This is a genomic window from Pseudoalteromonas arabiensis, assembly GCF_001550155.1.
Classification (GTDB): domain Bacteria; phylum Pseudomonadota; class Gammaproteobacteria; order Enterobacterales; family Alteromonadaceae; genus Pseudoalteromonas; species Pseudoalteromonas arabiensis.
Genome location: NZ_LRUF01000008.1, coordinates 519,044 through 576,714 on the forward strand (window position 1 = coordinate 519,044; position 57,671 = coordinate 576,714).

53 protein-coding genes and 2 pseudogenes (2 of these 55 running past the window's edge) are annotated in these 57,671 nt (G+C 40.6%); 15 read left to right on the forward strand and 40 right to left on the reverse strand.

Annotation, left to right across the window (positions count from 1 at the left end):
* Positions 1-2,338, reverse strand: the 5' portion of a protein-coding gene (gene ppc / locus PAARA_RS04915) for a phosphoenolpyruvate carboxylase (protein WP_062567947.1). Its footprint begins 308 nt before the window's first position; only the first 2,338 of its 2,646 coding nucleotides appear in the window; its start codon is at positions 2,336-2,338; its stop codon lies off the left edge, out of view.
* Between the two features lie 424 nt (positions 2,339-2,762).
* On the opposite strand from ppc, the gene PAARA_RS04920 reads away from it, so the two are divergent.
* Both PAARA_RS04920 and PAARA_RS04925 read left to right on the forward strand, forming a co-directional pair.
* A complete protein-coding gene (locus PAARA_RS04920) occupies positions 2,763-3,509 on the forward strand; it encodes an SDR family NAD(P)-dependent oxidoreductase (protein WP_062567948.1) in 747 nt (248 codons plus the stop codon).
* 11 nt (positions 3,510-3,520) lie between these two features.
* A complete protein-coding gene (locus tag PAARA_RS04925) occupies positions 3,521-4,129 on the forward strand; it encodes a flavin reductase family protein (protein WP_062567949.1) in 609 nt (202 codons plus the stop codon).
* Between the two features lie 3 nt (positions 4,130-4,132).
* On the opposite strand, the gene PAARA_RS04930 is transcribed toward PAARA_RS04925, so the two are convergent.
* Positions 4,133-5,212: a M24 family metallopeptidase gene (locus PAARA_RS04930; protein ID WP_062567950.1), complete on the reverse strand. Its 1,080-nt coding sequence runs from the start codon at positions 5,210-5,212 to the stop codon at positions 4,133-4,135.
* A gap of 129 nt (positions 5,213-5,341) precedes the next feature.
* Between PAARA_RS04930 and PAARA_RS04935 the strand changes: the two genes are divergently transcribed.
* The 4 genes and pseudogenes from PAARA_RS04935 to PAARA_RS04950 all read left to right on the forward strand — a co-directional run bounded on the left by PAARA_RS04935 (position 5,342) and on the right by PAARA_RS04950 (position 10,539).
* The gene (locus PAARA_RS04935; protein WP_062568171.1) at positions 5,342-6,562 is read left to right on the forward strand and encodes a M24 family metallopeptidase; all 1,221 of its coding nucleotides are present in this window, start codon (positions 5,342-5,344) and stop codon (positions 6,560-6,562) included.
* A 159-nt stretch (positions 6,563-6,721) separates the two neighbouring features.
* A pseudogene (locus PAARA_RS04940) lies at positions 6,722-8,127 on the forward strand (YfcC family protein).
* Between the two features lie 501 nt (positions 8,128-8,628).
* Positions 8,629-9,393 (forward strand): hypothetical protein, encoded by a 765-nt coding sequence (locus PAARA_RS04945; protein ID WP_062567951.1) that lies wholly within the window; start codon positions 8,629-8,631, stop codon positions 9,391-9,393.
* Positions 9,394-9,438: 45 nt separating this feature from the next.
* A complete protein-coding gene (locus PAARA_RS04950) occupies positions 9,439-10,539 on the forward strand; it encodes a ComEC/Rec2 family competence protein (protein ID WP_062567952.1) in 1,101 nt (366 codons plus the stop codon).
* A gap of 166 nt (positions 10,540-10,705) precedes the next feature.
* Here the strand turns inward: PAARA_RS04950 and ppiC are convergent, their stop codons facing one another.
* From ppiC to PAARA_RS04985, 7 genes are all read right to left on the reverse strand, one after another.
* Positions 10,706-10,984, reverse strand: coding sequence for a peptidylprolyl isomerase PpiC (gene ppiC / locus PAARA_RS04955; protein WP_055021968.1), 279 nt, complete (start codon positions 10,982-10,984; stop codon positions 10,706-10,708).
* A gap of 63 nt (positions 10,985-11,047) precedes the next feature.
* The gene (locus tag PAARA_RS04960; protein WP_083515254.1) at positions 11,048-11,680 is read right to left on the reverse strand and encodes a lysoplasmalogenase; all 633 of its coding nucleotides are present in this window, start codon (positions 11,678-11,680) and stop codon (positions 11,048-11,050) included.
* A gap of 60 nt (positions 11,681-11,740) precedes the next feature.
* Positions 11,741-12,139: a DCC1-like thiol-disulfide oxidoreductase family protein gene (locus tag PAARA_RS04965; protein ID WP_062567954.1), complete on the reverse strand. Its 399-nt coding sequence runs from the start codon at positions 12,137-12,139 to the stop codon at positions 11,741-11,743.
* A 2-nt stretch (positions 12,140-12,141) separates the two neighbouring features.
* Positions 12,142-13,164 (reverse strand): zinc-binding dehydrogenase, encoded by a 1,023-nt coding sequence (locus PAARA_RS04970; protein ID WP_062567955.1) that lies wholly within the window; start codon positions 13,162-13,164, stop codon positions 12,142-12,144.
* 13 nt (positions 13,165-13,177) lie between these two features.
* Positions 13,178-14,584, reverse strand: a complete 1,407-nt coding sequence (locus PAARA_RS04975) for a TolC family protein (RefSeq protein WP_062568172.1) — start codon at positions 14,582-14,584, stop codon at positions 13,178-13,180.
* Complete coding sequence (locus PAARA_RS04980) at positions 14,577-17,723, reverse strand: efflux RND transporter permease subunit (RefSeq protein WP_062567956.1); 3,147 nt, start codon at positions 17,721-17,723, stop codon at positions 14,577-14,579. The genes PAARA_RS04975 and PAARA_RS04980 overlap by 8 nt, the downstream gene beginning before the upstream one ends.
* Before the next feature lie 6 nt (positions 17,724-17,729).
* Entirely contained in the window at positions 17,730-18,896 is a 1,167-nt protein-coding gene (locus PAARA_RS04985) for an efflux RND transporter periplasmic adaptor subunit (RefSeq protein ID WP_062567957.1), read from the reverse strand.
* A 118-nt stretch (positions 18,897-19,014) separates the two neighbouring features.
* Between PAARA_RS04985 and PAARA_RS04990 the strand changes: the two genes are divergently transcribed.
* A complete protein-coding gene (locus PAARA_RS04990) occupies positions 19,015-19,965 on the forward strand; it encodes a LysR family transcriptional regulator (RefSeq protein ID WP_062567958.1) in 951 nt (316 codons plus the stop codon).
* A gap of 4 nt (positions 19,966-19,969) precedes the next feature.
* On the opposite strand, the gene PAARA_RS04995 is transcribed toward PAARA_RS04990, so the two are convergent.
* Positions 19,970-21,013: a GGDEF domain-containing protein gene (locus tag PAARA_RS04995; protein WP_062567959.1), complete on the reverse strand. Its 1,044-nt coding sequence runs from the start codon at positions 21,011-21,013 to the stop codon at positions 19,970-19,972.
* A 232-nt stretch (positions 21,014-21,245) separates the two neighbouring features.
* Positions 21,246-22,091 (reverse strand): DUF6279 family lipoprotein, encoded by an 846-nt coding sequence (locus PAARA_RS05000; protein ID WP_062567960.1) that lies wholly within the window; start codon positions 22,089-22,091, stop codon positions 21,246-21,248.
* Positions 22,092-22,627: 536 nt separating this feature from the next.
* On the opposite strand from PAARA_RS05000, the gene PAARA_RS05005 reads away from it, so the two are divergent.
* On the forward strand, positions 22,628-23,353 hold the full coding sequence (locus PAARA_RS05005) for a tetratricopeptide repeat protein (RefSeq protein ID WP_062567961.1): 726 nt from the start codon (positions 22,628-22,630) through the stop codon (positions 23,351-23,353).
* A 16-nt stretch (positions 23,354-23,369) separates the two neighbouring features.
* Here the strand turns inward: PAARA_RS05005 and PAARA_RS05010 are convergent, their stop codons facing one another.
* The 13 genes from PAARA_RS05010 to PAARA_RS05070 all read right to left on the reverse strand — a co-directional run bounded on the left by PAARA_RS05010 (position 23,370) and on the right by PAARA_RS05070 (position 37,540).
* On the reverse strand, positions 23,370-24,767 hold the full coding sequence (locus tag PAARA_RS05010) for a coniferyl aldehyde dehydrogenase (protein ID WP_062567962.1): 1,398 nt from the start codon (positions 24,765-24,767) through the stop codon (positions 23,370-23,372).
* A gap of 146 nt (positions 24,768-24,913) precedes the next feature.
* A complete protein-coding gene (locus PAARA_RS05015; protein WP_062568173.1) occupies positions 24,914-26,344 on the reverse strand; it encodes an SLC13 family permease in 1,431 nt (476 codons plus the stop codon).
* A 56-nt stretch (positions 26,345-26,400) separates the two neighbouring features.
* Positions 26,401-27,360: a porin gene (locus tag PAARA_RS05020; protein ID WP_062567963.1), complete on the reverse strand. Its 960-nt coding sequence runs from the start codon at positions 27,358-27,360 to the stop codon at positions 26,401-26,403.
* A gap of 185 nt (positions 27,361-27,545) precedes the next feature.
* On the reverse strand, positions 27,546-28,916 hold the full coding sequence (locus PAARA_RS05025) for a sigma-54-dependent transcriptional regulator (protein WP_062567964.1): 1,371 nt from the start codon (positions 28,914-28,916) through the stop codon (positions 27,546-27,548).
* Positions 28,913-30,652, reverse strand: coding sequence for a sensor histidine kinase (locus PAARA_RS05030; RefSeq protein WP_062567965.1), 1,740 nt, complete (start codon positions 30,650-30,652; stop codon positions 28,913-28,915). The genes PAARA_RS05025 and PAARA_RS05030 overlap by 4 nt, the downstream gene beginning before the upstream one ends.
* A 23-nt stretch (positions 30,653-30,675) precedes the next feature.
* The gene (locus tag PAARA_RS05035) at positions 30,676-32,694 is read right to left on the reverse strand and encodes a TonB-dependent receptor plug domain-containing protein (RefSeq protein WP_245219895.1); all 2,019 of its coding nucleotides are present in this window, start codon (positions 32,692-32,694) and stop codon (positions 30,676-30,678) included.
* A 148-nt stretch (positions 32,695-32,842) separates the two neighbouring features.
* Positions 32,843-33,115: a CBU_0592 family membrane protein gene (locus PAARA_RS05040; protein WP_062567966.1), complete on the reverse strand. Its 273-nt coding sequence runs from the start codon at positions 33,113-33,115 to the stop codon at positions 32,843-32,845.
* A gap of 148 nt (positions 33,116-33,263) precedes the next feature.
* Entirely contained in the window at positions 33,264-33,515 is a 252-nt protein-coding gene (locus PAARA_RS05045) for a hypothetical protein (RefSeq protein WP_062567967.1), read from the reverse strand.
* A 42-nt stretch (positions 33,516-33,557) separates the two neighbouring features.
* Positions 33,558-33,962 carry a DUF1761 domain-containing protein gene (locus PAARA_RS05050; RefSeq protein ID WP_062567968.1) on the reverse strand — a complete coding sequence of 135 codons (405 nt, stop codon included), beginning with the start codon at positions 33,960-33,962 and terminating at the stop codon, positions 33,558-33,560.
* A gap of 99 nt (positions 33,963-34,061) precedes the next feature.
* On the reverse strand, positions 34,062-34,595 hold the full coding sequence (locus PAARA_RS05055; protein WP_062567969.1) for a response regulator transcription factor: 534 nt from the start codon (positions 34,593-34,595) through the stop codon (positions 34,062-34,064).
* Positions 34,592-35,803, reverse strand: coding sequence for a sensor histidine kinase (locus PAARA_RS05060; protein ID WP_062568175.1), 1,212 nt, complete (start codon positions 35,801-35,803; stop codon positions 34,592-34,594). The genes PAARA_RS05055 and PAARA_RS05060 overlap by 4 nt, the downstream gene beginning before the upstream one ends.
* A gap of 16 nt (positions 35,804-35,819) precedes the next feature.
* Entirely contained in the window at positions 35,820-36,224 is a 405-nt protein-coding gene (locus tag PAARA_RS05065; RefSeq protein ID WP_062567970.1) for a nuclear transport factor 2 family protein, read from the reverse strand.
* Between the two features lie 8 nt (positions 36,225-36,232).
* A complete protein-coding gene (locus PAARA_RS05070; RefSeq protein WP_062567971.1) occupies positions 36,233-37,540 on the reverse strand; it encodes a metal-dependent hydrolase family protein in 1,308 nt (435 codons plus the stop codon).
* A 151-nt stretch (positions 37,541-37,691) separates the two neighbouring features.
* On the opposite strand from PAARA_RS05070, the gene PAARA_RS05075 reads away from it, so the two are divergent.
* Together PAARA_RS05075 and gloA2 are read left to right on the forward strand one after the other, a co-directional pair.
* Positions 37,692-38,765 (forward strand): ketoacyl-ACP synthase III, encoded by a 1,074-nt coding sequence (locus PAARA_RS05075; protein WP_062567972.1) that lies wholly within the window; start codon positions 37,692-37,694, stop codon positions 38,763-38,765.
* A gap of 58 nt (positions 38,766-38,823) precedes the next feature.
* Complete coding sequence (gloA2, locus tag PAARA_RS05080) at positions 38,824-39,210, forward strand: SMU1112c/YaeR family gloxylase I-like metalloprotein (protein ID WP_062567973.1); 387 nt, start codon at positions 38,824-38,826, stop codon at positions 39,208-39,210.
* Between the two features lie 2 nt (positions 39,211-39,212).
* Here the strand turns inward: gloA2 and PAARA_RS05085 are convergent, their stop codons facing one another.
* Together PAARA_RS05085 and PAARA_RS05090 are read right to left on the reverse strand one after the other, a co-directional pair.
* The gene (locus tag PAARA_RS05085; RefSeq protein WP_062567974.1) at positions 39,213-40,574 is read right to left on the reverse strand and encodes a leucyl aminopeptidase family protein; all 1,362 of its coding nucleotides are present in this window, start codon (positions 40,572-40,574) and stop codon (positions 39,213-39,215) included.
* Between the two features lie 99 nt (positions 40,575-40,673).
* Positions 40,674-41,084, reverse strand: coding sequence for a hypothetical protein (locus PAARA_RS05090; protein WP_062567975.1), 411 nt, complete (start codon positions 41,082-41,084; stop codon positions 40,674-40,676).
* Positions 41,085-41,186: 102 nt separating this feature from the next.
* On the opposite strand from PAARA_RS05090, the gene PAARA_RS20345 reads away from it, so the two are divergent.
* From PAARA_RS20345 to PAARA_RS05100, 3 genes are all read left to right on the forward strand, one after another.
* Positions 41,187-41,342 (forward strand): oxidoreductase-like domain-containing protein, encoded by a 156-nt coding sequence (locus tag PAARA_RS20345; RefSeq protein WP_083515256.1) that lies wholly within the window; start codon positions 41,187-41,189, stop codon positions 41,340-41,342.
* Between the two features lie 292 nt (positions 41,343-41,634).
* Positions 41,635-44,220: a TonB-dependent receptor plug domain-containing protein gene (locus tag PAARA_RS05095; protein ID WP_062567976.1), complete on the forward strand. Its 2,586-nt coding sequence runs from the start codon at positions 41,635-41,637 to the stop codon at positions 44,218-44,220.
* A 97-nt stretch (positions 44,221-44,317) separates the two neighbouring features.
* On the forward strand, positions 44,318-45,802 hold the full coding sequence (locus PAARA_RS05100; protein ID WP_062567977.1) for a tetratricopeptide repeat-containing sulfotransferase family protein: 1,485 nt from the start codon (positions 44,318-44,320) through the stop codon (positions 45,800-45,802).
* On the opposite strand, the gene PAARA_RS05105 is transcribed toward PAARA_RS05100, so the two are convergent.
* From PAARA_RS05105 to PAARA_RS05130, 6 genes and pseudogenes are all read right to left on the reverse strand, one after another.
* Positions 45,735-46,637 carry an alpha/beta fold hydrolase gene (locus PAARA_RS05105; RefSeq protein WP_062567978.1) on the reverse strand — a complete coding sequence of 301 codons (903 nt, stop codon included), beginning with the start codon at positions 46,635-46,637 and terminating at the stop codon, positions 45,735-45,737. The two genes, PAARA_RS05100 and PAARA_RS05105, sit on opposite strands and share 68 nt — an antisense overlap.
* Positions 46,638-46,901: 264 nt before the next feature.
* Positions 46,902-47,267, reverse strand: a pseudogene (locus PAARA_RS05110) (GFA family protein); the annotation flags it as partial.
* A 220-nt stretch (positions 47,268-47,487) separates the two neighbouring features.
* Positions 47,488-48,039 carry a cytochrome b gene (locus tag PAARA_RS05115; protein WP_062568176.1) on the reverse strand — a complete coding sequence of 184 codons (552 nt, stop codon included), beginning with the start codon at positions 48,037-48,039 and terminating at the stop codon, positions 47,488-47,490.
* A gap of 264 nt (positions 48,040-48,303) precedes the next feature.
* Positions 48,304-48,741, reverse strand: a complete 438-nt coding sequence (locus PAARA_RS05120; RefSeq protein WP_062567980.1) for a GNAT family N-acetyltransferase — start codon at positions 48,739-48,741, stop codon at positions 48,304-48,306.
* 203 nt (positions 48,742-48,944) lie between these two features.
* Positions 48,945-49,163 carry a DUF6500 family protein gene (locus tag PAARA_RS05125; protein ID WP_062567981.1) on the reverse strand — a complete coding sequence of 73 codons (219 nt, stop codon included), beginning with the start codon at positions 49,161-49,163 and terminating at the stop codon, positions 48,945-48,947.
* Positions 49,164-49,230: 67 nt separating this feature from the next.
* Positions 49,231-49,836, reverse strand: coding sequence for a DUF998 domain-containing protein (locus PAARA_RS05130; protein ID WP_062567982.1), 606 nt, complete (start codon positions 49,834-49,836; stop codon positions 49,231-49,233).
* 392 nt (positions 49,837-50,228) lie between these two features.
* On the opposite strand from PAARA_RS05130, the gene rlmF reads away from it, so the two are divergent.
* Together rlmF and ltaE are read left to right on the forward strand one after the other, a co-directional pair.
* Complete coding sequence (gene rlmF, locus PAARA_RS05135; protein WP_062567983.1) at positions 50,229-51,134, forward strand: 23S rRNA (adenine(1618)-N(6))-methyltransferase RlmF; 906 nt, start codon at positions 50,229-50,231, stop codon at positions 51,132-51,134.
* Positions 51,135-51,144: 10 nt separating this feature from the next.
* The gene (ltaE, locus tag PAARA_RS05140; protein ID WP_062567984.1) at positions 51,145-52,152 is read left to right on the forward strand and encodes a low-specificity L-threonine aldolase; all 1,008 of its coding nucleotides are present in this window, start codon (positions 51,145-51,147) and stop codon (positions 52,150-52,152) included.
* Here ltaE and PAARA_RS05145 read toward each other — a convergent pair.
* From PAARA_RS05145 to PAARA_RS05180, 8 genes are all read right to left on the reverse strand, one after another.
* On the reverse strand, positions 52,135-52,719 hold the full coding sequence (locus tag PAARA_RS05145; RefSeq protein WP_062568177.1) for a thymidine kinase: 585 nt from the start codon (positions 52,717-52,719) through the stop codon (positions 52,135-52,137). The two genes, ltaE and PAARA_RS05145, sit on opposite strands and share 18 nt — an antisense overlap.
* 87 nt (positions 52,720-52,806) lie before the next feature.
* On the reverse strand, positions 52,807-53,487 hold the full coding sequence (locus PAARA_RS05150) for a hypothetical protein (RefSeq protein ID WP_157066166.1): 681 nt from the start codon (positions 53,485-53,487) through the stop codon (positions 52,807-52,809).
* A gap of 182 nt (positions 53,488-53,669) precedes the next feature.
* The gene (locus tag PAARA_RS05155) at positions 53,670-54,137 is read right to left on the reverse strand and encodes a methylated-DNA--[protein]-cysteine S-methyltransferase (protein ID WP_209438171.1); all 468 of its coding nucleotides are present in this window, start codon (positions 54,135-54,137) and stop codon (positions 53,670-53,672) included.
* 2 nt (positions 54,138-54,139) lie between these two features.
* Positions 54,140-55,489: a DNA-3-methyladenine glycosylase 2 family protein gene (locus PAARA_RS05160; protein WP_062567987.1), complete on the reverse strand. Its 1,350-nt coding sequence runs from the start codon at positions 55,487-55,489 to the stop codon at positions 54,140-54,142.
* A 91-nt stretch (positions 55,490-55,580) separates the two neighbouring features.
* The gene (locus PAARA_RS05165; RefSeq protein ID WP_062567988.1) at positions 55,581-56,192 is read right to left on the reverse strand and encodes a superoxide dismutase; all 612 of its coding nucleotides are present in this window, start codon (positions 56,190-56,192) and stop codon (positions 55,581-55,583) included.
* A gap of 15 nt (positions 56,193-56,207) precedes the next feature.
* The gene (locus PAARA_RS05170) at positions 56,208-56,714 is read right to left on the reverse strand and encodes a hypothetical protein (RefSeq protein ID WP_062567989.1); all 507 of its coding nucleotides are present in this window, start codon (positions 56,712-56,714) and stop codon (positions 56,208-56,210) included.
* Positions 56,715-56,826: 112 nt separating this feature from the next.
* Entirely contained in the window at positions 56,827-57,312 is a 486-nt protein-coding gene (locus PAARA_RS05175; RefSeq protein ID WP_062567990.1) for a GNAT family N-acetyltransferase, read from the reverse strand.
* 132 nt (positions 57,313-57,444) lie between these two features.
* Positions 57,445-57,671, reverse strand: the 3' end of a protein-coding gene (locus PAARA_RS05180; RefSeq protein ID WP_062567991.1) for an efflux RND transporter permease subunit. The gene runs 2,884 nt beyond the window's last position; 227 of the gene's 3,111 nt are visible here — the last part of the coding sequence; its start codon lies off the right edge, out of view; the stop codon is at positions 57,445-57,447.

Here is a 57,671-nt window from a genome sequence, read left to right on the forward strand (position 1 = left end):
TCAGCCAACTATCAGCTTTACTGAATACCATTTCAAGCATCTCTAAACGAGCACGAAAGAAAGGCCACTGTAAGCTCATTTCGTGGAGTGTTTCAATCCCATACTTATCAAGCGCAGCCTTAAGCCCTGTTAATGCCCCAAGCCATGCAGGCAGCATCAAGCGGTTTTGACTCCAAGCAAATATCCACGGAATTGCACGTAAGCTTTCCACGCCACCATTAGGATTTCGCTTCGCAGGACGTGAGCCAAGCGGCAATTTCGATAGCTCCTGCTCTGGGGTTGCCATTCTAAAGTAAGGTACAAAGTTTTCATCATGGCGGACAACTGCACGGTAATGCTCACATGACTCATTACTGATAAGCTTCATAACATCACGCCACTCGCTTTTAGGCTCTGGTGGTGGCAATAAGTTACTTTCAAGCACTGCACCAGCATAAATGTTTAAGCTTTGTAGTGCAACAGCTGGTAAACCAAACTTAAAGCGGATCATCTCCCCTTGCTCAGTTACCCGCAACCCCCCTTTTAAAGAACCTGGAGGTTGTGAACGCAATGCTTGTGCAGCAGGTGCACCACCACGGCCAACAGTACCACCACGACCATGAAATAAAACAAGCTCAATACCGCGTTGCTCTGCTAATTGAACGAGCTTATCCATTGCTTCATATTGTGCCCAGCCTGCGGCCATCATACCCGCATCTTTTGCTGAGTCAGAATAACCTATCATGACATTTTGCTGATTTTTAATATGACCACGATACCACGTGTTATCTAGCAGGCATTCAATTACATCTTTACCTGCATTTAAGTCATCAAGCGTTTCAAAAAGTGGGGCAACAGGCAAATTAAACGTACAGCCGCTCTCTTTAAGCAAGAGTTGTACGGCTAAGACATCGGATGCCGTTCGTGCCATTGAGATTATATAAAGACCAAATGTCTGTGAGTCCTGAGCTGCAATAACATCAAAGGTATCAAGAACCTCTTTCACTTCAGGACTTGGTTGCCAATGTTTTGGAATGAGCGGCCTGCGAGAGTTAAGCTCTGCAAGTAAGAACGCTTGTTTGTCATCTTCTTGCCACTGATGATAATCACCTAAACCTAAATAACGTGTTAATTCAGAAAACACATCACTATGACGAGATGAATCTTGGCGAACATCAAGCTTAGCGAGTCGCAGGCCAAAGCTATTTACACGGCGTAAAACATCTAATAGCAGACCATCGGCAACAACTTTCATGTTGTTTTTAAGCAATGAGCGATAACAGACATCTATCGGTTGCTTAATTTGTGCTATGTCAGTGATCAAGTCTTGCGCATCAGTGCGCTTTTGTTTGATCTTTGCCCCCAAGTGGGCAACCGTTTCGACAATTTGATTTCTTAGCTTTTTAAGAACAGCACGGTAAGGTTCAAACTCTTGCCCTGCAAGGGCTATTAGCTCATCACTGGCTTCTGACATGGATAGCTCATTACTGAGTGTTTCAATGTCACGGGAATATAAATCAAGCGCCATCCAACGGCCGTGATCAAGCACTTGCTGAGTCACTTCAGCGGTTACAAATGGGTTACCATCACGGTCACCGCCCATCCAAGAAGTAAACTCAATGGGGCTATAATCAATGGGTAGTTCTAGATTTAGTTGAGATTTAACATCTTGGCTAAACTCGCGTAAAAAACGCGGCACAGCATGCCAAAGGCTATTTTCAATGACTGCGAAACCCCATTTAGCTTCATCAATTGGCGTTGGCCGTGAGCGACGAATATCATCGGTGTGCCATGCTTGGCTTATTAGCTGCTCTATGCGATTTAAAAGCTCATCACGTTCGGTTGGTAAATTATCTTTGCGCTCAAGCGAGGCTAAGCAATCACTTAATTCAACGTGTTTATTGATCATAGTACGACGTGTCACTTCTGTTGGGTGAGCTGTCAGTACAAGGTTTATGTGGAGTTTTGAGAGAGTTTGCGCAAGGTTATTAGGGTCAACCTGCCCTTGTTTTGCCGCTGATGCTAACGCTTTTAATGTTTGAGTGAGAGGGTTTAGTTGGCAAAAACCAACATCATTAAAGCGCGATACTGTATGAAATTGTTCAGCAACATTAGCAAGATTCAAAAAATGATTAAATGAGCGTGCAACCGGTAATAGTTCTTCATCTGTGAGAGCGTGTAGTACATCGATAAGTGCTTGCCTATCAGCTTCGTTACCACTACGTGACGATTTAGATAAAGCGCGAATCTCTTCTACCTTATCTAAAATGGCTTGACCCTGAGCATCTTTAATAGTTTGACCCAGCATTTGTCCAAGCATACTAACATTACCGCGAAGTGCAGCGTATTGTTCACTCATTCTCATACTCCTTTCTTTAACTAAGTTGAAAGTACTTACTGCACAGTATTTAAGCTTGCAAAAATGCCGCTAAATACTGATCCTTTTTATTAATATCATTGTCAGCGTTAATTTAATAGATCGAATTTTCTAACAAACTCGTAAAAAAGAATAACCAATATCTCAACATAAAAGTGTAATAAATACGCAGTCTGGTTAAGTGTTGCACTTTACAATACAGCCAATTGGTAAAATGGACTTACCAATTAAAGCGGTAAAATCCCCATGGGTTAAGGCATCCTTGATGTGCGCGTGGTCAACTTTTTACCCTTTACTTATTCTGCGCTTTAGCTTTGCTCTATAAGAAAAGGAGCTGCTGTCACTTTATTAGAGGGTGATAGTTTGGACGAAATTTTTTTTCAAATATTTTTAAAACAGGTCAAAAATGCAACTATATATTCTTTGTGGAGCAAGTAGTGAGATTGCAAAAGCCTATTTCACAACACTCAATGAGCATTTATCGTCATGTCTAATAGTGACAATTAGTCGACAACCTCAGTTCGCTGCTGACAACCCACCTATAAAGCACAGCAATAAACACCTTCATTTTGAAACAGATTACAGTGAAGCAAGTTTATCGGCGATAGCAAAAACACTCACAGAACGACCGATCCCTTTGAGTGAGTTAGTTATTTTTAATGGGATTTTGCATGATCTAAACAACCAACCAGAACGTAAACTTGAACAAATTTCTGACACGCATTTTATTAATAGTATGCAAACAAACGCGCTACTGCCAATTCGCTGCGTAACGGCCTTTTCTAGATTATTAGATACCAAAACTAAAAGCGTTATCTGTGCACTGAGTGCCCGTGTAGGCAGTATTAATGATAATAATTTAGGGGGTTGGTATAGTTACAGAGCATCAAAGGCCGCATTAAATATGTTATTTAAATCAGCAGCAATTGAGCTTAGCCGTCGTTACAAACAAAATCGTTGTGTGCTTTTCCATCCAGGCACAACGGATACACCATTATCAAAGCCTTTTCAGGGAAATGTGCCTGATGGAAAGCTCTTTACCCCTTCGTTTGTATCAGAACAGCTATTTAAATTTCTTTCAGACGCTCGCTTTTTAGCTAATTTTGACAACCCTGCTTATTTTGATTGGCAGGGACAACCCATAGATTGGTAATAAGGAACTTCATGCATTTAACAAAACAAGCAATTGCAAACCTTGATAACCGTTATCGCGCTCATTTAATTAATAGTTTATCAGGGTTCAAAAGCGCTAATTTAATAGGTACTCAAGATTGCCATAATCAAACAAACCTCGCTATCGTCAGCTCAGTATTTCATCTAGGCGCGCATCCTCCGCTAGTGGGTATGATAATCCGCCCTCACTCTGTACCGCGACACACCCTTGAAAATATTCTTTCAACAGGTTGTTACACCATTAATCAGGTTAATAAAGATATTTATCATCAAGCACACCAAACATCTGCACGTTATGATAAAGAAGAATCTGAGTTTGATGCTACAGGGCTAGAAACACAGTATTTGAATGATTTTTTAGCACCTTTTGTTGCAAACAGTCGGTTAAAATATGCTGTTATCTTGAAAGAACATCACCACCTAGCTATTAACGGTACTGAATTGATTATAGGTGAAATAACGGATGTACACTTAGATGAAAATTGCCTAGCTGAAGACGGCTTTGTCGATATTGAAGCTATCGATACTGTCGCTGTAAGCGGGCTCGATAGTTACCATGTAACTGAACGTTTAGCCCGCTTAGCTTATGCTAAAAAGTAAGCACTAGATTATAAATGGCTTAGGCGCATGCGTCAGCACATCAAAGCCCGTTTCAGTAACAACGATGTCATCTTCTAAGCGCACACCGCCGTAGCCTGGAATGTAAATACCAGGCTCAATGGTGATCACATTGCCAACCTCAAGCTTGTAGTCTGTCAGTGTGTTGATAAATGGCACTTCATGTAAAAACAACCCTAAACCATGACCTAAGCCTTTGCCAGCATATTCGCCATAGCCTGCATCATCAATCACCTTGTTTGATATGGCATTTAAATCTAAACAATTAACGCCTGGTTTAACCATTTCAAGTGCCGCATTTTGTGCATCAAGCACTGTGTTATAAATATGGGTTTGTTTTTCTGACGCTTCACCAATAATGTAACTGCGAGTCATATCAGAGCGATAGCCATTCACAACCGCGCCAAAATCAAGCGTTACAAAGTCTCCTTGCTTTAAAACCTGATCTGATGGATTACCGTGGGGCAAGGCTGAGCGCTCAGCAAACAGCATAATGGTTGCAAACGACATTCCTTCTGAACCTAGCTTTTGCATTCTAAATTCAAGCTCTAAGACCAAGTCTCGCTCAGTTACACCTGGTTTAAAATAAGGTAACGTTTGTGCTAATGCTTCATCAGCGATGGCTGCGGCCGCTTTGATTTGTGCAACTTCCCAGCTATCTTTAACGCGCCTTAGTTTTTCTATTAAACCGTTTACAGCTGTTAGAGTGTGGCTGTTAAGCTCATCTGCTACACCTTGCCAAATCGCTACTGTGACATAACTTGCATCAAATGCGACATGACTGTTTGGTTTAAGGTGCCTATTAATACAATGACCAAGGGTTTCGTTGTCTCTGTCTCGACAAACAACTTCAAAACCCGTTGTTTCTACGATTGCACGTTGATAGTAACGATAATCTGTGATCAGCACGCACGCGTTTTGAGTGATTAATGCATAAGCAGCATTACCACTAAAGCCACTTAAGTAACGAATATTTTCATGCCCTAGAACTAACATGGCACTGTAATCGTGTTGTGCTAGCAAGGCTTTAAATTCAGCTTGTCTCTTTAAGTAATTAACTTGCATTGTCGCTCCTTATTTTTTGTGCATGCTAACAGTAATAACCATAAATACGAATATTATGCGATTAGTCGCAGTGAGTTTGCATCAAGTGTTTACTCAAGCCACAATGCACAAAAAACCAAGGAGTACACGATGACAACACATGGTATTGGCACACAAACGCCAGAGCAGGCGCTTGACTCTTTGTCAGATATGACAACAGATTTAACCCCTATTCAAAATGACGAATTTCATGCGCGTATCGCAAAAGCACAAGCGTATATGCAAGCAAATAATATTGATGCAATTTATTTAAATGCAGGCACTAACCTTGCCTATTTTACGGGTATGCGTTGGTACGCAAGTGAGCGTTTAGTTGGCGCTATTTTACCGGCTAAAGGTGATGTGCAATACATAGCGCCGTTTTTTGAAATCGGCAGCTTAAACGATTTCATGGTGATTGATGGCCCAATTCGTGGCTGGCAAGAGCACGAAAACCCATACCAGTTGTGTGTTGATGTACTTTCAGAAATGGGTATTAGCAAAGACGGCACCCTTGGTATTGATGAAAGCGCACAGTTTTTCATCTACGATGGCATTAATAAAGCGAACAGCGATTACAATATTGTTAACGCACAGTGCGTGACTGCTCATTGCCGCATGCATAAATCGGCTAGTGAACTTGCCCTAATGCAGCGTGCTATGGACATGACTTTAGAAGTACACAAAGCAACGGCGAGTATGCTTTATGAAGGCATTACCACCACTGAAGTTGAAGCCTTTATTAAAAAAGCGCACCAAAAAGTCGGCGCACCAGGTAACTATTTTTGTATTGTGCTGTTTGGTGTTGCGTCATCTTTCCCGCATGGCGTTAAAAACCCGCAAACCCTCAAAAAAGGTGATGTGGTACTGATTGATACAGGCTGTAAAGTACATGATTACCTCTCTGACATTACCCGTACGTATGTATTTGGTGAAGCCAACGAACGTCAACGTATGTTTTGGCAACACGAGAAAAATGCCCAACTTGCCGCTTTTGCTGCCGCAAAAATTGGTGAACCATGTGGCAAAGTAGATGATGCAGCAAGACAGTACCTAGCCGAAAATGGCATGGGGCCAGAGTATCAAACACCTGGCTGTCCACATAGAACCGGCCATGGCATTGGTTTAGATATTCATGAATGGCCATACCTGGTCGGTGGGAACCCTACCCCACTCGCTACAGGCATGTGTTTTAGTAATGAGCCTATGCTTGTAATACCTGATGAGTTTGGTATTCGCCTAGAAGATCACTTTTATATGACAAACGAAGGCCCGCGTTGGTTTACCGAGCCTGCTCATAGCATCGATGACCCATTTGGTTTAGCTAAATAAAATTAAAATACTTTTAAAAGGCCAGTGTTCTGGCCTTTTTTGTATCTGAATTATTACAATCTTTAACAGTGTGGACATTTTAGAGACAACCTACCCGCTTTTATTGTGTTATGATTTTAAGAATTTAACCTAAATACCACACATAATTACGGAGAATAAATGGGTTTACGTTTTAAAGTCCCGCATACACTTATCTTACTGCTAAGTATGATGGTCATTGCACTTATTGCTACTTGGCTAGTACCACAAGGTTTTTTCACCACAACACTCAGTGAATCTGGTCGCGAAATGGTCGTTGCTGGCACCTATCAAACAGTTGAAGAACGCCATTACTTAACCCCCTGGGATTTATTACAAGCCATCCCCCGCGCGTTTGCTGCTGCTCAGGATGTTATTTTCTTTGTGTTAATTGTTGGCGGCGTCTTAGCTGTTGCACGTGCCACAGGTACAGTCGATGCACTTATTGGTAGGCTTTTAGAGCGCCACGGTAAAAAGCCGCAACGATTAATCTTTATGGTGGTATTTTGCTTTGCTTTAGCATCAAGCAGTATTGGTACCGCTGGTGAGTACATTCCCTTTGTTATTATTCTCGTCGCGCTTGTAAAGCAATGCGCCTAGATGCAATGACCGCTGTAGGTATGATAGTCGCTGGTTATGGTATTGGTTATGGTGTATCGGCATTTAACCCATTTACCGTATTAATCGCACAGCAAATTGCAGGGATCCCGGTTTACTCTGGGCTGTGGTTACGTTTAGCTATATTTATTCCATTTGTGCTCATTGGTTTTCATCATGTTTGGCAATACACCAAAAAGGTAGCGAACGATCCCTCTAAATCAATGATGATTGGCGTACCTTGCCCACTTGAAAATCAAACAGCAACCAGTTACCCAGCACTTGCCCTACGCCATAAACTTATTTTAGGCAGCTTTATTATTACCCTTGCAATTGCAGTATGGGGCATCGCAACTAAGGGCTGGTATTTATACGAGCTAGGTGGTGTTTTTATTGCTTGGGGTGTGGTTGTCGCCATTTTAGGCAAACTCTCTGCTGATGAAGCAGCAAACAAATTTATAGAGGGCGTGTCTGATCTTGTTACAACCGCAGTCTTAATCGGTGTAGCACGCGGGATTGCCCTTATTTTAGAAGACGGCCAAATCCTCCATAGCTTGGTACATGGCATGTCGTTACCGCTATCTTATGTATCAGCAGAAATATCAGCAATTGGCATGTTAGTTATTCAAACCCTGCTTAATACCTTTATCCCATCAGGTTCAGGGCAAGCTTATGTCACCATGCCACTAATGGCTCCGCTGGGTGATTTAGTGGGTGTACCAAGACAAGTTGCCGTGCTTGCTTATCAATTTGGTGATGGCTTTTCCAATATGATCATTCCGACCAATGCCGTACTTATGGGTATTTTAGGCATGGCAGGCGTACCTTACGGACATTGGTTTAGATTCTGTTTACCACTACTGATTAAACTAATGGTCGCAGCATCGGTTGTATTAGTATTAGCTGTAATGTTTGGCTATGGCTTAGATGTGCAGCCCACACTAAATTGAGTTAGTTGATTTTAAAAAAGCGCCTAGGGCGCTTTTTTAGTTTATATAAACTAATTTTTAGAATACATTTTAGATAGAAATGCGTTGGAGCTGAAGGACGGCTCTGTGACAAAACCAGAACATTAGGCGTAACTTGATTCTGCCCCAAAATAAGTTAGGTTAAATGCTCTAACTGCTGCTTTGAGCAATCAAGATACAGTCTTACTCATCGAATGCTATTGGCTCTACTCCATAATCCAATATTCCACTAACTTTTATGTTGGTGATGACACAAATAACTGTATGAATATACAGTTTTGCTGTTATCCTCCCATAGTTAAGAAAATGAGCGACGAGCGCATTTTCTTTTTTCTGAATATATTTAGCACTGATAAAATATTAGAACTAGCAATGCATTACGTTATTTGTTACTAATAGATTTATTAATACATAAGCGTGACATTGGCAGAAAGATGCGCGACGCGCGCACTATAAAATTGTTTGGCTATTCAAGGAGTACGAGTGTCGGAACCAATTTTAGATTACGATGGCTATGAAAAGTCACTTGAAAAGATCCTTGAGGGTGTTACTAAAGATTATTATTCATCTTTTTTAGATATCAACCGCCATCAAGTTATGGTAAGTCGAGCATATTTATGGGTTTCTGCTGCATTAATTGGTGTCTATGCTGCAGCATATGAAAAATTTTCATCTGTCATTTTAGTGAATTCTTGTTTGTTTTTGTTTAGTTTGTTCGCGTTACTATTTGCATGCGTTGGTTTTGGTATATGTCTATACTCTATTCCTGCAAGAAATGGCTATATGGCAATCCCTAAAAAAGGATGGGGGGAGTTTAGTAGAGGAGCTTATGACTTACTAAAAGGTAATAACCCCAAAGTATATTCAACTTTTCTCTCTACACAAATTGCTCGTGTAGATCAGGCTTATGCTCATAATTTTCAAACCAATTCACAACGAGCAACATTATTAAGAGTAACTTCTTGGATATTAATTTCTTCTTTTTTATTAGCCTTAATTTCAAGTACGATTGCAATAATTGATTCATTAAATATTTCACAACAAAAGGTAGCAACCCACATGAGTAATGAAAACGAAAACAATGATACGCAAACTAGTTCAGCTCCTACACCTTCACCACAATTATTAGTTCCGGAACCGCCACCAACAGCGGATATCGGTACAGGTGGTATTATTAGTACTCATAGTGCTGAATCTGTGCAGTCTCACACAGTATTTGCAACTGATAATGCTATTGAAAAAAAATAGCCTAACAAGAACATTAAACGGAAAAATTACAGTTGGAGTTTATCTATGTTAAGAAGTTTTCATTCAGTAGGGCAAGGGGCTTTCTATACTGAAGAATTCTCCAACTTTGTTTCAGTATATGATTGCGGTACAGATACTGTTATTGGCTCAGGTAAATCATCGACAAGAGAAAAAACCATAAAACACGAAATATTCTCTGTTTTTAATAAAAACGCTAAAGTTAATGTTTTGTTTATTTCTCACTTTCATCGAGACCATGTAAACGGCCTTGAATGTTTACTGTCTAGGTGTAATGTTGACTATGTAGTGGTACCGTATTTACAGGAATTCTCAAGAATTGAGTTGTTTCTAGAAAGTTATATTGGAAACTCACGGTTTTTGAATGATCTAATATTAGATCCAGTAGGCTTGATCAATCGAGCTAGCCCTAAAACTAAGGTTATTTATGTACGTCCTTTCGAAATATTTAATGATGAAAGACAGATTGTACAGCTAGAAAACCTTGGTAATGGCGACTTTGTGAACAGTAATATTGCAATACGTTCAAGTGCAATTTCTTCTTGGGAATACATACCTTGCAATTTTGACTATGCTTCTAGAGCAGCTCTCTTAAAGTCAGAGTTTGAGAATCGCAATATATCAATATCTAATATTAATGACTTTGAAGTATTATGGAAGAATTCAAGAAAAAGAAAAGCAATAAAGGATTCATATACAAAGCTAAAAGGTAACTTTAATGCAACAACGATGACTGTCTACTCAGGACCTTGTGGTGAGCATGATTTGGTAAAAATTGTCCATGACAGCACGTTCAGGCCTTATTATATAAACCGATACGTAGCATGTTTGTTTTTAGGTGATTTCGAAGCTAGTAAAAACTGGAATGATCTAGATAGAGCCTATAACGGTGTGTGGGATAATATTGGCTTGATCCAAATTCCTCATCATGGTGCAAAAGAAAACTACACAAGCAAACTTAACAGTAAACCATATATGTATTCTGTCATATCTGCTGGCTCAGTTAATTCTCACAGGCATCCGCATTCATACACTACTGGTATGATCCTAAAGAATAAAGGGATAATGAAAGTTGTAACTGAAAGTCCTGCAACGAGGCTTCAGTTTTCCATAGAACCTGAAATATAACAATCTATTTAAGATTGATTTGCAACGCTTGGCATTTTTATTCCATTGTTGAGTTCAGTGTTGATGGTGGTAAGGTTAGGTTCAGTTCAGTGGTCGCGTTGTTCACACCTCAATGCGGCGTTACCAAGGCCTTTCTTTTATACAGAACCGCCCTTAGGCTTTAACTTTACGTTCTATACAGCACTTTAATTACATGCCATCCAAAGCGCGTTTTCACTAAATGTGGCTCTAAGATTTCCCCGCTGAATGCTACTTTGTCAAACTGTGGCACCATTTGACCACGTCTAAATTCACCTAGGTCGCCGCCTTTTTTACCTGACGGACAGGTTGAATGTTTTTTAGCTAAAGTCTGAAACTTCGCACCTTTTTTAAGTTGCTTGATAATGTCTTCAGCTTGTTCTTTGTGTTTAACTAAAATGTGCAGTGCGTGCGCTGTATTTGCCATGGGAGATCTCAAAAATTTAAACGCACGTATTTTATCACGGCTAAGCTAACACAGCCACAAAGCCTATTGGCTTTTGTCTGGAGCTTGTAAAAAACCTTTCACTAAACAAAATTGTGCTAAATAATAACTACACATAATAGCGATATCAGCGTAAGAAAAGGGCATATAAAAACGATTCAAAGCCAATATTGAGTCAGATATGACAAAAACCGCCCCACCTAATACTAAGAAGCCGTTCGATTTATCTGTCATCCAAGTAAGGCTTGCCATTATCATCAAAACAATCGTATAGAAAATCACAGGGATAAGCATTTCATTTAAAGTGGGGTACAATAAGCAAAATACCCCTATCGCTAAAAATAAATAAAGCAGCAACACATCAGTGCGGTACTTTTTAACGGGTAGCATTGTGATGATGTAAAATAAGTGACTAACAAAGAATGCAGCTAAACCGCCTATAAACAGTTGCCCTGTATCAAGGGCTAGCAGTACATCCCCTAGCACTGAAAAACTAAGAGCTAATAATAAAGTAATAACAGTACGACTTTGAAATTGCCCTCGATATTTAACTACCATCACAATTAAAAAGAGTATTGGCATTGCTTTTAATAGCGCAGTAATAGCTTGTGGAAGCGCAGGTTGTAACATCAATAGAGCGATGTAAAACGTTGCTAAGAGTAAATAGAGAATGTTCATTTTTTGTTATTGTTGTTGTTCGTTCCCAATAACGACAATAGCAAGCTTTAAATAAAAAGTTTATAGAAAATGCTGTTTTTGTTTTTCAGTCAGCAATCTGCACTGTGTTTGCTTTCCAAAAAATCGGTACCGGTTACGACCTACCCAATCATAAAAACGATCACGCAAGCCTTTTGGGATTAAATAAAGCACTTTAGCCATAGAGAATGGAAAGCCTAATTTAGTGGCAATAAATAACACAGCATCACTTTGTTTATATAGCTGGTTTTTATCAATCACTAACATTGAGGAAAGTGGATCGTCAACTTGATGCGCCTTTAATAAACGTTCACCTTTATCACTTTGCATGGGGCATAACTTAAAGGTTATTTGCTTATCAAAGCGAAGAATAAAGCGCACACAAAAATGGCACAGGTTGCACTGACCATCAAACAAGATAATTGGGTTACTCGTTGGCAAACCTAACCGCTTACTTGTACAACTTGTTTGCCCGTTAAGCCACCAGCAAGTTGTTTATTTAATGCAGTTGAAACAGCTTCAGCGGTAAAATCTACAGCATGAATTTGCGGCAATTTGATCTCGCCTCTGGCTGCATTATCAAGTAATAAATTACCCATAAAACTCAGCCTTTGCTGAGCACATAAGCTATTTGCAAGCCACGCACCGCCTAAAGACACAATGCCAATGTTAGGTGCACGCCTGAACATGAGCTCTTGTTCAAATTTAGGTAGTTCATTTAAACACGCAATGTGGCCACAAAAACGCATTAACTCAACGTTACGAATGGTGGTATCGCCACCAATACAGTCAAGCACGGCATCAAAACCTTGGGGGCCAAGCTCACGACGAATCTTATCTTCAAGTTTTGGGTCTTTGTAATCAAACACCACATCAGCACCTAGTTGCTTAAGTAACTTATGATTGTGTTTGCTAGCAGTGGTAAACACTGTTGCCCCACGTTGCTTAGCAAATTGAATAGCAAACTGACCTACCCCCCCTGCGCCTGCATCAATAAACAGTGAATCCCCTTCGCTTAGCTGCAACTTATCAAGGGCAATTAATGCCGTCATACCTGAACACGGTAAGGTTGCGGCATCACACGGTGAGACGTTATCTGGCACAACCGACACTGCATAGTTTGGCACTGTTGTGTATTCAGATAATACACCTTGGTCGCCAAGGCTAGCGTGCCACACAACACGTGCGCCTACGCCAGGAAACACACCTTTATTGGCATGAATCACAACACCTACAGCATCATGACCAAGTATATGGGGATAACTCCACTTGCAAAACCCCTGCTTTGCAAAGTTAGCATCCCCATGGTTTAAGCCCACATATTCAACTTTGATCAAAAGCTCGTTGCCTTCAGGGCAAGGGACTGGCACAGATAACTCCGATAACGCGATAGCGTCATTAGGCTCAAGCAGTGCTAGTGCGCGCATTGTTGAAGGAAGATCAGTGTTTTTTTGAATATGTGACATTTAATACTCTGAGTTAAAGGTTGTTTAGTTCAAAGCTCCAGCGACCATTAAACGCTTGATAAGCGCTCACTTTGGCCTGCAATGAAGCAATGGTTGAATCAACAGCATTTTCTTGCGCTATTAAAACATCCTGTCGAGCATCTAACAACTCTAAGTAAGGAATTTGCCCTTCTTCGTACATTGCTTGTGCTTGACCAAATGCTTTATTCGCATAATTAAAACGCTCGTCAGCGAAGTTCAACTGCTCACTTTGTTTGACTAACCTTTGCAGCGTAAGTTCACTGTCGCTTATCGCTTTTAACACTTTACTTTGGTAATCACTATAAGCCGCTTCACTTAAAAATTGCTGCGCATCACGTTGAGCTAATAATGCAGGATAACTCAGCAATGACCATTCAACTTTTGGCGTCACTTGCCATTGCTGTACGGTATCTTCTAAGCCATTGCTAGTTAAGCTCACTACGCCTGCAAACCCTGCCAGACTAATATCGGGCAAAAGTGCTTTTGAAGCTGCAACACTCAGTGAATAAGCCTGACTAAACTGATACAAGGCACTGGTGATATCGGGTCTCAGTGCCATTGCTTCACTGGCTTTATTAAACGACACACTAAATTCGTGGCTTAATAACTCAGGCTCTTCTATTAATGATATGTCACTTGCGAGTCGCCCTGTCAGTACCGCAAGGGTTGCCAAGTCGCGATATTGCAAATAACTAAGCTCAGGAATAAGGGCTTGTTGCTGCTTTAACTGAGCAAGAGTACGGTTAAGGTCAAGCTCATTCGCAACCCCCTCCTCTACTCGCGCTTTGAGCACATCAATACTTTGCTCGAGTGCCTCGATTTGCATCTCAATAATCGCTTGCTTTTGCACATTACCTTGATAGCTTACATAGCCTTGCACTACGGCTGAAACCACTTCAACCTGTAATGCTCTGAGCTGCTCTGCTTGGTTAAGTGCCCCCGCATTGGCAGCATCGACTAACGCGGTAATTCGGCCAAACAAATCAAGCTGCCAGTTTACGTTTACCCCTGCGTTTGATTGGCGCGTAATTGCGCCATCTAAACTGCTCCGCTCTGCGCCCACGCTTAGGCTGCCCTGCGGATAATAATCCGCACGGGCTGCACCTAAACGGGCGATGGCTGCATCCAGTTGAAGTTGACTGGTTTTTAAATCGTGATTCATTGCTAATGCATCAGTCACTAAATTGTTTAACTGTGCTGAATCTAAACGACGCCACCAGTTATTTTCGCTCGCACCTTGGTTTTGTTCACCAATTTGTGTATCGCTTACAAATTGTGTCAGGCTCACTTGCTGCTCTTGCATATCGACGCTTTGAGCGCACCCAGCTAATACGCCAGCTAACAGTATTGCACTTAAAACTTTGCCTTGTTTAAAGATTGCATGAAGAGGCTTATGCATCATCTTGCTCCTTCTGCGATTTTTTCGTTACTAACATATAAAACACCGGGGTGAATAATAAGCCAAACACAGTGACACCAATCATACCTGAGAACACCGCGTTACCCATAGCATGACGCATCTCTGCACCTGCGCCTGTGGCTAAAACAAGGGGTACAACACCTGCTGTAAAAGCAATTGACGTCATTAAAATTGGACGAAGTCGTAAGCGACACGCTTTAATAATGGCTTCAAGGTGAGGCATTCCCGTTTTATGCTGATCTCGAGCAAACTCAACCATTAAGATGGCATTTTTACTTGCCAGTGCAACGAGTACAATTAATGCGATTTGCGTAAAGATGTTGTTGTCATCACCTACAAGCCACACACCTAACAAGGCCGAGAAAATAGTCATAGGCACAATCAAAATAATCGCCAGTGGTAGTCTTAAGCTCTCGTATTGCGCAGCAAGTACCATGAACACGAGCAATACAACGAGTGGGAAAACATACACCATGGTATTACCCGCTAATATTTGCTGATAGGTTACTTCTGTCCACTCAAACTCAATACCATTAGGTAATGTTTCTGCAAGGATTGCTTCAATGGCATGCTGTGCTTGGTCAGAGCTATAACCTGGCGCTGGGCTACCATTTAATTCAGCTGTAGGATAACCGTTATAGTGCATTACACGATCTGGGCCTGTTGTTGGCGTGACCGTTAATACAGAACCAAGTGGCACCATCTCACCCATGCGGTTACGCACTTTAAGATTCAAAATTTGCTCAGGATCTTGGCGATAATCAGCATCAGCTTGTGCATTAACCTGATAAGTACGACCAAACAAGTTGAAGTCATTCACATACATCGAACCTAAGTATACTTGTAAGGCGTTAAATACTTCATCAAGTGGAATGCCTTGAATCAGCGCTTGCTCACGGTCAATGTCTATATCCATTTGTGGCACTTGAATTCTAAAGCTTGAGTAAAGCCCCATTAATGCAGGGTCTTGCTGCGCTTTAGCAATGGTTGCTTGTAAGCTATTAAAGAGTGCTTCAAAGCCTTTGTTGGCACGGTCTTCAATTTGCAGTTTAAAGCCACCTGTTGTACCTAAACCTTGAATTGGCGGTGGCGGAAATACCGCAACAAACGCTTCATCAATAGTCGCAAACTTTTGATTTAACTGCGCCGCAATCGCCATTGCCGACATACTCGGATCTTGACGCTCTTCAAAAGGGGCAAGCGGAGTAAATACAATGCCGCTATTAGGACTATTAGTGAAACCATTCACCGATAAACCAGGAAACGATACTGTGTTTGCAACACCCGGTACTTGTAATGCAATTTTTTCCATTTCTTGCACAACTTCTTGGGTTCTATCTAAGCTTGCAGCATCAGGTAACTGTGCAACAGCCACTAAATATTGCTTATCTTGCTGTGGAATAAAGCCACCTGGTACAGCGTCAAACAATTTTACTGTGCCACCCACAAGGGCAACATAAGCAACGAGTACAATCACACTCATGCGAATCAGTTTTTGCACCAGCTTTTCATAGCCATTTGCGCCTTTATCAAATAAGCGGTTAAACGGTTTAAATAGCCAGTTGCCAAATACGCGATTTAATAACTTAGTTAAGCGGTCTGGTTTTGCATCATGGCCTTTTAATAATAACGCCGATAACGCAGGCGATAGTGTTAACGAGTTAAACGCTGAGATAACCGTCGAAATTGTAATAGTTAACGCAAATTGCTTATAAAATTGACCAGATAACCCCGTAATGAAAGCCGTCGGAATAAATACCGCACACAGCACTAAGGCAATAGCGATAATTGGCCCAGTTACTTCTGTCATGGCGACACGGGTTGCTTCAAGTGGTGATAAACCTTGCTCGATATTACGTTCAACGTTTTCAACTACAACAATGGCATCATCAACAACAATACCAATGGCAAGCACCAAGCCGAATAACGATAAAGTATTGATTGAAACGCCAAGCCATTGCATAACAGCAAACGTACCAATCAAAGATACGGGTACTGCAATAAGCGGGATAACCGATGCACGCCATGTTTGTAAAAACACCACCACAACGATAACTACTAACGCGATTGCTTCAAGTAGCGTTTTAATAACAGCATCGATAGAGCCGCGTACGAAAATAGTTGGGTCATAAACTATGTCGTATTCAACGCCTGCCGGAAAGTCTTTTGATAGCTCTTTCATGGTTTCACGTACTTGATCCGAAAGCTCAATCGCATTAGAACCTGGGCGTTGAAATACAGGCATAGCCAAGGCTGGTTGACCATCTAGCATTGCTCTTAGTGCATACGTATCTTGGCCTAACTCAAGGCGTGCAACATCACTTAGGCGCGTAAGCTGACCTTGCTCACCCACTTTGATGATCACATTTTCAAATTCTTCTTGTGAGCTCAAGCGCCCTTTAACATTCATCAGAATTTGAAATTGATTACTTTTCGACGTAGGTTGTGCACCTAAGCTACCCGCAGCAACCTGTTGGTTTTGCGCGCGTAATGCATTTACTACATCCATTGCTGTTAAATCGCGTGCCGATAGCGCATCTGGATTTAACCATACCCGCATTGAGTATTGACCACCACCAAACATGCGTACATCCCCCACCCCAGGAAGACGCGCAATTTGGTCTTTGATATACAAATCAGCATAGTTCGCTAAGTAAGTTGTATCATGGGTCTTTTCAGGCGAGTACAAATGCACCACCATGGTTAAATCTGGTGATGATTTTTCTGCTACAACACCTAAACGCTGAACTTCTTGTGGTAAGCGTGGTAGTGCACTATTTACACGGTTTTGCACTTGTACTTGTGCTCGGTCTAAATCAGTGCCTAACGCAAAGGTTACCGTTAATGTCATGCGGCCATCACTGGTTGCTTGCGAGAACATATACAACATGTTTTCTGTACCATTGATTTCTTGCTCAAGCGGCGTTGCCACAGTTTCAGCTATCACCGTCGGGTTTGCACCTGGGTAACTTGCCGTTACAACAACTGTTGGCGGCACCACCTCTGGATACTCACTCACCGGCAATTGAAATAACGAGATTGCCCCTGCGATAAGAAAAATAAGCGACAGCATCGCTGCAAAGATGGGTCGCTGGATAAAAAAGTGTGAAAATTTCATTTTGCCCTACTGTTTAGCAACCAAATCTGAATGATTATTTGAAAGAGTGAACGCAATACCATCGCTATTAATTGTTACTGTGTTTGGTGAAATTGGCATACCAGGACCAACACGCGCAGGGCCATTCACAGCAATCACATCGTTTTCGTTTAGACCCGATGTAATTGCTCGTAAGCTGCCGTAACGCTCACCTACCGTCACTAATTTATATTCAAGAACATTGCCCTCACCCACAGTGAGTACAAAGCGATTTTTTAAATCTGTGCCAATTGATCGCTCTGGCACGATAACTTTTTCACTCACCTTATTGGCTGCAAGCTTAATGCGAGCGAATGACCCCGCGCGAAGTTGATGCTCATCGTTTGCAAACACGGCACGCACGCGAAGAGTACCGGTAGTTTGATTGATTTGGTTATCAATGAAGTTGATTCTGCCATTGAAGTTAAAGCTGGTTTCACCCACCTTTTGCATCACGACTGCTTGTTCACTTTGCGCTGTCACATCAGCAAATGACTGGTTCCAGGTGCGCTCATCAATATCAAAATAAGCATACATTTGCTGGTTTGATACAATGCTTGTTAACACGCTTTGACCTGCAAGCACGTTGTTACCTTTAGTTATATTGGCACGTGATACCACACCATCAATTGGCGAACGTACTTGGGTAAACTCTAAATCAAGTTCAGCGGCTGTAAGCTCGGCCTGTAGTGCTAGTAGCTGCGCTTCGCGTTGTCTGAGTGTTGATTTACGAGACTCAGCTTGCTCAGTTGAAATAGCTTTACGCTCGGTTAAACGCTCTGCGCGTTTAGCTTCGCTTTTAGCTTGCTCCAATGCAGCCTTAGCACTTTCGATTTGTGCTTTTAGGCTATCAACCACTGCTGCAAAAGGACGTGCATCAAGGGTAAATAGTAAATCCCCTTCTTTTACGCTGTCGCCTTCTTTAAAATTAATTTTATCGATAACACCCGAAACACGCGGCATAAGTGCAACTTCTTGTGGCGCTTCTAAACGCGTAGTATAGGTGTGCCAATTTTGTACTGGTTTAACAAGCACTTTTGCTACGTCAATAGGTTGTAAATGGGGTTGCTGCGCTGCTTGGTTGGCTTCTGTACCGCACCCTGCAAGCGTTAAGCTCGCAATGGTCACCGCCACTGCAAGAATAGATTTGTTCATCACGACTCTCCTGTTAATAGATTGGAGGCAATGTTACGGAACTAATTAGCGGATAAAAATGATAGATTTTTAAATTCATTAATGCCAGAATGGCACCAATGAAATTTAAGGAACTGCTATGGACACCACCAGCCGCTTACTTATGTTGCTTGAAGTGATTGAACGAGGCTCATTTGCAAAAGCCGCAGAGTCTAGGAATATAGACCGTTCGGTCATATCAAAACAAATTAGCCGTCTTGAAGATGAATTAGGTGTGCGCTTACTCAATCGAACAACACGTTCTTTTTCGTTGACTGCCGCTGGTGCTGAAATGGTAAAAAAAGCAGCTGAACTTAGAGATTTGTTATCAGATACCGTCAGACTTGCTGAGAATTACCACCAAGAACCCCGTGGTACATTAAAAATTACCTCATCAAGTATTATCGGCAAACGGTATATTCAGCCCGTAATTAATGACTTTCAAAAACGCTTCCCGCAAGTTGAAGTTGAACTTCGTTTAGACGATAGACTGATTGATTTAGTATCTGAAGGCTATGATTTGGCTTTTCGTGTGGGAGAGCCAAAAGACTCATCATTTATAGCTCGGAAAATTGCCCGCAACCGGATGTTACTACTAGCCTCACCTGAGTTTATTGAAATTTACGGCATGCCAAAGCATGTTGAGGATTTAAAAGAGCTGCCAGCTGCCAGCTATTCAAGTCCAAGTAAACGCGTTAGCGGTATTCGCTATCGCGATGCCAATGGTGATATTGTTGAGCAAAACATCAAAAGTGTCTTTCGCGCTAACGATGCCGAAGTACTTTTAATGAAAGCCATCTCAGGTAATGCTTATGTGCTTGCACCTGCATTTATTCTTGACGATGAAGTAAAACGTGGTGATTTAGTGCCTATTTTAACCGATATGGAATTACTCGATTACAGCGCTGTATACGCGGTTTACCCGCACAGGGATTTGCCAGTAAGAACGCGGCTATTCTTTGATGCGATGCGTGAATTCATCGGTAAAGATATCCCTATCTGGGAAGCGAATATTCCAGAGTTTGATAGCATGTACAAAGGCAGTACGTAGAATCTTAACTCGCTTTATCACACTTAGGGGCTTGCTGATTTAACTCATAGGCCGTTACAACCCTGTTTCGCCCCTGCTTTTTTGCCTGATACAGTGCATCGTCTGCACGTTTTATAAAGTTTTTAAGTGTTTGGTTTGGCATATAACAAGCAACACCAATACTAATTGTTAGGTTTATCGCTTGCTCATCAATAGTGTGGATAGTTGTCGATAAATTCTCTCTAAGCATGTCCGCAAACTCATACGCGCTTTGTGGATCGGTGTGGGGAAGGAATATAGCAAACTCTTCTCCACCAATACGGAAGATAACGTTTTTATTGATTCGCTCAGCAAAAAAGGCCGTAACATTAATTAACACACGGTCACCGACTCCATGGCCAAACTGATCGTTTATTTTTTTAAAATAATCGATATCGATCATTAATACATATGTACCAGGCTTATTAGCCAAGTCCACTTCAAAGTAGTGAGTCATTGCTAAGCGGTTACCAGCCCCTGTGAGTGGGTCTAAAAGTGCTAGATTTTCCAGTCGTTTTCCGTACTCCGCCCGACTATTTTCAAACGTATGAGAAACAGCCCAAATACTAATGTAAGTAAACGAAAAATTAAGTAGAAAATTAACCGTATGTAAAGGCGCTAAGCTTTGCTTTGTACCGAGAATAAAGGCTTGAACCACTGCTACTATGAGCGAAAATACAACGCCATATTGTTTACCTAGCAACAAGTAAAATAAAATTGGCAATGAGCATGTCCAAATGAACAACAAGCTTTTAATATTACTAAGGTAAGTACCCAGTGTAACTAGGATTGTTAGGAACACACACAAGCTAAGTGATTGCCATAAATGGGCTGTGCGTTTACGCGTGTACAGGTAGGTGTGAAAACAAAATACCGCAAAACCAACTTCTAAAATACCAAGAAAGTAAAAGTGGTTCATAAATAGATTAAAAAAGGCGAAAATGCTTGCAAGAATCCCCAAACAAAATCCCATCCATTTAAGAACGTTATTTCGTAAAGCTTGGGTGCCACGCAATGCGCCAATATCCATTATTAATCTCATAAACTGTGTGATTGGCTAATTTTAACGCGAAACCAGTATTTTCGGAACATTTTTATTTATTGCAATAATCTATACCATCAACTAGTCAATAAAGAGTGATGATTATGAAAAAGAGCAACCGAATAGCTTAGCAAATATTTATGGCATTCCTTGTTGCATCAGCTCACAAAATAGGTTTGCCAGTAAACACTAAACTACTTTAACTGGATGCGATGAAGGTTTAATCATCAATTAAATCGCTCACTTCTTCAATTAACTCATCAAACTCTTCATCAATGTTACGTCGTTGCTTCGCTGTGAGAGTGGCCTTTAATGCAACAAGCAGCTTCACATAATTATCAAGGTTTTCATCATCAGCCTTAATTAGCGCTTCACTCATATACAGGCTACGGTTATTAATTATCACCGCTAGGGCTTGGTCAAAATCTTCTGGTTTACTCTCTGCTGTAAAGAGTTTTTTTAGTGCATCCAAACGTGTTTGCTTATACTCAAGCCAGAGTAACGAGGTTTCAATTCGATCGTTGGTCGCTGTTTCAATTAGCTCTTTTTGTTCGTTGGACAGTGTTCCGAGCCATTCTTTATAATTTTCAAGCTCCTCCTCTAAACGTTTCTTTTTATGTTCAGCAGGTGTTTTCTTTTGATATTCTTCGTACTCATCGTCAATGGATGCTTGGATAGCAGCAACAAATTCAGTGCGCTGTTCTATCGACAGCGAGTTTGCTAAATTGATCAGATCAGGTTCAAGCTTTTCGACTAACGTTTGCCAATGTTGTTTAGCTTGCAGGAAATGCTTTTTTAACTGTTGTTGATTAACATCAACATCAAGCATCGCCTTTAAACTCTCTAAATCTTTTTTGTATAAAGGCAACTGAGTTTCCCTGTGCCAATCTCGACTAGTTTTAACTATTTGCTTAAACTTGTCTGACTGCTCGGAGTTTAGGTCAACATAATCATCAATCCAAAAACCTGATAACCAGCCAAGATTGTTATATGTGAAGCTTGGGGAGCAACCTAACGTGCCCATAACCAAACATAAGATAATGAGATTTTTTAATAAATTCTTCATAGGGCTTTTTCTAAACTTTGTTCTTAATTAGCACTTTAGCAAGTTAACGAGCTGTGTAAATATTATTCACTCAGTCTAAATGAAATTAATTGTCATTTAACTATTGACGAACACTTAAATCTAAGTAACAATCATTATCAACAACTTGGCTCACTTCGAAGTTCTCACAGCAAAATCAATGTCTATAAAGGATTGGTATTGACTCGCCAAGTTTGTTCAAGCTGTAACACTTGATTGTAAGTTGCTTCCTCGACCCAAGCATCGACATAAAACGTTACACTTTACTTGCTACATTGCTCATATCGGTGACGGTAGATATGACACGAAAAAGCCCGCAATGGGCTTTTTTTATTTCTTTAATTTTTCTGTAAAATCTGTATCTTAGGCCTACTTAGAATTTTTAAAGCTTGCCATTGCTGTTAAATTAGGCAATTGAGGTGGTTAGGTCTAAACTAAAAGTGATGTTTCGCCCTTTACTACGATGGCAATGCAATTATCAATAAAAGTTGATATTTAAACTCATTTGGAGGCCGACTATGTTCAAGCCTAATTTAAAATCACTCATACTTTGTAGTGCTCTCATTATTTCACCTTTAGCAACAAGTGCTAGTTTCGAAGACGCCCAGTTAGCTGCGAACGAGGGGCGATTTGAAGAGGCTCTTCAAACGTATAATTACATGGCTGATAGAGGTTATGCCCCTGCTATGTATGAACTTGGTAAGTTATATGAAGGTGGTTTTGGTGTTAGACGTGACTACCATAAGGCCGCTGAGTTGTATCAAAAAGCGGTTAAGAAAATTCATGCTGATTCTATGTTTGCCCTTGGCGTACTCTACCAAGAAGGCAAAGGTGTGAAGCTCGATAAAGAAAAAGCAATTTCACTTTTTGAAATGGCGGCACAAAAGAATCACCCCGCAGCACAGTACAATTTAGGTGTGATGTACGCGAATGGCGAAGGTGTATTACAAGATTACCGTACTGCCATGAGTTGGTATCAAAAAGCAGCCGCAAATAACTTTTCGTTGGCGCAGTTTAATATGGCACTGATGTATTATGATGGCTTAGGCGTCCCTAAGAACCTAGAAAAATCATATATTTGGAATACAATTGCTGAATACAACGGCAATATGGATGCAAGTCATAGTCGTAAACTAGACGAGCGAAACATGATGCCGGCAGAGATTGAAGCAGCTAAAGAAAAGGCTGATGCTATTTACGCTAAAATTCAGGCAGGTCTTTATGCGCCTGATGGCCGCCTGTAGTGTGAGGTACTTGCGTCTACTGGCGCAAGTACATCCATTTTAATAGCTTAATTAATAATTTATTTTGTTTTAAAAGCATTGATGTACGCGGATTAAACTTCCCTGACACCAGTGTATTACGAGCGTGGCTAAAAGTCTTAAACCCCTCTATGCCATGATAATGCCCCATTCCAGACTCCCCAATACCGCCGAACGGTAGTTGATCCGCTGTTACCTGCATCAAAACATCATTAATCGCAAGTGTGCCACTTCGAATTGCCGCACTAAGATCAGAAATTACAGTCGAGTCATGACCAAAAATATACAAAGCAAGTGGATGCGGACGACTATTAATAAAAGTGGTTACTTGGCTGAGTGAGTCATAGCTCATAATTGGTAATATCGGTCCGAAAATTTCCTCTTGCATGACTTTCATATCATCACTTACTTGAGTGAGAATATGCAAACCCATACGGTGCTTGAGTTCGTCAGCTGTATTCTCTTCATAAGCTGTAAACAACTGTGCGCCTTTTGACTGTGCGTCTTCTACATAGCTAGATAGACGTTCATAATGTGCACTAGAGATTATCGAAGTTAGGTTTTTTCCTTCAACACCTTGCTGATAATGTTGTTTATAAAGCTCACAAAGCTGCTGAATAAGTTGGTGCTCTAGGTTTTTTGGAACAAATACATAATCAGGTGCAACACATATTTGACCTGCATTATTAAGTTTACCAAATAATAATGTGCGAGCAACGGCTTTAATATTCACATCATCAAGCACAACAACGGGAGATTTACCTCCTAGTTCAAGGGTCACAGGGGTTAAGTGCTGACTTGCCGATTGCATCACTTTACGACCAACCGAGGTTGACCCCGTGAACAGCAGATGTGCAAACGGTATGTCACTAAATGCGGCGGCAATGTCAGCCCCCCCTTCGATGACAACACAATGGCTTGCAAGCTCATCTTTGAATATTTCTGTTAACTGTGCATTGGTATGGGGGGTAAACTCGCTGAGTTTTAGCATAACCCGATTACCAGCGGCTAAAGCGCTAATAACAGGCACAAGGGATAACTGAATAGGGTAATTCCAAGGCGCTATAACACCCACAACCCCTTTAGGTTGATATTGGATGTGGGCATGTGAAGGCCATAAGCTGATCCCAACAGAGCGAGATTCGTTACGTGTCCACTTGGGTAAACGCTTTATGGTGTCAGAAATCGCTTTGACTGTTGGTAGTAAATCTCCAAGCACAGTATCAAAACTTGTTCGATAGCCAAAGTCTTTACTCGCAGCAGCAACAAGCTGTTGCTCATTCTCAATCAACCTCTTTTTAATCGTTTTTAAGAGGTTTATACGTGTTTGTATTGGCAGTAAAGGTTGAGATAAAAAAGCGTTATTCAGCTGCTCGAATTGATTAATCAACCCCATTTGAGTATTCGTCAAAATTGAACCCCTTAAAAGATTAAGTTCAGACTATAACCTTCTATAATTCTGTGGGCAATATTACACGTTGAAAAACAGCACCCAGTTGGGTGCTGTTGATTGGTTGGATGGTTGGTTTAAACGCTGACGGATTAGAAACCGAAAACAGCAGCTACAAGGGTCATTGTCACTATGGTGATCATCGCGATGGCGATAATATTCAGTGCAAAACCAGAGCGGATCATGTCACGCATTTGAATTTGCCCAGAGCCAAACACAATGGCATTTGGTGGCGTTGCTACAGGCATCATAAACGCACAACTGCACGCAATTGCCGCAGGAATAACCCAAACAAGTGGCGTACCAAATACTGATTCAGCAACCGGACCTAACAGTGGCAAGAAGCCTGCAGCTGTCGCCGTATTGCTGGTAATCTCTGTTAAAAAAGTAATTAACGCGGTTACAGCTAATACGCTCAGTACCAGAGGTATAGCACTAGCACCTTCAATCATATGCGCTATGTATTCAGCTAAGCCTGATGACTTTATTTGTGCCGCCAATGTTAAACCACCACCGAACAGTAATAAAACACCCCACGGTACTTTCGCTGCACTTTCCCAATCAAGGATACGCTCACCGTCGCCTTTATTAGCAGGTAGTACGAATAACAGCAGCGCAGCTGCAATAGCAATCCCAGTGTCTGATACATTTAATCCTGAGTAATCAGCGATCAAAGGTCTGAAGATCCAGCAAATAGCTGCTAAAGCAAATACCAGGGCAACGCCCTTCTCTGCACGCTGCATTGCTCCCAGCTCTTGAAGCTGAGACAAAAAGAGTGATTTAGTGTCTTTACTGGCCGCTTTTGCACATTGTGTATCTACTTTATAGGCAAATTTAGTCAACCACACCCAGCATAAAATAAGCATAATGGTCGCAAGGGGTACACCGACTTTCATCCACTCGGCAAAGCCAATATCTATCTTGTAGCTGTCTGACAAATAGGCAGCCATTAATGCATTTGGCGGGGTACCAATAAGTGTTGCAATACCACCAATACTTGCACCATAAGCGATGGATAATAATAATGCTTTACCAAATTGGTCATTTTCTGGATTTGACTGCTTAACCAACATAGTAATCGACATCGCAATCGGTAACATCATCACTGCTGTCGCTGTATTAGACATCCACATTGATAAGAAAGCCGTTACTAACATCATGGCTAAAATTTGTAGACTTGGCTTAGTCCCTGCACGAAGCATAGTGTTAAGTGCAATACGCTTATGTAGACCCCAACGCTCCATCGCGATTGAGATCAAAAAGCCGCCTAAGAATAAAAAGATCAAAGGGTGTGCATAAGGTGCTGCGACGCCTTTGATTGCAGCAATATCAGCAAGAGGAGATATAACAAGAGGCAATAAAGATGTTGCGGGAATTGGCACAACCTCACTCACCCACCAAGAAGCCATCCAAAAAGCAAGGCCTGCCGTTCTTAAAGCTGGTACACTCATACCAGCAGGTGGCTCAATAAAGCACGTTAACAGCATCACCAATGGGCCTAGTAATAACATTACTGTGCTCATTAATGGGCGTGGCTGTGTACCATCTTTTGTTTGATTAACTAATGACATACTAACTCCTAGAACTTGTATTTAAGACCAAGCGCAATACTGTTGTCTGATTCAAGTTCAAGATCTAAATCAGTGTAAAATAAGTAAGCCGTAGTCTGTTTATCAAATACGTAGTCAAGTCCCGCTGTCCATTGCTTGCCCTCTTCTGCATGACGGATTTTAGAGTCATCTTTCACGTATTGAAGCTTTGGTACCCACTTATCAATGGTGTAACTAGCACTGAGTGCATAACCATTCCCTTCTTTTATGCCATCGGTAGATTCACTGCGTTGAAATAAGCCGCCCAGTTGCAAATTGTCATACTTCCACGTTGCAACAACTCGACTTGCCGTTAATTTATTTAACGCATCAACATGGCTTATAGCAACATAGTATGTTTTTGATTTTAATGCACGGTCACCATAAATAATAGTTGCAGCAAAACCAGCCTCATCATTACTGCTATCATCTTTAGGTGCATAAGTAAGTGCTAAAGATGCACCACCATAGGTCTTAGAACTGTAGGTAATTGTGTCGCCAATACGATCTTGACCTGGAATGAGCTGTGCGATATCTGCTTGGGTTTCGTTAAAACCGTCTATTTTACCTTCTGAGTATTTAAAACGAGTATCATTACGACCCACAACCACTTCACCAAAATTACCTGCAAGACCTAAGTAGGTATTACGCGCTGAAAATGGTTCGTCAGTATCATCATGCTCAAAACCCTTTACTTGTACTTCATATTTGAAAACGGCTTTCAGGGATTCTGTTAGTTTATGACTACCTTTAATACCAATTCGAGAAAATGGTGCTTCAATTTGAGTACCTTCATCGACGTATCGCATAACACCAGTATCAGTGTTTGCTATTTGGACTTCCGCTTTACCGTATATTGCATAATCAGCAGCAAATGCTGAGCTGGCAAAACAGGCTATTGCTACACTCGCCGCAAGGTGTGTTTTTGTTTGAGTTAATATTGTTGTCATTATGTGCCCCCTGTTATTAGGTTCAAATTGTTGTTCCTAACAACAGAGGCAAATTGGTTGCCAACTCAAATTATTAAATTAAATACCTTTTATAACAGTGCAGTGTCACTATTTAATCAATTTAAAAGGCGGGAAGTGTGCGGTTTCCCACACAATTAAAACGCTTAGTTGTCACCAAACCCACACTAATCTTTAAACATATCGCGGTTGATTCCATATTTTGCCATCTTGTCATAAAGAGTTTTGCGCGCAATCTGCAAGGTTGCCATGGTATTTTTGATACTCGCGTTGTTTCGCTCTAGCGCATCTTCAATTAATGATTGTTCATAAAAACTGACTTTTTCCGCTAAGCTTAAATCTTGTGCGAGTTCATTATCATTATTATTTTGATTATAAGAGGCAAATGCTAAATCAGAGCCGAGTAACACTGCACGTTCAGCTTGGTTTCTAAGTTCTCGAACATTCCCTGGCCAATCATAAGCGAGCAGCCGCTGTTTAGCCTCGGTGCTAAGTGGTGCGGGCGGCTTATGAAACCGTGTCGCAGCAATCGAGCTAAAGTGCTTAAACAATAATGGAATATCGGCCTTTCTATCCCTAAGAGCTGGAATACTCACTTTAACTAAATTTAAGCGATAATATAAATCGGCTCTAAAATCGCCTGTTTCAACCAGTTTTAACAAATCAACTTTGGTTGCTGCGACAATACGCACATCAAGATCGATTGCATGATTATCACCAACCGGAGTCACTTTCCTTTCTTCAAGAACACGAAGTAATTTAACTTGTAAGCTTGCCGGTGTTGATTCGATTTCATCTAAAAAAACAGTGCCACCTTTAGCAAATTCAAACTTGCCTTGGCGAGACTGAGTCGCGCCTGTGTACGCGCCACTGGCTGCACCAAATAACTCACTCTCTATTAATTGCTCTGGAATAGCACCACAGTTAATAGCAACAAAATTAGCACTAGAACGATTACTTTGATCATGTAAGTAACGGGCCACAAGCTCTTTCCCTGTCCCTGTTTCTCCCTCTATTAATACATCTGCGGGTGTATCAATCACGGCATTAAGTAAATGCATCATTTGCTGCATTTGTTCGGTTTCACCTAAAATACGCACACCTGGCGCGGATGTTTTTTCGACCGCAAGTTTTAATGCGCGATTTTCCATCACTAAAGCACGCTTTTCACAGGCTCTAGCAATACAGTCAAGCAGTTGCTCCGTGAGTGGCTTTTCAAATAAGTCATAGGCGCCAAGTTGCATTGCTTTTACAGCAACAGAGACATCAGCATAACCCGTTAAAAAGATAACGGGTAATTCGCTGTCAAATGCCCTTACTTGTTCAAGAAAAGCCAAACCGTCCATTTTCGGCATATTAATGTCACTTAAAACAACTCCCTCAAAGCGGCGACTTAACTTTGTTAAAGCACTCACAGGTTCATTAAAACATTGCACTTGATAGCCTTCAATTTCCAGTAGTTGCTTTAATGAATCTCGAATCATGGCCTCATCATCAATAACAATGACTTGCTTACAAGCCCCCGTAACTAAGCTCATTGTGTTTCCTTATTCGTTTGCAATGTAATAATAAATTGGGCACCACCAGCAGGCCGGTTATGAGCACTTAAGCGGCCATTAAATGAGTCGATAATTTGCCGTGAAATTGATAAACCCAGCCCTAAACCATTACTCGTCTTGGTGCTGTAAAATGGCTCAAAAATATTGCCTAAAGCATGCTGATCAATCCCTGGCCCCGTATCTAATATTGATAATTTCACACGATTATCAAATAACTCCAATTCGAAACTTAACTCTCGCTGTTCACACTCAGACATAGCTTGACTGGCATTGGTTATTACGTTCACCAAAACTTGCTCGAACTTAACGCTATCGACCAAAACGCTAATGTGCTCATCTATGTTTGCGTTTTTAATAGTAACGGCGTCTTGCTTTAGCTGCGCGCTGGCGATCATCAAGGCGTTTTTTAACATCTGGGCGAGGCTATGTCGACGTAACTGAGTCTGTGATGGCTTACTAAAGTGCTTAAGTTGTGCCACAATTTTATGTACGCGCTCAATTAATGACTGAACTAAAACGAGGTTTTCGCCAGCCCGCGCTATATCGCCTTTTCCTAGCAGCCGCTTGGCACTGACTAAATAAGTGCTCATTGCGCTAAGTGGCTGGTTTATCTCATGGTTTATGCCTGCACTTAACTGCCCTATCGTAGCAAGCTTAGCCGTTTGAATAAGCGCCTTTTGCGCTTTCTCTAATGCTTGGGTTCGTTCAATGACTTCTTGCTCCAAGCTATGACGAGAAAAAAGTAACTTCTTATAACCGGCAAACCTCACCATCGACATATGAATTAACGCTGCAAGTACAACATAAAATAAACAAAACCATAAAAGTCTGGGGATTTGTGCGGCTGATAAATGGCTTATATCAACCAAGACAGTCGCTTTTGCTTGGATAATATCGATATTTTGGGATGCAGCAACAAAGCTTGCATGTTTGTCGTTAAGTACAATTCGCTGTAATGCAATATTTTCGCTAAGCGCTTGCCCTGAATAAGCTAATCTTTTTGGAATGTGTGATAAATACCGTCTTGAATCAATGAGATTCGCCATCGCCTGTTCATTTAACCTGTTCAACGAAGTCAAACGCCAACTTGCCACATCTGACATTACAATGACGCTATCGGGCAAGGAAATATAAAAATGTGTGCTTTGAGATGTATTTAATAGTTGGCGGTCTTGTTCAAACTTTTTTGCATTGACTTTTAAACTGACAACGGCAATGACTTTGCCATCTTCAATCACAGGTTCCGAAAAATAAAAGCCTCGTTCACTGGAACGCATTCCAAGGGCAAAGTAGGCTACTTTTTGTTTGTTTTTAGCTAAATAAAAGTACGGCCTAAATGCAAAGTTACTTCCTAAAAAGGTATAGTCAACTTGCCAATTACTACTTGCGATGACTGAGCCTGTTAAGTCCATTAAATAAACATCAGAGGCTCCGCTGGCTTTTTGAATATCTTCGAGGTAATAATTAACCGCTTGCTCGCCAATTTTTTTATTCGAAACAAACGATTTAACTAAGTTATTTGCGCTAACAAGAGAGGGAATCGTTGCAAAGCGAGCCAGTTCACTTGAAAAGTAATGGCTTAATTGTGAGGCTTGAACAGCACTTTGCTGCTTGGCTTTATCAAAATCGTGTTGTCTACCAAAGTAAAAAACAAGTACTAACAAGCACACCAACAGCGCAACAGCGCCCACTAATTTTTTACTTAACGATGACATTGTGACCTTAAGTCATAACACTACTAGAATTTGACTTGGTAGTGTAACGATAATTCTTCGGTTGTTCCAGCCACAGCACCACTGGCAACGCGAGGGTCAAAAACATCATAGCGTTTGCCAAATAAATTCTCAGCTTTTAAGGCTAAATGGCTTCTATCCGTTAACTGCCATTTGATACTTCCACCTAGCAAACTATATGCAGATTGTTTAAAGTAATCGCCATTTTCAGCACTCACCTCTACTGTATCTCGCCAAATTACATTTAAATTGATTTGCCAGTTATCAAAAAGGTTGTAGCTTGTAATTAAACTAGCAAATCGCTTAAAGCTAGGGTTAATAGGATCATGGAAGTACTGCGTGTAAGTTCCAGACAAGCGCAGGCTCTCATCAATTTGCCATACACCATCTAGCTCAACACCACTATTTTGTGTATTAAATGAGTTAGCAAAGGTAAAGAAAGCCTCACTTCCTTCGTAAGGTTCTACGTTTACAAAGTCATTTAATTCGTTGTAGAACAAAACCGTATTCAGTTGTAATTTGTCAGTTTCGTAATGCCAAACAAGTTCTGTTGTTTTTACTTGCTCGGAGTCAAGAGACGGATTACCAATGGTCACGTTGTCATTTGAAAATAACTCATTAGTGACAGGCGTCCTAAACGACTCGCCATATTGAACTTTTAATGTATGCTGGGGATTAATAATAAGTATACTTGCTAAGCGCGGTGATAACTTACTATCAATGTTGTTAACGTTGTCGTAACGTGCCCCAACAAAAAACGTGAACATCTCAGAGTAAGGAATTTTTACCTGCCCATAGGCGCTGTACGTCTCAAAAGTATATTTCAACGAATCAAATTCAGGAAAATCCAATACAGTAACGATGCCTTGTTGGTAATACTCAGGCGCAACTATAACTTGCTCAGACTGGCTATCATAATAAGTCGTTCTAACACCCGCCTCTACCTGCTCTGCTTGGGCATATTCTAAACCGGCTACTAGCTGCCATTGATTATCAAATTGGTAGTTTAGTTCTATGTCAAACTTCGTGTCTGTTGTTTGCCATTCAGGGCCGAGTAAAAAATCGGGTATATCAGAGAAAGTGGCAATTAAACCGGCACTTGAAATAGCATGTTCCGTGTATGAAAGGTGACTATCTACAGTTAGGTTATCGCTTTCGAACCATGTGTAGTTAACACCTAAAAACTGATTATCGCTTGTGTGCTGGTTTTGAGATGAGTAACCTGCAAGATTTAAAAACTCATCCAATTTTGTTTTGTTGTATCGCGCACGCAGTTCAAGTTGGTCAACATCAAGCCCTGCTTCAAAATAAACTGCTTGTAAGGGGTCTCGTACTCCTTGAGCGTACTTTTCGCCATCTTTCTGGTCATAAGAAAGTGAAAAGAATGCAGATATTTGTTCGTTAAATTGCCTATGGAACTGCCCAGTAACCCCAATACGCCCGTTACTACCTGCCAGTACGTTGAGTGAATTACGCTCTTGACTGGTGACAATATTCATCACTCCAAGGAACGCATTACTGCCGTACAAAGCCGAGCCTGGGCCTCTTATAAACTCAATTTTTTCAATGATATCAATAGGGATATATGGCATGTAAACAGATGCTTTACCAAATGATGATTCATTGACTCGCTCTCCATTGATCATCACTAAGACATTGCCATTATCTAAATAGACACCGCGGGCATGTTCTTTAGGAACCGCCCCAACCCAGTCTCCCCGTGTTGATTGCATACCAGGCACAAAATTCATCACCTCATAGGCATTATCAACTCCTAAAGCCTGTATTTGATTGCGGGTAAACACACTCATTGTAGAAGGGACAGAAGAAAGGGTTTCATTCGTTTTACTGGCAATATCAACCTGAACATTGAGTAAATCCTCAAAGCTTAGGTTAAATAAATCTTGCTCAATATTCACCATTTCAGCAGTAGAAGCGGCCGAATACAAAAAGAGCGAGAGAATTGCTGAACATCTTAAAAACATTTGCTGCGTAAGACCTGTATCAAAGCAACGTGCTGACATGCAACACACCATTTACACTATTAATACAAAAGATAGACACGCTTGCAATATTTTTATAGCTTAAGTCACAAAAAAGCTCATTAACAACAGCTTAAATGCTTTATTAATGAGCTTAACCTCTTAACAGCTGAGAAATTATTAAATTTTTCTAGCTAAATTGTTTGGCGCTATCTGTGCGTTTATTTTTGATATATTTATACAAACCTATTAAGGAGGCAGCAATCCAGAAAATTTCAATGACAAAACTGGCTAAGTTGAAATTGTAGCACAGACTAATCAGCAGCAAGATTGCGCCTGTTAAGTTCATCATATTGTAAACAAGCCCTGTCGGAGACGCCTTGTTTAGTTGCAGTAAGAAAAAAGCACCAACAACTAGAAATGTACCTGTCATGCCAATAATATCAAATAAAAGTGCTATCACGTTTATGTGTCCATTATATTCAATTTGTTTATACCCAAATAACTGGCCCAATCCATGGGGAGGGTTGATTTCATTCGTTGAAACAGCAAACCGAGAGATGGTATCAGAATAAAAAGAACAAACGAGGATAAATGTCCGTATTTAATTTCTATTTATGGTTAACCTTGCCACCGATGATTTTTAATGCGGGCGCCCCACGGATCATAGTTGCACGTGCAAACGGGCGTTCACATTGCGGGCAAATTCCCTGCTTAGAAGTAAAGTCTTGGCTTATACGCTCTATAAAACATTTAACCAGCGCACCTTTGCCACCTTTTCGGTATTTGAATAACTGTGTTTTACATTGACTACAGAAAATATCGACCGTTTTTGTCGGCCCTTTTTTATTGGGTTTAGCCATGACCCTCTCATCAATCGAGTTAGATAAGCTATGCTAACATGGCTAAGGCCATACTCCCAAAACTAAGCCAATAAGTGAAAATTGTAAAATTGAATAGCCTGCATTAACTAAAAACAACTTTAATGGACGTTGCTCAAAAATGTAACATAAACCAAGCGAACTACTCACCCAACACACCCCTACCAAAAACCCTGTACCGACTGACAAACCAACACTTATTTGCTTACCAATGAATAAAGCGAGCGTAAAAGAAATCACACAGCATAGAATAAAGCTGCCACCAAACACACGAAACGGATTGATCTGTTGTAAATCCAGCTCGGTTAAGCCACAGCTTTCCATCCATATGCGTTTAAATAACCATGGAGAATACCAAACAGCGCCCAGTAAAAAGGAAGCAAGTGCAGCAAATAAAATAGCCAAAAAATTAAGCTCTGAAAAATCCATACACCAAGACTCATACAGCTAGTGATTATTTCTGAATGTAGTTAAGGATCCACAAAGCAGCAAATAAAATGGGACAAATGGAAGGTAAGCTGTTTGGAGTTAATGCTGAACAGGCTTTTTTTGTAATTTCCGCTGTAATGTACGCCTATGCATATTTAATTGTCTGGCCGTTTGGGAGATATTTCCCTCATTTCTGTGTAGCACATGTTGGATATGCTCCCATTCAAGACGCTCAGGTGACATAACTTGGCTCGACTGAGTGTCACTCTCAGAGGAGTTCGCTTCAACATCTCCTAAAATAATTTTTATTAATGAATTAAAATCAACAGGTTTTGGTAGATAGTCATCAGCCCCTAAACGAATGGCTTCAACAGCGCTGGCGATACTAGCAAAGCCCGTTAGCAACACAATTCGAGCGGTAGGAAATTGTGTTCTGATTGGTTTAATCAAGGTAAGACCATTATCATCGCCAATTTTTAAATCTACCAAAAAGTGGCTTGCTTCAAAAATAGCTAATTTTTCTAATGCTTGCTTACTACTGTGGGCAAGCTCACATTCAAAGCCCTGTTTAACAAAACGCCTTGCCAATGTATTAGCAAGATTTATATCATCTTCAATAATCAAAAGTTTCATACTATTTTTAAACTAACCATCGCAATAGCACCTTGTTTAGGGTGATTGTATAGTGTTAATGAGCCATTTAAGCGTTCTAAAGTCGCATTAGATAGCATGACTGCCATACCCATACCTGTACTACTTGGCATAAGCTGACCCCCTAATGATGCCATTTGCTGCTCACTAAAGCCTTGACCAAAATCACGTAAAGACAATAAGAGCTGTTGTTTATCTATTTGCCAATCTGCCTCTATGGTGTTTTTTTGGTTATTATTATTCGCCGAAACTGCATTTTGTAGCAAATTTAACATAGCAGGTAACAGCATAGCGTCACTCAATATGGAGCATTGTGGTGCATCATTTAGCCAATGTAAGGTTTGCTCAGGAAAATGCAGTGTCATCGCATCTTGAATTGTCTTTTGCAGTGTTTGAGCGCTAATAACCTGCTGTGTTTCACCGGTTCTTAAAGCATTTGAAAGAGCTCTAAAATGAGCGAGTTGTTCTTTACACTGAGACAGTGGTTTAGCCATCTCATGAACAATAGGATCATCAGGCTGTTGCTCTTGCAGCTCTTCGAATAACAACTGTAAGTTGGCAATCGGCGTTGCTAATTGATGTGTCACTTGGGCTGCGGCACCATCGAGTGTCAATAGTTGTTCGTGCCTTAATTGCTGCTCGCGGGTTCGAGCAATAGTGGCTTCTCTTGCTCTTAACGTGCTATTTAGTGTGCCAATGACAAACGCGATAACAATGGCACTAATAACAAAGTTTATCCACATACCGATAAAATGATGTGTCATCTGCATTTGGTGCATGGTGTGTTCAGGCATTTTTATCAATAAAAAACTGTAAGCTGCTATTGCTAGCACTGCAATATAGGCTAGCCCCTTAGCATTCACAGAAACTGCGGCTATCATTATGGGCAGCAACAGTAACGAGACAAATGCATTCGTTGCACCGCCACTTAACGAGAGCAAAATAGTTAAAAAGAGTAAATCAGCGGTAAGTTGCATCAAGACAGCTGTGGGCTTGGCCTTGGTTACTTTGCGATAAGCGAAAATACTTAACAGCTGAAAAACGGCTTCAATACAAATAACAGTTAGCAGAGGTAGTAAAGCTATCTGATATTCAAATAAAAAATACACCGCAATCACAGCAAAAAACTGCACCGCAATGGCGGCACTACGAAGTACTAATAAACGACTTATCGCCGGATCGGTTTGCATAGTGGACTCTTTACGACTAATCATCGTCCATAGAAATTGTAAACACAGCACAAGGTGTACCTTGGTGAAAGACCATTTGCCATTGTTTGCCATTAAAGCGCCAAAGTGACATACGTACAGAATAATTAAATTCCGCACGTGCAGAGCGCCTAAAAGCAGCTTGATAGCTTAACTGCGCAATATCATCACTCAGCATACGGCCTTTAAAGTGTTGATTATAAAACTGAGGGACAACTTCAGTAGGTAAACGGGTTAAAACTTGGAATTTATTAAACGACGTACCGTCTGCAGCAATTTCGATAAAATCATCATCGAGCAATGCATCAAGCGCCTCAGTTGACTGTCTTACCTCTGGCTCCAGTAATTGTCTTTCCGCATCAATCAAATGATTAAATAACGTCGCTTTAATTTTACCGCTCATCTTTATCCTTACTGTTTGAGCACTTTACCGCCCTGCATCACAAAGTTGACGCTGTTCAGCTGACTTATATCATCAAGAACGTTCATGTTAACACTGATGATATCCGCTTGCTTACCAACACTCAAGTCACCGAGTTTATCACTCTGCCCTAACAGCTTTGCCGCCTCGACAGTCGCGGATTTGATAGCTTGAGTAGGTGTCATGCCATATTTTACAAGTAACTCAAATTCATTGGCATTCGCGCCGTGCCTTGAGACACCAGAATCAGTACCAAATGCAATTTTAACATTGTTTTTTAGCGCAAGTTTAAATGAAGCTTCCATTTTTGGTGCCACAAACTCAACTTTATCTGCTATGGCCTTCGGCATGTTTGGATTACTTAAAGCTTCTTTTTTAACAGTCGCACCTGCTAACAAGGTTGGCACCAAATACGCATCATGCTGTTTAAATAGCTTTATCGTTTCTTTATCTAAAAACGAGCCATGTTCAATTGAGTCAACCCCCGCTTTTAATGCGGCTTTTATTCCTTGTGTACCGTGTGCGTGAGCCGTTACTTTTCGTCCTAAATGATGCGCTGTATTAACAATTGCAGACAGCTCTTTATCGGTAAATTGTTGATTAACACCTGCAGCAGTATTACTCAAAACCCCGCCAGTTGCCGTGATTTTGATCACATCAGCGCCACTTTTTATGACATCACGAACTGCTCTAGTACAATCGTCAGCCCCATTGCAAACGCCTAGCCCAAGACCTACAGCTTCACTGATATCTCGACGATAGCCATGCATATCAGCATGGCCTCCCGTTGGTGTGATCATATCACCTGCTGCAAAAATGCGTGGACCAACGATATCACCTCGCTCTATAGCACGCTTTAACGGAAATATAACTTGATAGCTACTACCTAGGTCACGGACAGAGGTAAACCCAGCCTCGACAGTTCGCTGTAAATACTTTAAAGAGCGTAATGCATTATCAGCTTCGTATTCGGTAGTCCATTGGTGCGGGTTGCGTTTTGCATCGCGCTCAAACGTCACATGCACGTGCATATCAATAAGACCAGGCAGTACCAACTGGTTTTTTAAATCAATAACATCAGCATCACTGAGATTTAACTGCTCTTTAGTTAAGTAACCTGCTTTTATTGCGGCAATTTTGTTGTCTTCAAGAATAAGAGTTTGCTGCTCTTTCACTTCTTGCTCAGTGCCTGCGAGCATTTTTCCAGCATAAATAATCGTAGTGTGCGCGTTAACAGCAAATGCGGATAATAAAGACAGTACCGATAATGTGCTTATTTTTAGATTTATTTTCTTCATAATCGCCTCTTTTTTATACTAGGTTTAACCTAAATGCTGGGTAAATGCCATTATTTGCGACGTGATGGAGCGTTACGCTAGTCTTAAGATGTGAATTTTGATATAACTTTGGGGATATTTAACAAGTCTGACCACATAAAGAGAACACATTATGTCTTATGCCCAAATTACTGGCTGGGGTAAATGTATACCACCAGCAAGCATCAGCAATGATGAAATTAGCAATATTGTTGATACCAATGACGAATGGATCACAACACGTACAGGCATTAAATCTCGTCGTGTCAGCCATGTTTCTACTGCCGATTTAGCCACCGTTGCCGCAAAGCAAGCTCTTGCCTGCGCTGGTGTTGACGCTAAAGACATTGATTTGGTGTTATTGGCTACCTGTACACCTTCTACAATGGTTGCTAACACTGCGTCTTTGGTTCAAAAAAATATTGGTGCGGTCGGCGCCGCAGCGATGGACACCAACGCTGCATGCTCAGGCTTTTTATATGCATTACAAGCTGCAACCGCACAAATTCGTGCAGGCATGATCAAAAAAGCTGTCGTTATTGCTGCTGAACGTATGACTTGGTATGTAAACTGGGCCCGCCGTGACAGTGCGGTATTATTTGGCGATGGCGCGGGTGCAGTTGTATTAGAAGCGTCAAATACACCATCTGGTTTGCTTGCAACCAAAACGGGCTGTGATAGCGAAGACAGAGACATTCTTCACATCGAAAACTTTGGTAGCGATCTTAACAAGTACCAACCAATTGGCCCGTCTAATTTATTATTTGAAGGCCGTGAAATTTTCAAACGTGCTGTAAAAGGCATGAGTGAAGCCTGTGATGATGTTTTAAACCAAGCACAGTTACAACTTGATGATATTGATGTATTAGTGCCTCATCAAGCTAACTTACGCATTATCCAAGCAATTCAACAGCGTCTAAAAGTAGCTGACGAAAAAGTAATGGTTAACATCGCGGATTACGGCAATACATCAGCAGCAACAATTGCCATCGCACTTTGTGAGGCCGTAGAACAAGGCTTAATTAAGCCGCATTCAAATATAATGTCTGCTGCCTTTGGTGCAGGTTTAACGTGGGCTGCAAGCTACATTAAGTGGGGTGAGCGCGTTACGCCAATAGCGAAGTCTGACGCAGCTTTACCACCTTGTGATAAAACAGGACTAGAGTTAGTAGCCCCTGCGGTAGCAGCGTGCAAAGGCACTGAATAATTCAAATTAAATTAAATATTAAGCGCGGCAATAGTCGCGCTTTTTCCTGAGGGTTTCAATGGAATTATTAGGCATTCATCATGCCGCTATCATTTGTAGTAACTACGCTCACTCAAAGCATTTTTATACAGAAATTTTAAAACTGCCTGTAATTGATGAGCAGTATCGCAGTGCACGTGATTCTTATAAGCTAGATCTAGCACTGCCAGATGGCAGTCAGATTGAATTATTTTCCTTTCCTGATGCGCCACAAAGACCAAGCTATCCAGAGGCTCAGGGATTACGGCATTTAGCGTTTAAAGTTGCTGATATTGCTAAAGCGAAAGCATATTTAGAACAGCATGGAATTGTAGTTGAAGAAATTAGGCTGGATGAAATCACCGGGAAGCAGTTTACGTTTTTTGCCGATCCCGATGATTTGCCATTAGAGCTATACCAAGTTTAATTTTATTGGAAGCGCTCTTGTAGGTAATTAAACACCGCTCGAATACCCAAAGCTTCACCACCAACAGGACGCCCAGGTAATGCACGTAAGTTCCATGCCATTACATCAAAGTGAACCCAAGACGTGCTCGGTTCAATAAACTCTTTCAAATAAAGCGCTGCGGTAATTGCACCGCCGAATGGAGTTGACGCACAGTTGGCAATATCTGCCACATCACTTTTTAATAATGCTTTGTATTGGTCAAACAGCGGAAGTTGCCAAACTGGGTCATGACAACTTTCACCGGCATCTAATAATTTATTGGCAACATCACGGTTGTTCGCAAAAAAACCTGGTAACTCAGTACCAAGGGCAATACGACATGCGCCAGTTAAGGTTGCGAAGTCGATAATAAGTTCTGGATTATCATTTTGCGCTTCAGCTAAAGCATCACACAATACTAAACGACCTTCAGCGTCTGTGTTGTCAATTTCAACCGTGATCCCTTTACGTGTTTTGATCACATCGCCTGGTCTAAATGCATTACGTGATACGGCATTTTCAACCGCAGGTACTAAAACACGTAAACGAATAGGCAGGTTGGCAGCCATGATTAACTGTGCAAGACCAATCACGTGTGCAGCGCCACCCATGTCTTTTTTCATGTTGCGCATGCCCGAACTTGGTTTTAAATCTAAACCACCTGAGTCAAAACAAACCCCCTTACCTACTAGCGTTATTTGAGGTGCATCTTGTGCTCCCCAACGTAAATCTAGCAAGCGAGGTTTATTTTCACTCGCACGACCAACCATATGAATTGTTGGGTAGTTCTGTTCTAAAAGCTCATCTCCAACCCACTCGCTGAAATCACCATCATAGGTGTCTGCTAGGTCTGTCATAACCTGAGATAAATGCTGAGGCATCATATCTGCAGCTGGTGTGTTTACTAGATCACGAACAAGGTTAATTGCATTTGCTTGTTGTGTTAAACGCTCAACAAGGCTTTTATTTTCAATTGCTAATTGCGCGCGTGGTGAAGGCTTCTCTTTGTATTCGCTAAATTCATAGCCGCCTAGCATAAAACCAAGCGCAACCTGTTCTATAAACTTTTCTTCACCTTGTATTTGGTAACAACCAGCAGGCAGTTTTGTCGATAGCTCACCGGCTAACCAAAAATCTTGAAGATCTGCCACTAAACAATAAACGTGAGTAAGCTCACCGGATTCACTGTCGGCAACCAAAGCCAAGCCTTTATTCTTAAAATCGCAATTAGCTAGCCAATTTTGTAGTGCCTTTGATTGTGATTTAAGCCAATCTGAAAGTTGCGCTTTTTCAACGAAAGACAAAGGAATACCCGATGAAGAATGACGAATTAATGAACTCATTAAACGACTCTAAATGAAGAAAAGATAATTAAGCATACCAATAACAAGCAACAAAAGGTATAGCATTCAAGCTATTTAGCTAAATCAAAGAAATAAAAATTATTTTTGATTTTTCTCTTCCGCCTCTTCTTTGGCCACTTGCTGATCGATCTCTTTAATTGACTTGTTGATATTGAAAGAGCTAGGTAAAACATCTACACCAACCCAATGGCCTAACTTCACAACTAAGGGAATTGTTATTGGTGCAAAGGGTAAAACAGCAAAGACACCAAGACCTAAGCCCTTTAAAATATCTAAGAACTGTTCATTAGCGGTATGTAATTCTTCTTTGCTAGCATTACCTTGAGTGTAACGCTTGTAGATATGCAACATTTCTTTGGTTTCTTGCTTTTCTTGTGCAAGTGCAATCTTTAATGCCACCATAGCGCGCTTGAAACGTAATTGCTGACGTCTTTTTGTTATTTTAGCTACCCTAAATGGGGCTCTATGAATGACTTTATATAATCGCATGTTGCTATTCTCACACAGCAAGGGGACTTCACAAAGCATAATTTACTTATATTAACTTTTACATTACCCTGCACACTCTTTTATTACTATTTTAAATTTCACATGCACGAAACTAACCAGCACAGCAATCATAAACCACAAAAACCGGCGCCTGATGAGTGCTGTGGTGGAGGAAGTTGCTGTCCTTGTGTTTGGGATGAGTACCGCGAAAAATTAAAGCAATGGCAATTAAGTAATAAAACACAACAAAAGAAATAAACTGTTACCCCTTCCTTTTAGCTCAAAAATTATACAAACACTCAATTATTAAATTTTTTTTCTAACTAACAGATAAATTTTGACTATTTTTAATCAATTTAAGAATAATTTATCTTCTTAAATTTCATGCACATAATAAAAATAATCACAACAAAACTTCCCTTCCTGCGCCAAAAACAACACACCATTAACAATTTGCAAAATAAATTTACAGTCGGTATAAGTTGTTTACACCAAGTTTAAATACCTATTTGGTGGCATAATCATAACTATTCTAACTGGGGAAGTCAGAATGAAATTAAAAAATAGTGCATTACATCACGCAATTAAGTTTGCGTTAGCTACCACAACGGCTGGCCTATTTGTATCAGGTTCAGTTGTTGCCGCAGAGCAAACTGCTGAAGAAACAAAAGTTAATAAAAATGTTGAAAAAATTGCTGTTGTAGGAACACGTTCAGCACCACGCTCAATTGGTGATTCACCGGTACCTATTGATATTATTGGTGGTGAAGAATTAACGAAAGCAGGCAACACAGACATGCTTGAGTTATTAAAGGGCTCAGTTCCATCTTTTAACGTGCATCAAAATCCAATCAGTGACGCAGCGTCACTTGTTCGCCCTGCCAACTTACGTGGTTTGCCATCTGACAGTACATTAGTATTAGTTAACGGCAAACGTCGCCACCGTGCTTCTGTTATTGCATTTTTAGGCGGTGGTATTAACGATGGTGCTCAAGGTGCTGATATTTCGGTAATTCCTAGTATTGCCCTAAAGCAAGTTGAAGTACTTCGTGATGGTGCTGCTGCACAGTATGGTTCTGATGCTATCGCGGGTGTAATGAACTTTGTATTAAAAGATGCCTCTGAAGGCGGCTCTTTTGAGATCCGTAAAGGTGAATACTATGAAGGCGACGGCGATACCACGCAAATCTCTGGTAACGTAGGTCTTCCTTTCACAGATGATGGCTTTGCAAATTTAAGCTTCCAATACAAAACGGCTGACGCAACAAGTCGCTCAGTTCAACGTCCAGATGCAGCTGCACTTGCTGATGCAGGTGTGCCTGATGTCTCTCCGCTTGCGCAAGTTTGGGGTGCACCAGAGGTCGATGACGATATTTCAATTTTCGGTAATATCGGTCTCGATTTAAGTAGTACGTCACAGTTTTACATGTTTGGTAACTACTCTGAGCGTGATGTGCGTGGCGGTTTCTACTATCGTAATCCACATACTCGCCCTGGTGTGTACTCAAATGACGGCGGTGAAACGCTACTTGTTGGTGATTTAACTGGCGACATGAGCGGCAACTGTCCTACTGACATCATGATTGATGATAACGTATTAGATAACCCAGATTACATTAACGGTGTTGCTAACAACCCTGACTGCTTTGCATTTAATGAAATTCTACCTGGCGGTTTTACCCCTAACTTTGGTGGTAACATTACAGACACTGCATTAACAATTGGTACTAAAGGTGAAGTAACTAACGGCTTTTTAGAAGGCGCATACTACGACTTAAGTGGTTCTGTCGGTTTTAATGAATCTCGCTATTTCATTTACGATACCATCAATGCTTCGCTTGGTCCTGAAAGCCCGCGTGACTTTAGCCCAGGTAAATACACGCAGTTAGAAAAGAACTTTAACGCTGATTTATCAAAAGGTTTTGACTTTGGTTTAGCTTACGATGTAAACGTAGCCGGTGGTTTAGAATGGCATGAAGAAACATTTACTGTTGTTTCTGGTGATGTGGCATCTTTCACTGCGGGCCCTTTAACAGAGCAAGGTTTTGGTATTGGCTCAAATGGTTTCCCAGGTTTCAAACCTTCTGATGCTGGTGAATACACACGCCGTAACTACGCAGCTTACGTCGATATTGAAGCACCATTTACTGAAGAATTTTTAATGGGCTTAGCGCTTCGTTACGAAGATTATGATACTTTTGGTTCAACCACTAACTATAAGCTAACAGCGCAGTATCACTTAACTGAAGACTTAAATATTCGTGGTTCATTAAGTACAGGTTTCCGTGCTCCAACCGTTGGTCAGGCTAACGTTAGTAACGTACAAACAAACCTAAGCAGTGGTGTATTAGTGGACTCTGCCCTATTACCACCTACTAACCCGATTGCAGTACAATTAGGTGGTACAGAGCTTGAGCCAGAAGAGTCGCAAAGCTACACATTTGGTGCAGTTTGGACTTTAGGGGACTTATTCTTAACAGTTGATTATTACAATATTCAAGTTGATGATCGTATCAGTCAATCAGACAAAATTGAGTTAAGCCAAGCGGATAAAGACACACTCGAAGCAGCAGGCGTACCTAACGTACAAAATCTTGCTCAAGTTAGTTTCTTTACCAATGACTTTGATACCACAACGCAAGGTGTTGACCTAGTGGCTAACTATGCAACTGAATTGTTAGGTGGTAGCTCTACATTCAGCTTAGCTTATAACTGGAATGATACTGAAGTAACTAAATCAAGCCCAATCACAGGCGAATTTAAAGTAAGCCGCCTTGAAAATGATTTACCAAATCACCGCGCAACACTTAGCTGGGCGCAACAGTGGGAAGATTTTTCTGCATTTACACGTGTGAACTATTTCGGTGAATACCAAGGTGTGCACGTAGATTACGACGCAACAGCTAAAACAGCTGACGCAGCTGTAACCATTGATGCAGAAGTAACGTACTTCTTAACTGAAGAAATCAGTTTCTCTGTGGGTGCACAAAACCTGTTTGACCAAGAAGCTGAAAAACTCGATTTCTTTGATAACACAGGCATTCCAAATAGCAACTGGGGTGGTAAGTACTACGAAACATCTCCATTTGGTATTAACGGCGGTTTCTACTACGTAAAAGCAACCTATACGTTCTAAGCGAGCTTAGGAACTAACCATGCTAAATAAAAAGGCGAAAGACATTTCGCCTTTTTCGTTTTATAGTGAATAAAAATAATAATTTCATCGTAATGTCATGTTGCTAAATAAAGCCAATCAACTCCTTGCTGAAAACAAATTAAAAGAAGCTGAATTTCACTTCAAAGCTTTGTTAGATGCCAATCCTGAAAGTGGTGAAGCTCTATTTGGTTTAGGTAGAATTGCACTACGCTTAGAGCGATATGACGCCGCTGTTTACTTATTACAACGCGCTTGTGAGCGGCTTCCTTATATGCTTGAGCCTTTGCATGCACTTGCAGATGCGTTTAATGGTGTTCACTCTCCAAACGATGCTTTAACTGTACTGGAGTATGCAAAGTCCATCGCCAGTCACAATCCTGAGCCTCATTACTACCTTGCTCAACACTACTTAACTTATGGCGAGCTAGATAAAGCGTACAGCACATTGCAACATGCTTTGACTATGGGTGACTACCCTGTAAAAGCCTATATTTTATTTGAACTTGTGCAGTTTGCTCGGTTTAATCACGAGCAAAACTACATACAAGAACTGCATCAGTTTCTCACACTCACAAATAACTTACGCTTAAAAATGGTTTGTTATTATGCGCTGGGTAAAAGCTACGATATTTTAGACGACACAGACCAAGCATTTAATTACTTTACACTTGCCAACAAACTACAGTTTAAGTTAACAACATTTAAAACAGCAGAGCTTACGCCGTTTTACCAAGATATTATTCAACATAATAGCCAGGCTTTAATCAATTCTCGCGATCGCTTTTTTAGTGGCACCATTACGCCAGTGTTTATTATTGGCATGCCCAGAAGTGGCTCAACATTGGTTGAGCAAATGCTAATAAGCCATGATAGTTTTTCAAGCTTAGGCGAAGATGCAAGCATTAGTAATGAAGTAGTCTCGTATATTGAACAACAAACGCAAACCCCTTACCCTGCTTGCTTGGCAAAGCTTGATCAAGGGCTGATCAATCATGCCCGTAACATCTACATTGAACGAATAAAACAAGCGCCCCAAGTGCGCCCATTTATGATCAACAAACTACCCGCTAATTATCAATCTCTTGGCTTAATATATTTGTTATTTCCAAATGCCAAGTTTATTAATATGCAGCGCGACTACAATGCGATTGCATGGTCAGTCTTTAGTAATTATTTTGCTGAAAACGAACCCTACTTTTGCTCTCTCACTGAGTTCAAACAGTACTTTGATTTATACACTGAGCTTATGGCACATTGGCAGCACACTATGCCAGAGGCAATTTTTGACCTTAACTATGAACAACTTGTCACAGAGCCAAAACAAACATTACAATCTTTAAGCGAATTTTTGGCTATTAAATACAGTGATCACTTTTTAGATTTCTATAAATCAAATAAACCTGTGGCTACACTCAGTAAAGCGGCTGTCAGGCAACCGCTTTCAACAAAAGCAACAGAAAAATACAAACGCTACGAAGTGGCAATGCAAAAGCTTATGAGTGGGCCTCAAACCAATTCAGAAGATCAGCAAACTGGTCCTGACGAGCCTGTGGATGAGTAAGCATGTTAATATGGTCATAATCAACTTTATGACCGTATTTGCGCCCATAAATAGTCATAGTTTGTTTACCTATGCCTGACTCAGCCATAAACTTTTCGATATCAATGGGCTGGCACAGTGCTTTGTCTTTAATCCCCGCAACATGCATGATCGGTGGTAACGCTTTATCGGCTAATGCTTTGGCGTAATCAAAACCATCGTCAGTATCGACCCAAGGTTTGCGCTTAGCCCATTGCATACTTTGGTAATGGGATTTACGGGTTTCATCATCACTACCCCACTTAAGTTTTTTAGCAGGAACAAAGCCATGCTTGCGGGCGACTAATGGCGCCAGCCCATACCAAATTAAATTACCTTGAATATACTTGCTCGGATGGTGGTTATACAAAGACCGCTTAGAGCCAAAATAAGCACACGCTTTTACATCTTCAATCAGCTCAGGAAAACGCGCAAATACACTGTTCATTAACACCCCGCCCCAAGAGTGTGCCACCCAATAACGAGCAGGCTCACCTTCAAGCTGTTTAATCTTTTCTAAAAATGCGGGAATATCTTCTAAAATAGCCTCAGTTTGGCCATACTTTGCGTGCTTTGAAATCGCAGGCTTACTCTCTCCACGACCACGTAAATCAGCCACATAGCAAGTATAACCCTGTTCAGCTAAAAAAGGGGCCAAGCCTTTATTACTGTGGGTGTAAAAGATTTTGCCATTTTCAACAGCACCATGCATAAAAAACACTGCAGGTCCTTTGGCATCCGTTTTACAGATACGGCGTAAGTGTAATGTTTGGCTTTCGGCGAGCTTTATAAATACTGATTCTTGTTTAATCGTCACGTTTGACCTTTTTATTCTTATAGACTCATCGTACCAGTATTAAGTTACGCCAGTCTATTGGGCAAAGCAAGCATTATGAAATGATAGTCAAGGAACCGCTATGACGTATAAAAGGGCTAAAGTAAGCATTTTTGTTAACACTAACAGCGCTTATCTAAAGCACCAATATCAAGCCTAAGTTAATGTGCCGCCATCATTAAACGTGAAGTAATCCAAATGGCAAACCGAGAATAACGTTTATAAAATACTCGTTAAAATTTTAATTTATAAGATAATTTCATCCTTCGGATGATGGATTCCATCGTATATTTTAACTGGCTCTAAATCATAGGGGTTAACACCCTCAATACACGCAACATTGATTGCAAATTGATGAGGGTTAGAACGCCTTTGATGATGAGTATATATTCCACATGCTTTACAAAAATAGTGTTTTGCTGCCATGGTGTTAAATTGATAGAGGGTTAAGTTATCCTCGCCTTTAATAATTTTTAGGTTTTCAAGCAAAACAGAAGCAGCAATTGCTCCACGCTTACGACACATAGAACATGAACAACGACGCGGGTCTTCTAAGCCATGTGGCATAATCAGCTCTAACTCTACGGTGCCACAATGACATTTAGCATTATGTACTTTTTTATTTCCATATTGTTACCTCCCATCTGACACTAAAATTTAGAGTTGGGAATTTGATTTGATGTGCTTTATTTCCCCCTTATTCGCATATTTTAAGTATGGTAAAAATAATCTGTACGGCACTCGTCACCTATCCCGTTTACCAATAAAATTCTTTTCAATTCATATTATGCTTTCCTGAGTTTATTTTTGGTAAGAAGCTTTTGTTTTGTATCTACTTTTTAGGACGTAACATGCGTATAAAGGTGTTATCTGCCAAAATATAATGGTGAAACAATGCAGCCGCGGCATGAAAGCCGATTAAGTAATAACCTAACTCGCCGACTGTTTCATGTATTTCTTTTATAGACTTACCCAACTCCTTGTTTTCACTTGCTAATGCAGGAAGCTCTATACCGAAAAATGGCACTGGTTTTCCTGCCATACTCAATATTAACCAGCCTGCTATTGGCATCGCCAACATAAACACATAAAGCGCAATGTGTACTAATTTAGCTAAAGCATCTTGCCATTTAGCAGGCGTAGGCTGTATTGCGGGTATCGGACCTGCCAATACACGCATAACTATCCTCACAACGACTAAAGCTAAAACTGATAAGCCCAACATAAAGTGCCACATTTTAAAAGCATTACGAGTTTCAGTACCTTTATCAAATAATTCACGTAGCTCAATACTAGCGAAAACAGTAACAATTAAAATAAACATAAGCCAGTGTAAGGCAATTGAAATAGTGCTGTAATGAGTTGTTGTATTTTTAAAATTCATAAAGCCTCGTTTGTACAGAAACGCATTCACAGTAGTACCTAGTTTATATGCGTTTGAAATTCGTGGATTTAGTGTAGCGTTCAATCATTGTTACTTTAATGATCAGAAACATAAACAAGTTATAAATTATCTTGTTTATTTTTTAGCTACTGTCTCACTGTACTTTGCTAACCTTAAAATAAACTTATGTATTTTTTAAAAAATAAATAACAGAAATGAAAAACGGCAAGCTGAACTTACCGTTAAATTTATTGTAGTTAAAATTCAAAGTCTAATGATAGCTAACATATCATCATCTTCTTCGTCCAAGCCAACCTCTTGAAAACCAAAGCTTGAATAGAATTCTTTAGCTACAGGGTTTTTTGGGTCATAACATATTTCGATTTCTTTAACAGTGGGACTCTGCTTTATAGCATCTATTGCTTGCGTTAGTGCTTCCCTACCAATCCCTTTATTCTGATAGCTCTTATCAACCATGAAACGCCAAATTGAAATTTTTGAGGGGTTCTCTAAAACCCACATAAAAAAACCAACTGGCTGACCATTTTGGCAAATCGCTTTGCAGATATACCCTGAGTTATAATGAGCTTCTACAAGAGACCACATGTTACTAGCAACATACTCTTCTTGCTCATCGGTTACATCTAAATCACAAACAGCTTCGTAATTCGATTTACCTATTTCTTCCAGTGAAATACCCATGTTACTCCTTAACCTTAATAATATTTATTTTTGAACGATTAGTTCAATTCTTTGCCTCAAACCGTCTCGCGTTTCTACTTACGGATGTTTACTTTACGAGGTAATCATTTGAATAAAATTAACAAAAAGCAAAGTTCTGTGATTCGCTCTTTATAACAGCTCAGCCCTAGAAACGACATGTTAGTGGCGTCTAAGAGAGCTTGTTATAAATTACTTTCTACCATCTCCTTAATCGTTTTTGCTTTAACAAAGTGATCTAACTTATGAGTTTGGATCCACCATGTAGCCGCTTCCATTAGCAATTCAGGGCAATCATTTTTATTTTTAAAAAAGGCGTAAAATGACAGACCCACATTCTCTCCCTTGCTCTTCATTTTCTTATCGCAAACTTCCAGTATTCTGGCTCTCAATTCTTCCCTCATAAATGTCCTGTCAATCTATTGTTTGTATTTTTAGTGCTACCAGCAGACTTTAACTATGTAACTAACTTTATATTAATAACAAAGATAAAACACTTAGCCAGATCAACTTGACCCAGTACGATAGACGCTGATAAAGGCCAGTTAACTTTCTATTTTTCAAACCTTTAGCCATTTTTACTAAATAAAAAATAGCGAGCAAAACTACAATGATTGAAAACACTCTAAACTCAAAAGGAATATAAGTAGAGACAGGGCTGAATGCGACTATTACTGGGGCAAGTAAAAGAGATAAAAGCATTATAACACCCGCCCATGAGTGTATTTTACAACTCAATGTTGGTGACTGGGTATAAGGGTCTTTATCCATTGGAAAGTAGCCCGCAACCCATGTTCCTATTCCATGGAGCATAATAAGAAGACCAGTAACGACAAGAGCAATGTTCGCATTATTAAGCTGTATTAAATGCCAACCAAATAAGCAAAATATAAAACCGAGGGGATAATTATTGATAATAGGTGATAACTTTTCAGTGGGGCTACCCGCAGCGCCTAATTCACTGCAAAATTGGTTTTTATGGTCGTAATTAGGGTAAAACTTAGCCGTTACGAAAACACCTACAGAAATCCAAATCGTAGCAAATAAACCAGATAGCGCAGAGATGGTCTCAAACATAAAAATCCTTTTATAATTAAATACATCTTAATATAGATTGCCGATGAGAATATCCTATTGAGCTTAATTATACTAGCGCAAGCAATTTGCTTATCGCTGCCTGTGACATAAACAAATTCAGTGAGTTATTTATGTTAATGTCAAAACAAGAGTGTAGTAACGCTGTGTTAAGTAATAGGCAAGGCTAGCCCCCACCTAAACAATTGCGACGTAAACACTAAAGCTAATTTAATAAGATGCCATACATTACAGCTTGTTATGAGAACTCTTCTACACGTATCAAACATACTAACCTTTTGCTAGTTATAAAAATATCCACCGTAACTGCGCCAGAGCTAAGATTAATTTGTTACAATCTGCCTTTGATATGGCTAACAGATAGGTTTTCCTTAATGCATCCGCGAAATCGCCACTTAAATGGCTACGACTTTACTTTACTATGCAAAGATACCCCTGCTTTAGCAGCCTTTATAAAGCAAACACCAACGGGCACTGATACGATAGATTTCACCAATGCATTAGCGGTTAAAACCCTCAATCAAGCGTTATTAAAAAGCCATTACAAAATCGATTTTTGGGATTTGCCCGACACCTACCTTTGCCCGCCGGTACCAGGGCGTGTTGATTACATTCATCACTTAGCTGACTTACTAGCAAAAGATAACCAAGGGCATATTCCAACAGGTAAACAGGTAAAAGTGCTTGATGTAGGCACTGGTGCAAATGTGATTTATCCGCTTACTGGTAATCACGAATATGGCTGGCATTTTACAGGTTCAGATATCGATGCCTTATCCGTTAAAATTGCAAAGCAAATTGCACAATTTAATCGACTTAAAATTACTATAAAGCAGCAAAACAATACCAATAAAATATTTACTGGGGTTATTTCTCATAAAGATGTGTTTCACCTTACTTTATGTAACCCACCATTTCATGCCAGTGAACAACAGGCCAAAGAAGGTACTGACCGTAAGTGGAAAAACTTAAACCAAGCCCCACAAAAAGAGCTTAATTTTGGTGGCCGACAAAATGAGCTCTGGTGCGAAGGCGGCGAGCGTGAATTTATCAGTAAAATGATCATTGAAAGCCAAGAGTTTGCTGAGCAGTGTATTTGGTTTACGTCGCTGGTTTCTAAGTCTGATACTTTGCCAGCTTTAAAAAAATTGCTTAGTACACTTGATGTGAAAGATGTAAAAATTATTAAAATGGCACAAGGCCAAAAAATAAGTCGCTTCATTGCTTGGAGCTATTTTGACCAAGCCGACCGCCAAGCCATTCTAAACGAACTAGTATAAGGATAATAAGATGATCGACTTTCGTTCAGACACAGTAACTAAACCTACAGCACAGATGCGCGCAGTTATGAATGACGCTGCTGTCGGCGATGATGTTTATGGCGACGACCCAAGTGTTAATCAGCTTGAGCAATATGCTGCTGAGCGTCACGGTTTTGAAAGTGCGCTTTATTGTAGCTCAGGTACGCAAGCTAATTTACTGGCACTAATGGCACATTGTGAGCGTGGCGATGAATACATTTGTGGTCAACAAGCACATAATTACAAATTTGAAGGTGGCGGTGCTGCTGTTTTAGGTTCTATTCAACCGCAACCTATCGAAAATAACCCTGATGGCACCATAGATTTAGACAATGTAGTGGCTGCAATTAAAGCAGATGATTTTCACTTTGCAAAAACCAAATTACTGAGCTTAGAAAACACCATTGGCGGCAAAGTACTCCCGCTTAGCTACCTTAAACAAGCAAGAGAATGTGTAAATAAACATAACCTTGCTCTGCACTTAGACGGGGCCCGTGTGTATAACGCCGCGGTTAAGTTAGGGGTTGATATTAGGGAAATCACCCAATACTTTGATTCAGTGTCTATTTGTTTATCAAAAGGGTTAGGCGCCCCTGTGGGTTCATTATTATTGGGTAACAAAGCACTGATTGATAAAGCGCGCCGCTGGCGTAAAGTGCTCGGAGGTGGTATGCGCCAAGCGGGTATGCTTGCAGCCGCAGGGCAATATGCACTTAAGCATCACGTAGCACGACTTGCTGAGGATCACAATAATGCGGCTTATTTAGCACAGCAGTTAAATTCGTTAGCGGGTTTTGACACATCATCGTTTCAAATTGATACCAACATTGTTTACGCAAATGTTGATGAAAATATCGATTTAAACGCCATGGTAATAGCCCTGAAAAAACAGGGCATACTATTTTCAGCAGGTAAACCACTGCGCTTAGTGACCCATTTAGGTGTCACTAAGCAGGATATTGATAGCTTTATTTCGGCGTTATCGGCCGAGATTTAACGCTTCTTTATAGTGTTTGCGGCATACCGACACATAACGGTCGTTGCCGCCAATTTCTACCTGATTACCGTCGGCAATTGCATTGCCCTGTTCATCTGTGCGCAGTACATGATTCGCTTTACGGCCACAATGACACACCGTTTTTAGCTCAATGAGTTTATCTGCCCAAGCAAGTAGATATTGCGAGCCACTAAATAACTCACCTCTAAAATCGTTACGCAAGCCATAACAAAGTACCGGTATACCTAATTCATCAACCACATCAGTCAGTTGCATAACTTGCTCTTTTGATAAAAACTGACATTCGTCAACTAAAATACAGTGACGCTTTTGTTCGGCATGCAACGATTTAATCAATTCAAATACGTTTTTATCCGCATCAAAAATATGTGCATCAGCTTGTAAACCAATTCGCGATGACACTTTACCCACCCCTGCACGATCATCAATTGCCGCAGTTAAAATAACGGGTTCCATACCTCGTTCACGGTAGTTAAATGCAGATTGTAAAAGTGTTGTCGATTTTCCTGCATTCATCGCAGAATAATAAAAGTACAGCTGTGCCATGAGGTTGCCCATAAAATTAAGTCGCAATATGCTACCTTAATCACGCCGTAACATCACCCTTTCCTTAATGTTTTAAATCACAGTACTTTAATCGGTTACGTTTCGTTGAAGAAGTTGAGCGTAATGCGGGGAGATGGGTTGTTTTGCTAGCTGCTGCCACACTAATTTAGCCGCACTTTCATGTTTTGAATAAAAGTTGTTTGAAAAAGCTAAATAAGCCGTTGTTGTATTAAGCGGCGGAAATACAGGCGCTAATTTATGTTTATGGTATACAGACAAATCAACTTTGTTATTACCGATTTCGCATATTGCTATCGTTGCATCTGCGTTTCCTGCTATAACTTGATTCACCGCATCTTGTTGCGTAAATGAGTACTCTATAAAAAATGTTTCTTCACTTGCAGCATCACCTATAAATAATCCATTTGGCACAACAAGTGAGAACGCTTTTCGCTGAAACACTTCCCGCGCCCCCCACTTGGTATGAAAGCGCCTATTACCAAGTAAACATTGGCTAAACCGTGTTAGTGCAAATTCGCTAATAGGTTGCTTATTGTTATTAACAGGAAAAGCCGCATAGCTTAACTTTTCGTGATTAAATGCGCTTAGATGAGCATCCATTTCGCCTGTTTTTATTGCTTCGATACAAGATTGCCGTGTTTTTTTGTGCAAAATAAAATTTATCTTAGCAAGGCTATCGTCAATACGTTTTAAAATGTTGAATTGGGTCTGCGCTGCAAAAATGGGGATTTCATTCCGGGCGTTCAAAAACAGTGGCGCTTTCGCAGAATCGGCATAACAAATATTGATAGTCTGTATGCTTCTGGCTTGCGAATAAAATGTGGCAAACACGGCAATGGCTACTACACACCTAATATAAAATAACGTCACTGTGATAATAAACTACGAATTTAGTAAATTAATACCAGTGTAGAAGCCAAATTTAATTTTTACAAAATGCCTTCGTGCCTAAGCAACCACTCTTTTCTACTAAGTCCACCAGCATAACCAGTTAGTTTACCATTTGCGCCAATAATTCGATGGCATGGCACAATTATACTGATGGGGTTTTTGCCATTTGCCGCCCCAACTGCACGCACTGCTTTTGGGTTATTAATTGCCAGCGCAATATCTTGGTAGCTCTTGCTTGCGCCAAATTCAACGTTCATTAATGCACGCCATACTTGCTTTTGAAAGTCTGTGCCTTTGGTATCAAGCGGCACAGTAAACGCAGTACGATCACCGTTAAAATATTCATTCAGCTCGCTAATACAGATTAAAATCGGTGTCAGTGTATGTTCATTCACCTCTTCTGTTTGCATAATCTCAACTGGGTAAAAGCCTACATAGCTAATACCCTTCGAAGTACTTTGGATGGTGATGTTGCCAATGGGGCTTGGCATAATAACTTGTTGCATGCTCATAGTTGCTGCCATAGTTGAAAAGTTAAATATGAACGAAAAGGTGCGCATCGCTCACTATCAAATTCGCTTACGCCAGCGAGGGCTTTTTTAACCCCTAAATCGCCTGCCAGTAAAATATCAGGATGGCTTTGACCGCGCAGTTTGGCGTAATTTACTGTCCATGGGCCAATACCTTTTAGTTCTAGCCAATTATCAAGTTCTTGATTATCTGGGTTTTGATAACAGTAAGCACTTAAACGCCTAAGCGCATCTTTACGCGCCTGTGGCATTTTAAAAAAATCGAGCTCTGAGTTAGCCACCCACTCAGGGCTTGGAAAATAGTGAATGTTGCTGTGCAGATTAAACTCGTTCACAAGCTGCGTCACTAGGTTATGAGCTGCCGTTACACTTACCTGCTGACCAAGGACTGCACGAATACCCGCTTCATAGTCTGACCAAATCCCGGGTAAGCGCAGCCCTTCACTTAGCGGCATAGCACCTTTAAGCTCGGCATTTAAATGCAGCTCTATGGTGTGTGTATCGGCATCCAAATCTAGCACACGTCGAATATTGTTGATCACTTGCTGTAAATAACGGGTGTTATCAATATCAATGGCCACTTTAAAGTGGTTTTTATGCTCAACAAAATGTGCGGTAAATTGCCCTTGGCAATGTTTGTCTTTAAAGGTTCGACCATAGCTCGTTGCAGTTAGCCATTCGAGGCCACTAATCAAACGGCGCTGTAAAAAGCCATGGTGTGCCTGCCAATTATAAGGCGGCCTAAAAGCCAGTGTTAAATTTAATGTCGCAGTTGGCTTTTTATCTGACTTGCGCAGCTTGGACGGGGCCATATTTAATTGCTTCAAAAATGCATCATTAAAGCGTCGGATACTATTAAAACCTGATGCAAATGCAATATCTGCCATCGACAAATCGGTTTCTTGTAATAGCTGCTTGGCAAAATTGCATTGATTAAATAATCGATATTGGGTGATCGAGAGTCCAAAGTATTGATTAAACAAACGACGTAAGTAACGACTCGACACCCCTAGCCTATCGGCTAACAGCTCACAATCGTAGGCTTCACCTTTATCTATGAGTTGCTTAGCACGTAAAGCGGTGGTTTTGGTTCCTAACCATGCAGAACTATTGGGGGCACTGTCAGGGCGACAGCGTATGCAAGGTCTAAAACCAGCTTGCGCGGCTAAATGCGCGTATTGGTAATACTCAACATTTTTTTCTTGCGCAGTCGGTGCGGGGCAAATAGGTCTGCAATAAATGCCCGTGCTTTTAACAGCAACAAAAAATACGCCGTCAAAACGAGCGTCACGGCTTTGCCTCGCTGTTTGCCATTGTTGGCTAGTCATAGTTATTCTCGTTATTCGCTAATATGGTTAGCTTAACTGAATAATTTTTTTTGACTAGCCAGTTTCGGACCTTAACCTATTAGATTAATGTTTATTTAGTTGCTGCTAAATATCGGCGCTCAACTTCAGACCAATTAATAACCTCATAAAATGCTGCGATGTATTCAGGACGTCGATTTTGATATTTCAAATAATAGGCGTGTTCCCATACATCGAGGCCCAGTATAGGTGTGTGATTATGCATCAGAGGGCTATCTTGATTTAGGCTACTTTCAACAACAAGCTTGTTGTTCTTATCAACACATAACCAAGCCCAGCCACTACCAAAGCGACTAACCGCTGCATTTGTAAATTGCTCTTTAAACTTATCAAAGCTACCGAATGCTTCAACAATCGCTGTATTTAATTCACCACTTGGCTGGCCACCGCCGTTTGGTGTCATTACTTGCCAAAATAATGAATGATTATAGTGACCGCCCACATGCTCTTGCACCGCTTTTTGTAATGGCTCAGGAAGTGAGCCTATGGTACGAAGTAACTTTTCAGCATCCTGTTCACTATAGTGACTGCCTTCTAATGCGGCGTTAGCTTTATTGATATAAGTTTGATGATGGAGTGTATGATGAATTTCCATCGTTTTCGCATCTATATGTGGTTCAAGAGCTTCATAGCTGTATTCTAATGTCGGTAATGTGTAAGCCATCATGTTTCCTGATCATTAATGAAGTAACTGTGTTTTGTGAGGATGATCACTCAATACATGATTTATGCGTGTGATCAATTCAGGAAAATCTGCGGACATTTGGGCAAATTTAACCAATTCAAAATAGGTTTTGTGATGATGATGCAGAACTAGATGCCGTATTTTTTCATTGGGATGGCATAACACCAAACTAAGCTTTTGATGAGCATGGCATAACCAATTACATGCTTTTTCTGGTTGACCCATCACTTTAAACGTATCTGCTAAGTTATGCGTTGCAACAACAAACGCTGGGAAGCAATGTGATAGTGAATCCGCCACTGTGTGGCTGTAGGGTATATTCGTAAACTGCGCCATTAATGTCTCTGCAATATTTGCAGCGACTGTATAGTGGTCACGGGCAACAACTAAGTCCCCACATTCAAAAGATAAATTACCTTCATAAATTGCCTTTTGCCATGGGGCAAGTGCATCGTCAATTGGTTGATATGTTGGCGCTGTGTGGGATGTTGTTTGAGTCATAAAATCACCTGCACTTAAAACCTGTGTGTTTAAACTACACACAGAAAAGATTAAATGCAAATGATTTTTATTTATACTTTAATTTGTTTTTTACAGCTAAAACGAATTGCTTTTATTGATGCGCAAAATCAATCAGCTCTTGACCTGTTAAGCGGTAGATAATCCACTCATTTTGTGGTTTAGCACCAATGCTGTCATAAAAATCAATAGCAGGCTTATTCCAATCAAGAACAACCCACTCAAAACGACCGCAGTCTTTTTCGAGTGCTTGTTTAGCAAGGTATTGCATAATTTGCTTACCCGCACCTTTACCACGGCTATCTGAACTGACGTAAAGATCTTCTAAATACAAACCATTTTTGCCAAGCCACGTCGAGTAATTATAAAAATACACTGCAAAACCAATTGGCGTATCACCCTCTAAACAAATAACACTGTGAGCCGTTGCGCCTTCACTGAATAACGTCTTTAAAATAGCTTGTTCGTCTGTTTTAACTGCGTCAGGCTCTTTTTCGTAGATAGCGAGCTCGGTAATAAAATGTAGAATTGTTGCGGCATCACTTGCTACTGCCGGACGGATTGTAATTGCGTTACTCACTCTGTATTCCTTTTTACATCATTATTGTAACGCCCAGTTTATAAGGGCTTTAGCATAGTGTAAACGCCCTTTACAGAAATACAGTGCATTAAAAATGGGGCAACTAAACGTTAGCCCCATTTTGCTTTATTTTTATTTACTCATCGACTTATAAAGTACCGGAAGTACAAATAAAGTTAAGAAGGTTGCACTGACTAAACCGCCAACAATAACAGTAGCGAGGGGCTTTTGAATTTCAGCCCCTATTCCTGTACTGAGCAGCATCGGAATAAGCCCCAGCATTGAAGTAAGCGCAGTCATGAGTACGGGTCTTAGCCGTGAAACAGCGCCTTCAAATACCGCTTTATCTTTGCTATCGC

Coding starts and splice junctions, on each gene's coding strand:
- PAARA_RS04920 (WP_062567948.1), top strand. CDS start 2,763: ATGCAACTATATATTCTTTGTGGAGCAAGTAGTGAGATTGCAAAAGCC.
- PAARA_RS04925 (WP_062567949.1), top strand. CDS start 3,521: ATGCATTTAACAAAACAAGCAATTGCAAACCTTGATAACCGTTATCGC.
- PAARA_RS04930 (WP_062567950.1), bottom strand. CDS start 5,212: ATGCAAGTTAATTACTTAAAGAGACAAGCTGAATTTAAAGCCTTGCTA.
- PAARA_RS04935 (WP_062568171.1), top strand. CDS start 5,342: ATGACAACACATGGTATTGGCACACAAACGCCAGAGCAGGCGCTTGAC.
- PAARA_RS04950 (WP_062567952.1), top strand. CDS start 9,439: ATGTTAAGAAGTTTTCATTCAGTAGGGCAAGGGGCTTTCTATACTGAA.
- ppiC (WP_055021968.1), bottom strand. CDS start 10,984: ATGGCAAATACAGCGCACGCACTGCACATTTTAGTTAAACACAAAGAA.
- PAARA_RS04960 (WP_083515254.1), bottom strand. CDS start 11,680: ATGAACATTCTCTATTTACTCTTAGCAACGTTTTACATCGCTCTATTG.
- PAARA_RS04970 (WP_062567955.1), bottom strand. CDS start 13,164: ATGTCACATATTCAAAAAAACACTGATCTTCCTTCAACAATGCGCGCA.
- PAARA_RS04975 (WP_062568172.1), bottom strand. CDS start 14,584: ATGCATAAGCCTCTTCATGCAATCTTTAAACAAGGCAAAGTTTTAAGT.
- PAARA_RS04980 (WP_062567956.1), bottom strand. CDS start 17,723: ATGAAATTTTCACACTTTTTTATCCAGCGACCCATCTTTGCAGCGATG.
- PAARA_RS04985 (WP_062567957.1), bottom strand. CDS start 18,896: ATGAACAAATCTATTCTTGCAGTGGCGGTGACCATTGCGAGCTTAACG.
- PAARA_RS04990 (WP_062567958.1), top strand. CDS start 19,015: ATGGACACCACCAGCCGCTTACTTATGTTGCTTGAAGTGATTGAACGA.
- PAARA_RS04995 (WP_062567959.1), bottom strand. CDS start 21,013: ATGGATATTGGCGCATTGCGTGGCACCCAAGCTTTACGAAATAACGTT.
- PAARA_RS05000 (WP_062567960.1), bottom strand. CDS start 22,091: ATGAAGAATTTATTAAAAAATCTCATTATCTTATGTTTGGTTATGGGC.
- PAARA_RS05005 (WP_062567961.1), top strand. CDS start 22,628: ATGTTCAAGCCTAATTTAAAATCACTCATACTTTGTAGTGCTCTCATT.
- PAARA_RS05010 (WP_062567962.1), bottom strand. CDS start 24,767: ATGGGGTTGATTAATCAATTCGAGCAGCTGAATAACGCTTTTTTATCT.
- PAARA_RS05015 (WP_062568173.1), bottom strand. CDS start 26,344: ATGAGCACAGTAATGTTATTACTAGGCCCATTGGTGATGCTGTTAACG.
- PAARA_RS05020 (WP_062567963.1), bottom strand. CDS start 27,360: ATGACAACAATATTAACTCAAACAAAAACACACCTTGCGGCGAGTGTA.
- PAARA_RS05025 (WP_062567964.1), bottom strand. CDS start 28,916: ATGAGCTTAGTTACGGGGGCTTGTAAGCAAGTCATTGTTATTGATGAT.
- PAARA_RS05030 (WP_062567965.1), bottom strand. CDS start 30,652: ATGTCATCGTTAAGTAAAAAATTAGTGGGCGCTGTTGCGCTGTTGGTG.
- PAARA_RS05035 (WP_245219895.1), bottom strand. CDS start 32,694: ATGTCAGCACGTTGCTTTGATACAGGTCTTACGCAGCAAATGTTTTTA.
- PAARA_RS05045 (WP_062567967.1), bottom strand. CDS start 33,515: ATGGCTAAACCCAATAAAAAAGGGCCGACAAAAACGGTCGATATTTTC.
- PAARA_RS05050 (WP_062567968.1), bottom strand. CDS start 33,962: ATGGATTTTTCAGAGCTTAATTTTTTGGCTATTTTATTTGCTGCACTT.
- PAARA_RS05055 (WP_062567969.1), bottom strand. CDS start 34,595: ATGAAACTTTTGATTATTGAAGATGATATAAATCTTGCTAATACATTG.
- PAARA_RS05060 (WP_062568175.1), bottom strand. CDS start 35,803: ATGCAAACCGATCCGGCGATAAGTCGTTTATTAGTACTTCGTAGTGCC.
- PAARA_RS05065 (WP_062567970.1), bottom strand. CDS start 36,224: ATGAGCGGTAAAATTAAAGCGACGTTATTTAATCATTTGATTGATGCG.
- PAARA_RS05070 (WP_062567971.1), bottom strand. CDS start 37,540: ATGAAGAAAATAAATCTAAAAATAAGCACATTATCGGTACTGTCTTTA.
- PAARA_RS05075 (WP_062567972.1), top strand. CDS start 37,692: ATGTCTTATGCCCAAATTACTGGCTGGGGTAAATGTATACCACCAGCA.
- gloA2 (WP_062567973.1), top strand. CDS start 38,824: ATGGAATTATTAGGCATTCATCATGCCGCTATCATTTGTAGTAACTAC.
- PAARA_RS05085 (WP_062567974.1), bottom strand. CDS start 40,574: ATGAGTTCATTAATTCGTCATTCTTCATCGGGTATTCCTTTGTCTTTC.
- PAARA_RS05090 (WP_062567975.1), bottom strand. CDS start 41,084: ATGCGATTATATAAAGTCATTCATAGAGCCCCATTTAGGGTAGCTAAA.
- PAARA_RS20345 (WP_083515256.1), top strand. CDS start 41,187: ATGCACGAAACTAACCAGCACAGCAATCATAAACCACAAAAACCGGCG.
- PAARA_RS05095 (WP_062567976.1), top strand. CDS start 41,635: ATGAAATTAAAAAATAGTGCATTACATCACGCAATTAAGTTTGCGTTA.
- PAARA_RS05100 (WP_062567977.1), top strand. CDS start 44,318: ATGTTGCTAAATAAAGCCAATCAACTCCTTGCTGAAAACAAATTAAAA.
- PAARA_RS05115 (WP_062568176.1), bottom strand. CDS start 48,039: ATGAATTTTAAAAATACAACAACTCATTACAGCACTATTTCAATTGCC.
- PAARA_RS05120 (WP_062567980.1), bottom strand. CDS start 48,741: ATGGGTATTTCACTGGAAGAAATAGGTAAATCGAATTACGAAGCTGTT.
- PAARA_RS05125 (WP_062567981.1), bottom strand. CDS start 49,163: ATGAGGGAAGAATTGAGAGCCAGAATACTGGAAGTTTGCGATAAGAAA.
- PAARA_RS05130 (WP_062567982.1), bottom strand. CDS start 49,836: ATGTTTGAGACCATCTCTGCGCTATCTGGTTTATTTGCTACGATTTGG.
- rlmF (WP_062567983.1), top strand. CDS start 50,229: ATGCATCCGCGAAATCGCCACTTAAATGGCTACGACTTTACTTTACTA.
- ltaE (WP_062567984.1), top strand. CDS start 51,145: ATGATCGACTTTCGTTCAGACACAGTAACTAAACCTACAGCACAGATG.
- PAARA_RS05145 (WP_062568177.1), bottom strand. CDS start 52,719: ATGGCACAGCTGTACTTTTATTATTCTGCGATGAATGCAGGAAAATCG.
- PAARA_RS05155 (WP_209438171.1), bottom strand. CDS start 54,137: ATGCAACAAGTTATTATGCCAAGCCCCATTGGCAACATCACCATCCAA.
- PAARA_RS05160 (WP_062567987.1), bottom strand. CDS start 55,489: ATGACTAGCCAACAATGGCAAACAGCGAGGCAAAGCCGTGACGCTCGT.
- PAARA_RS05165 (WP_062567988.1), bottom strand. CDS start 56,192: ATGGCTTACACATTACCGACATTAGAATACAGCTATGAAGCTCTTGAA.
- PAARA_RS05170 (WP_062567989.1), bottom strand. CDS start 56,714: ATGACTCAAACAACATCCCACACAGCGCCAACATATCAACCAATTGAC.